This is a genomic window from Hoskinsella mucinilytica, assembly GCF_045223415.1.
In the GTDB taxonomy this organism is placed as follows: domain Bacteria; phylum Bacillota_I; class Bacilli_A; order Erysipelotrichales; family Erysipelotrichaceae; genus Hoskinsella; species Hoskinsella mucinilytica.
Window position 1 is genome coordinate 1 of record NZ_JBEQZJ010000023.1, and the last position, 57,671, is coordinate 57,671.

The window sequence follows — 57,671 nt, forward strand, 5'->3', positions numbered from 1 at the left end:
AGCGATTATCACACAATTTGTATATTAATGTATGCATTTAGAGATATATTATAAAAAAGTAAAAACATATAGAAAAAAGCCCTTTTCAGAGAAAAAGGCATAAAAAAACAGCTGATTTTGTTAAAAATCAACTGTTTCAAATATCATACTTATGTGTTCATAATAGCACACGATTGTAAATAAATATATATAAATAAAAAAGCATCACAAACATATAACAGTTACTATTTTAATGTCTATCTCTTCTTTTTGCAAGACTTTAATAGACTTTTTTATTATAAAATGGGAATTCCCTTTTTTTACTGTCTTTGCGTATCGCTTACATAATCAAAAAAGACAGCTCTACACTGTCTCATAAATCTACAATCGCTTCTCAAAATTCCCACTTACATTCATCCCTTCATTGAAGATTACAAATGCATGAGGATCATGTTTGTATATGATTTTTTTTATTTGGCTAATTTCATATTTATTAATGACAGTGACCATGATATAAGTATCTGTCTTTGTATAAGCCCCAGCACCTTTCCAAAAGGTAACACCTCGACCGGTCTCTCTTAAGATATCATCTTGAATCTGATCTTGTTTAGAGAAAATCATACAAGTAATATTAATATTTTGATAATGTGTTTTATCTACTACTAATGAAAAACAAGCCATATAAATAATAGAATAAATGGCTGTAGATACATCAAATAATACAGCACATCCGATATATACAAAAGCATTGACGATCAAGGATAGCTTTCCGACGGAAAAATTGGAAAACTTCTTTGTAAAATAGACTCCGAGAATATCTAATCCTCCCCCACTTCCACTGCTTCTTAATGCCAATCCTATCCCAAAACCACCAATCAAACCACCAATCACACAACTAGCCAAAACATCATCTAAGATAGGTGTCGAAGGAATCATGATCAATGAAAAAGATATTGTCTGTACGATAACACATAGCAATGTTTTGATAAAAAACTTTCTAGAGATACTTTTATATGCCATGATGAACAATGGAATATTGATGATAAAGTTGATGATACCGGCGATATCGAATTGTTTAGGAATTTGTATAGAACCAATGGTTTCCATGATGGTACGAAGGATCTGTGCGATACCTACGATACCACCACTATATAGATCAAGGGGTACAATAAATAAATTCACACTTAACGCAAATAAAAAACCACCTAAGATGACCCCTGCAAACTGCTGAACCTCTTTTTTTGTCATGCTTTATTCTCCTCTTATGTTCTTTAGAAATTTTATCATAGAAAAAAGACAAGCGCAATGACTTGTCTTCATATGATATCAGTTCAATGAAAGTCTTATATTAACCTCAGGATATCACTCTTTCGCATTCTCCTTCGATATGTCGAATCACACATGTAGAATCATAATGCAGGGTGCCATTACAGCTGATAGTGTCCACGACACAATGACTTTCAAGATAAATATCCGTAGCTGATATGGAATGACAGGTGATATTACATGCCTTTAATACCGTACATTCTATATTATTTGCTCGATTCATCTTTGTTTGTAAGCTTTTCCCAAAACTTCCAAAGCCCATAAAACTTAGGAAACGATTGCTGTAATTGATGGTGATTTCATCACCGAATAAATCATTAAAATTGATACAGCCTTCTACTTCGATACGATCAGCATTCACTTCATCATCATTATTCAAAATCCCCTCAATTACGATTTCATCTGCGTAGATTTTTTGTTTCTCTGTTTTCATGACACCTTCCACATCTAATCGTTTTACCTTGACATCACCCTTACCTGTGAAGACACCTTCTACATCCATTACATTTCCTTCTAGGTTACCAAGTGCTTTACAAGTACCTTCTACCTCTAGCTTATCAAATTTGATATCTCCTAGAATTTTACCAACACCTTCGATAGTTACCTTGTGATAACATCCTTCTGATACGGAGCCAATGGCTTCAATGGAAATATTGTTTGCTTGATTAAAAAAATTTGTAGTCATAGTAATGTACCTTCTTTCTGAATAAAATTCTAAGTCCCGATAAAATGCAAGTCATTGCGATAATGATCGTCCATGAAAGATGGAAACCTATCCATCCATTGGCATCAGCTAATAAATAAAGCCCTAACAGTAAGAAAAAGCAACTGGATAAATGTAGATTATTTTTTACGATGCAAGATATCGCCGGTAGAATGAGGAAGAAGCTCCACCATCCCGGGAAGAATATGGTGAAATCCCACAACAATAGCTGATCTCCCAAATACCCAATTCCGATAGCTAACAACAAACAACCTAACATGATACGATCAATATGATATTTTAAGTTCATTTTTTCATCTCCTCGTCAAATGTAAAGTGGAATACATCCTTATATTTCATTTTCATTGCATTACTGAATTCTCCTAGATGAACTTCATTCTTTATGTGGATACGTTCATCTAAATAGAGGTCTCTTTGTTTCTTATCCACTGTGCCTTCGCTCAGGAATAAGGTATATAGCCCATGATTGATTTCCAGTAACAGCATACGATGCTCGATATTTGTCATTGCTTCCATATGAGCCATCATATGGTGAATCAGTTCCTTCATTTCATCTGCATGAATGCCTTCTTTTAATCTCCATTCACTGAGAACCATCATCACCAAAACCTCTACAAAAGTGAATTCATCCTTTTCCATCGCATCCATAAAACTTGCGGCTACTTCAATATCGATTTCTTCGAATTGCTCTAAATCTTCTTCACAAAACTTACGATTGGTAATTTCGGGGGATAGCATATTGGCTAGCTCTTCTAAGGAATACTGATCTTTCAGTTGTTGAATGGCATGAATACGATTCAGTATTTTTTCTTTTGGGAAATAAGTCTCTTGTCCGGTAAAGGTGGACTTTTTCACAAACCAAGATTCAGGAATCAATCCTTCTCTTTTCCAACGATAAAGTTGACCATAGGAAATCCCTGTTTCCTTTAATAGATCCTTCTTTGATATATCCATATTCTTCCTTCTTTCGTAACAATGTTTTATTACATAAACATCATAACAGAACATTGTTCTATTGTAAATAGAAAATATCTTTATTTTTCTACTTTCTTTGTTTTTTAAGAAGAAAGGGATTACATATCTGACAATGGCGATGGAATGTAAAAATTTAAAGTAAATCTATTGACCGTCGGTCATTATCGAGGTAAACTAGAAAAGTATAAGCTAAAAGGAAGTGTTATGATTACATGGAAACCTGTAGTAAACGAAACCGAATCCAACTTGCTGCGATGCAGCTGTTTCAGGAACAGGGAGTAGAGACCACCTCAGTAAATGATATCGTAAAAAAAGCAAATGTCGCAAAAGGAACCTTTTATGTATATTATAAGGATAAGAAGGAATTGATTTCCCAGATCCTTACAAAGAAACAAGGATGTCTTTTGAATGAATTATTAAATGTATCCTATGAGCGGTCTTTCAAGGATGGTTCCAATTGGTTGATGGCGTTTCTAGAGGAAACCATTGCATATTATGAAGAGCATCCCGATGTCCTTCGTATGATACAAAAAAACATCGCAGTGGTTATGGATACATGTGAACACCGAGATTTGGTGTTAAATGAAATCGAACGACTGGATGAATTACTAGAGCTTTTAAAAAAGGATAAGGAATCCAAGAAGCAAACACTAAATCGTTTTTTGATGATGTTACAAATGACTGGGTTTTCTTGTTTCAATGCCATCTTTTATGAATTACCGGATACGTTGGAACAAATCAAACCGATTTTATTAGAAACCGTCGAAAAACTATGCAAATAAGGAGGTTGACCTATGACCTATAAATTAGGAATTGATGTTGGTTCTACAACTTTAAAGGCAGTTGTATTGAATGATAGAGATGAAATTATCTATAAAAGTTATGAACGCCATAAATCCAAAGTACGTGAAATGAGCGTTGAAAAAATAGAAGAGTTAAAAGAAATGCTAAAGGATCAGGAAATTGCTTTGGCAATCACAGGGAGTGCCGGTTTAGGTGTCGCAGATGATGGAGGCTTCCCTTTTGTACAAGAAGTATTTGCAACTGCTCAGGCAGTGAAAAAGTATTATCCTAGAACCGATGTTGTTATAGAGCTAGGTGGAGAGGATGCGAAAATCATCTTTTTAAAGGGTTCTTTGGAAGAACGTATGAATTCTACTTGTGCCGGTGGTACTGGTGCATTCATTGATCAAATGGCATCTTTATTGGATGTGGATCTGGAAACGATGGATCAGCTTTCCCTACAGCATACAAAGCTTTATCCGATTGCATCACGTTGTGGTGTCTTTGCGAAAAGCGATGTTCAGCCATTGATCAATCAGGGTGTTGAAAAAAGTAATCTGGCAGCCAGTATTTTTCAAGCTGTTGTAGATCAAAGTATCGCCGGTCTTGCACAAGGAAGAAACATTGAAGGAAATGTATTATTTCTGGGTGGTCCTTTACACTTTTTAAAAGGATTACAGGAACGTTTTGTCGAAACCTTACATTTATCTACAGGCAATGCCAATTTTCCTGATCTTGCGCCTTATTTTGTGGCATTAGGTAGTGCGGTATATGCAGGAAATGAAACAAAGACCTACACTTATGATGAAGTCTTATCCAACATGAAGAAAATGGCAGAAAAGAAAACGGAAAATGTCGGGTTACCGCCTTTATTTGCGAATGATCAAGAGTATTTAGATTTTAAAGAACGTCATCATCATGCAAGTGTTGCTCGTGGCGATATCACACAATATCAAGGGAAGGCTTACCTTGGTATAGATGCTGGTTCTACAACAACAAAATTGGTATTGATCGATGAAGATGATAACATCTTATATGAAAGTTATACCAATAACCTAGGAAATCCTGTGGATGTCATAAAAAAAGAAATGTTAAACATTTATGATCAAATAGAAGATCGTATTCAGATCGCACAATGTGCCGTAACCGGGTATGGTGAAGAATTGATCAAGCATGCATTTCGTTTAGACATCGGAGTTGTAGAAACCATTGCTCACTATACAGCCGCAAAACATTTTAACCCTAATGTAGATTTCATTATTGATATCGGTGGTCAGGATATGAAATGTTTTAGAATCAAGGATCACACCATTGATGATATTTTGTTGAATGAAGCTTGTAGTAGTGGATGTGGTAGTTTTATTGAAACGTTTGCGAAAAGTATGGGTTATGATATTCAAGAATTTGCGACAATGGGACTTGCGGGAAAACATCCTGTTGATTTAGGAACACGTTGTACGGTATTCATGAATTCCAGTGTGAAACAAGCACAGAAGAATGGCGCAAGCATGGAAGATATTTCTGCCGGTCTTTGTATGAGTGTAGTGAAAAACGCATTATATAAGGTCATACGTGCAAAAAGTGCGGATGATATAGGAAAAGAAATTGTTGTACAAGGTGGTACCTTTTTAAATGATACCGTGTTAAGAAGCTTTGAATTAGAGCTTGGAAGAAATGTCATTCGTCCTGGAATTGCTCATTTGATGGGAGCCTATGGTGCAGCTCTTTTAGCAAAAGAAAAAGCAATAAAACCTAGTACCATTCTAACAAAAGAAGCAGTACAGACATTCACACATTCCTCACAAGCAATCAATTGCGGACTTTGTACCAACCATTGTAATCTAACCATCAATACCTTTGCGGATGGATCCAAACATATCGCAGGTAATAAATGTGAGCGCCCGATTAGCGGAAAAGCAAACAAAGATAAGCTTCCTAATTTATATGAATATAAGTATCAAAAGCTACGTGAATTAAAGAGTCAAAAAGGGTTTAGAGGAAAAATCGGCATTCCTTTGGTCTTAAATATGTTTGATACGCTCCCATTCTGGCATGCCTTCTTTACTACATTAGGTTATGAAGTCGTATTAAGTGATCGAAGTAGTAAGCAATTATATGCAATGGGTCAACACACCATCAGTTCTGATACCATTTGTTATCCGGCAAAGCTTGTCCATGGTCATATTCAGTCTTTATTGGACAAAGGCCTTCACACGATCTTCTATCCTTGCATGTCCTATAATATGGATGAAACCATGAGTGACAATTATTTTAACTGCCCTGTGGTTGCTTATTATCCTGAAGTGATCGAAGGTAATATGGAAGTCGGTGACATTGACTTCATGTATCCGTATTTGTATATGAATGATCCTAAGACCTTTGAGAAAAAGATCCGACTTTATTTTGAAGAACGTGGAATGGATATTTCCAAGCATGAGCTGTCTATGGCTTGTAAAAACGCTTATGAAGCTTATGAGAACTTTAAATCCGATATCCTAAAGAAAGGTGAAGAGGCTTTACAGTTTGCGAAAGATCATCACCGTAAAGCAATCGTCCTTGCAGGGCGACCTTACCATATCGATCCACAAATCAATCATGGTATCGATCGACTGCTTACCAATCTTGGCTTTGTGGTCATCAGTGAAGATGCTATCGCCAAACAACCTACCAGACCTTCGATCCATGTGCTTAACCAATGGACATTCCATGCTAGAATGTACAATGCAGCACAGTTTGTGACAACGCAAAAAAATATGGAATTGATTCAATTGGTGAGCTTTGGTTGTGGTATTGATGCCATTACTGGAGATGAGGTCAAAGATATTTTACGTAACAATGATAAATTATATACCCAGATTAAAATCGATGAGGTGGATAATCTAGGCGCAATCAAGATCCGATGTCGTTCTTTGTTAGCGGCAATGGAAGAGAGGGAGGAAGCATAATGGAACGTATAGAATTTACAAAAGAAATGAGAAAAACGCATAAGGTATTAATTCCCATGATGTTGCCTATCCATTTCCAGTTCTTAAAAAATATCCTATTAAAAGAAGGATATCAGGTAGAGCTATTAGAAACAAGTGGTCAACAAATCATTGATGAAGGGTTGAAAAATGTTCACAATGATACCTGTTATCCTGCCCTATTGGTCATTGGTCAAATGATCGATGCTTTGAAAAGCGGCAATTATGATATGGATCATGTTGCCCTTGCGATCACACAGACCGGTGGTGGATGTCGTGCCAGCAATTATATCCATCTATTAAGAAAAGCATTGGTACAAGCAGGCTTTCCTCAAGTTCCTGTCATTTCTGTGAATTTCTCAAAATTAGAAAAAAACAGTGGCTTTTCCCTAACTCCTAAAATGTTGATCAAAATCATGTATGGCTTTCTTTATGCAGATACCATGATGTGGATCAAGAATCAAGTGAAACCTTATGAACTTGAAAAAGGGAAAACAGATGCATTGGTAGATCAATGGATCCATACCATCACAAAACAATTTGATTCTATGAAATTTTTACAAATGAAGAAAAATTATCGTTCTATGTTACAAGAATTTGCGAACATCACACGCAGTGAACAAGAAAAGATACGTGTGGGTATCGTTGGCGAGATTTATATGAAATACGCCCCATTAGGAAATAATCAACTTGAGGATTTTTTGATGCAGGAAGGCTGTGAACCAGTGGTAAGTGGTGTCATGGATTTTGGCTTGTACTGTTTGGAAAACTCCAATATTGATCATCAATACTATGATCGTAACAAAAAAAGCTACCAACTTGTAAGAGTAGCCGCAAAATACATCCAGCATATTCAAAACATTGCCATTAAAGCAATCAAAGAGGAAGGTAGCTTCCGTGCTCCTGATACGTTTGATGAAATCATTGAGGCTAGTGAAGGAGTCATCAATCGTGGAAGTAAAATGGGAGAAGGTTGGCTTTTAACAAGCGAAATGGTCGCCCTTGTAAAAAGCGGAGTAGATAACATCGTATGTTGTCAACCATTTGGTTGTTTACCAAATCATATCGTCGCAAAAGGTATGATGAGGAAAATAAAAAACCTATATCCACAAGCAAATATCGTAGCGGTAGATTATGATCCTAGTGCTACCAAAGTCAATCAGGAAAACAGATTGAAATTGATGTTATCCAATGCTCGCTTAAATGATTCCTTTAAAAAACAAGAAGAAGTCAAAGAAAAAGAACAATTAGAGCGCAAAGCACATTACGCATATACACAAAGATAAGCAAAAAAACACCCGATGTTTGGGTGTTTTCTTTTACCATTATCTAGTAAGCTGTGCTATTTTATTTAATACTGCATCATAATCCGGTTCATTGGTGATTTCAGAAACATATTCCACATATTGAAGAATATTGTTTTCATCAACTACGAAGACTGCTCTGGTCAATAAATTTAATTCATCGATGATCGTTCCGGTTAATTGTCCAAAACTTTGATATTTATAATCACTCGTTGTAACGATATTATCATTTTCTTTTGCTTGGCACCAACGATCCAAAGCGAACGGAAGATCCATGCTAATTGCATAGCAAGTCAGTTTTTGATCACCTTGGAAATATTGCATAAACTTCGCAACTTCCATAGAACATACGCCTGTATCTAAAGATGGTACTGACAGAAATACACGAATGCCCTTTGTATCATCGCTTTTTATTTCGCTTAAATCGTTTTTCACAATAGTGAAAGATGGTAACGTATCATTTACGTTTAATCTTTTATGTCTTAAATGAACTTCTTTTCCTTGAAATGTAATCATGTTCATAACCTCCTGTCTTTTGACATGTTTAGTATATGCCATGAAGTTAGATGAATGCAACTAACTTGCTCAACAGGAAGAATTTTTAATGATATCATTGATCTTTTGATAACAAGATACTTACAATACCACACATAATGCCACCTAAGGGAAATAAGACCCAAGAGATGGACCATGCATTCCATACAAAGCTCCATAAAAGATACATTGCGAATGTGATCATCATGATGCATCCACACCATTTACCGATACGCTGATCACTTTCATTCACAACCTGTTTTGATAATTCTGTTTTTTCTATTTTACTTTTTTGCATACCGCAATAAACAAAGATACCTACCGCAATTGTGATCAATGTCATAAAGAAGCCATTCGCAAAAGGTTCTTCTAAGATTTCTTCCAGCATCAGATAAGCAAAGACACCAAATAAAATCAAACCGACACCGATGACCATTCCGATTTGAAAGTGTTTATGAATACGATCCTTTTCATACTCATCATAGATGTTTTGTGGAATCTGTTGATATTTCTTTTGAAAGTGACTATGACTGATTCCATAATAAACGAAAATCATAACAGCGATCATCACAAAAAACATAAAGATCATATCTGCCATATATTCATCTCTTCCGATGAAGATTGCTTCCATATAACAATAACTTGCTGCTCCAAACAGAATCAGCATCACACCCAACGTCATCATTTTACTCATTTGATTTTCATGCTTATCGTATACATCTTTATGAAGCAAGCCTTGTTCCTTAACTTCTCCATACAGCAGATCATCTATCTTGCATTGAAATAGCTCACATAATTGCATGAGTTTATCTAATTCGGGATATGCACTTCCATTTTCCCATTTACTTACAGATTGCCTTGAAATATTTAATTGCTCGGCCAGTTCTTCTTGCGACATTCCCCTTTGCTTTCTTAATTCTCTCAGATTTTCTTCAAATTTCATCTCTATCACCTCGCTTATATTGTATAAAATCACATAGATTTTCACTACCAACTTTGATTAGCGTTTTGTATTTCTTTGTCAACCATAGGTTGCAAAGCCTTTATTTAGGTGATTTTTTGACTATTCATCGATTTGCCAGTCGATTGGCGTAAAGCCATGTTCCTTCAAAAAAGCATTGGCTTTTGAAAAATGTCTACAACCAAAGAAGCCATAATCTGCACTATATGGACTTGGATGAGAACATGATAAGATCAAGTGTTGAGGATTTGTAATGAGTGTCATCTTCGCTTTTGCATTCTTTCCCCATAACAAGAACACAATAGGCTCCTTTCTTTCATTCAACTTTCTTATGATTTCATCTGTTAAGATCTCCCATCCTTTTCCTGCATGCGAATTGGCTTGTCCTCTTCGCACTGTCAATACGGTATTCAACAGTAAGACACCTTCTGTTGTCCATTTTGTCAATTCTCCATGAGATGGTATGTGGCATCCCACATCTTGTTTCAATTCTTGAAATATATTTTGTAGACTAGGTGGTGGTGTCACGCCTTTTTTCACAGAAAAACATAATCCATGTGCTTGATTAGGACCATGATATGGATCTTGACCTAAAATCACAACCTTTACCTTATGATAAGGAGTATATTTTAACGCATTAAAGATATCGTACATATCCGGATATACAGTTTGTGTTTGATATTCATGTGCGATAAAATTACGCAGTTTTCTATAATATTCTTTTTGAAATTCTCCCTCTAGGATCAGATCCCAGTCATTACCTATATTTACCATTTTTATCACCTAATTTATTGTATCTCAAATAGGATAAAAAGGAAATCATTTTATAACAATAAAAAAAGATCTAGCGCCTAAGCGTTTGATCTTTACCTATCTATTCTCCTGAAATTGCTAATTCATGAAATAGGATCGATGGTGCACCAATACCAGTATAAGACATGTTACCATCATTTCCAACCATATCAATATGATTCATTGCTTCCATAAAATTACCGGCTACTGTAATCAAATTGATTGGCTTGACAATAGCTCCGTTTTCTACATAAAAGCCATTTGCCTGTAACGAAAATTCTGTACTTACGGCATTTAATCCTGCATGAAGACTGGTGATTCCAGTAATGATTACACCTTTTTGTAAGGATTTTACCATATCTTCGTAGTTGCTTTCGCCATTTTGAATATAGAAATTGGTAGGTGATATTCCAACATTGCTTGCATAACCACTCTTGAATCCATTACCTGTAGAGTTTGTATGCATTAGCTTTGCACTTTTCAAATTATGCAAATAAGTGGTTAACACTCCTTGATTTACAATTACCTTCGTTTTACAAGCAACGCCTTCATCATCAAAAGCAAAGCTACTTTGTCCATCCTCCATCAAAGGATCATCTATGATAGTGATTTTTTCATCAAATACCTGTTTTCCTAAGGAATCCTTTAAAATAGAAATACCTTTATGAGCATTTTCTCCATCAAACAACCCACATAACGCTTGTAAAAGAGAAATCATGGTATCATGATGCATGATCACTGGATAATTTCCACTGGCGATTTGTGTAGCGTGTAATTTATCTGTCACTTTTTTGACTATACGAGTGGCAAATGCATCAACATCAATATCACTATCATCTTTGATACAGATCCAATCGTAATCGCTCTTCACGTCCTCTTGATCTTTCGCTAATACCTCAGCGACGATCATACTATAAGACATGTTGTCACTTAAAGATAAGCCTTTGCTGTTTGTAATATTTCTTGTTACATCACTTTCAGAATAGCTACATCCCATAACCTGGGAAATTCTTTCATCTTTATCTAAGATTGCTTGTTCGATTTCTTTTAATACTTGTATTTTTTCTTCACTGCTTTTTTGCTTAAATTGATGTTCTCTTTGTGTGATTTCAGGATAAGAATCATCTCCGGCATATAGCTCTACTTCATCCTCACTTGTGATATTTTCCGCATGATCTTTGATCTGCCTCAAAGCATATTCCATATTTGCATCACTTGCATCTTCTAAGTAACAGATTCCCATCTTTCCTTGATAGATACCTCTGACTGCGATACCATCACATTCACTGATCGTAAAACCATCTACCTTATGATCATACACTTGAATACTAGTAGAGGAAGACTTTTGTTCATAAATTTCAAAATCACTAATACCTTCGGCTATGGCTTTTTCCATCCAAATTTGTTTATTCATTGTCATTACCTCCATCCTTACCGCCAACGATCATACTGCTGACACGAATTGCAGGCTGTCCTACATCAGTAGGAATCGATCCACTACTTGCGCCACACATTCCTTGTGCACACAATAAGTTTTTTCCGACCTTATCGATCTTCATAAGTGTATCTGCACCATTTCCAATTAAGGTTGCCCCTTTGACTGGTTTTGTGATCTTTCCATCTTGAATCAAATAAGCTTCTCTTACAGAGAAATTATAATCTCCGGTACTTGGATCAACACTTCCGCCACCCATCGTTTTGGCATAAAGACCATATTTGATATCCAACATATCCTCAAATTCATCTTCTCCCGGCGCAATAAATGTATTGGTCATTCTAGACACAGTTTCCCATTTATAAGATTCTCTTCTTGAACTACTTGTACTTGGTAGTCCCATTCTTCGACCATTTAATGTATCGATCAAATAGCTTTTTAATACACCATTTTCAATTAATACATTACGTTTACAGAAGTTTCCTTCATCATCGATGTTGGCACTTCCCCATGCATTCGGGATAGTCCCGTCATCAATTGCGGTTACGCAATCACTTGCAATCTTTTGTCCTAACTTTCCACAAAAAACAGACTGGTTCTTTGCGACAGCTGCAGCTTCTAAGGAATGACCACAAGCTTCATGAAAGATAACACCACCAAAACCATTATCAATGATGACCGGCATCACACCGCTTGGACAATCATCTGCATAAAGCATCGTTTTCGCTATTCTTGCGGCTTCTGTTCCAATATCTGCTGGATCATGTTGTTCATAAAATTCCATTCCCATATGTCCACCTGGAGAACAGCTACCTGTTTCTACCAAAGCACCATCTTCCGCAATGACATTGACTGCCATTCTTGTTCTTACTCGTACATCCTGAATATAGCGTCCTTGCGAATTAGAAATTGCGACATGCTGTTCATCATCTAAATAATTGATCATAACTTTTTTGACGACAGGATCATAGTTCATCGCCGCATCATTGGCTTTTTTCATCAAAGCGATCTTCGTTTTCGCATCGCTCTTTTGTGGATACATCTTGATGACATGCTTATTTTCATAGGAAACCTCGACCAATGGCTTTGGTTCCACCTTGACATCTTCATGTATCGCTTGTGCCAAATTTCTTGCTGTTTTGATTAAGTTTTCTTCACTGGTATCATTGGTATAAGCATAAAAGGATTCTACATCATGATAAATTCTTAATCCAACACCATAACGTATTCCACCATTGGCACTTTCCACGACTCCATTTAACATAGCATAACGTGTGCTATAATTTGTTTCCTCAAAGATTTCCGCAAAATCTCCACCCGTTGTCAATGCTTCTTTTAATACTTTTTGTAAAAGCGTTTTTGTTAACATCCATCTCACCTCTATCGTTCATTATACTATGATTTGTAAGTGGAAACAATGAAAATAATCCCCCAAATGATTTCATGTCGGCCTTAAATGATGTAGGTCATTCAAGAGCTATTTATGAGTAGCAATGTTTCTTCCCTTTCATCAGTAATTTCATTAAAAAAGAACAGTTGATTTATTACTGTTCTTTAAACTCCACTATTAGATTGATTTTCATTATTGGATGGTGTTTCATTTACGATGTATTGTACCGTAATATCTTTTTTACCTACATTTCCACTACTATCTTTTACCTGTAATGTATACGTTTTTGTCTGGCTGATCGTTGATAACTCTGTTGGCCATCCTTTAATTTGATCACTTGCGATAACACCATCATAATTATCCTCGGCAGTAGCATTGACAAAGGTTACCAATTCCTCGATCGTTGAGGTTGGCTCCAATGTAAATTCCACTTGTGAATTAGATACTGTAATGACAGGTGCCTTTGTATCTTTTACAACGATAGGGATATCTATCGTTTCATCTTGATAGCTCAATGTTGCAGTGTAACTTCCTAATTTTGTTACATCGACTTGATCAAAATTAAGTTCAATATCCTTTAATACCTCTTTATCTGCTTCCACATAAGAAGCTACTTTTTCATCCAAGGTACCATTCACTTCCACTTGAAAGGATGCTTTTTTCAACGTGATACCCTCGATACCCGTTGTTTTCTTATCATTTTTATTGTTATCTGTAGCAGTTCCCTGTGCTGCTACCGGAGCCTCAAAAGGCTTTTTCTTTTTATCTATGAAGGTCTGCTTAGCAAATCCAAGAGCTACGATCAATAAGATTACGATGACTCCGCCAATCAGAACGACTTTTTCAGGCTTACTAAATTTCAACATATGTTCTCCTTTCTGAATTCCGCTATTTTATTATAGCACAGTCAAAGTGGTTTTCTAATCTAAAAAAGCTATATCTGCATTATTTTTTACTTTTTTTACCATTTTTTTCTTTCCATCAAACCTTGGCTATCCTACATCAGCTGCTAACACGATTCCATTTGCCAAATAAGAACCTACCTCCATGCTTTGTATGTGTATCAATTCGGTTTCGGATATCAAAGTAATCTTCTTAATCTCATAATAAACGTTTTCTTCCTGCCCACACAACCATTCCTCTTCTACTAGTTGATCAGCCTGTTTCCAACCATTTGCAGTAAACACCGGTTGCTGTTTAGATACACACAATGATGTTCCACCATCCAAGAATAAGCTTATCGCCGCTTCCTTACGTGTTGAGACATCCAAAATGGTAATATAAGAATTCTGATATCCTCTGATACGATCATTTACTTGTAGCTTTTTCGCTTGTGTAGAAAACCCCATGATCAATGTCACAACGCTGTCTTTTGCGATAGACATCGTATCACTTCCTAATAAGCTTCGCCATAAAGAAGCCATCACTTTGATATTGGAAAGGAAAAACTGTTTCCATATGGACAAGAGTAAAATCTTCATGATCCTTTAAAAAGCTTTCGATTTGTTTTTCATTTTCTTTTTTATTAAGCGTACATGTAGAATATACCAAAACACCTTTATTTTTTACCATTTCAGCGGCTCGACTTAGTATTTTCTTTTGTAATGGTATCAAAGTATCCATATCATTTCCGTTCATATGATATTTGATATCACTTTTATTTGCCAAAACACCATATCCACTACAAGGCACATCACATAATACACGATCAAAGCTGTTTTCCTTTAATCCATCTAATACCGTCGCATCCATTTGTTTTGCTTGAATACATGTGATACCAAGACGCTTTGCCCCTTCTTTGATCAATTCTACTCGATGCTCATGAATATCTCCACATAGAATGCTTCCTTCATCATTCATCAATTGTGCCATATGACATGCTTTTGTTCCAGGTGCACTGCATACATCTAAGATATGATCGTTTGGCTGAGGATCTAGCAAATAAGCAACTAGCTGACTTGCCTCATCTTGTATTGAGATCAATCCATCTTGATATTCCTGTGTCGCAGTTAAATGATGACCATGATATATCAACGCATCTTTACTGATAAGGCCTTTTTCAAATAAAGGTTCTTTTTCAAGTAGTGCATCTCTTGTGGTCTTTAACGTATTGACTCTTGCGGTTACCGGTTTGATTTCTAAATTACTCTGACAGATTTTTTCTGTAATTTCATATCCGTATTGAGCTACCCACATCTTAACCAACCAAGTTGGATGACTGGTTTGAATCGCCAAAACTTCTTCCGGTTTTCCTGTTGGTTGTAAGATCTGATTTTGATCTACTTTATGTAAAACGGCATTGACCAACTTTGCATATCGTGAATTGATGTTATGTTTGGTGATTTCTACGGCATCATTGATGATTGCATAAGATGGCACCTTATCCATAAACAAAAGTTGATAAACACTCATATCCAACAACAAAGCAACCTCTTCATTATCCATTTTCTTCACATAGGACTCCCACTGAAATCTACAGAATCGATAATTCTGTAGCATTCCATAAACGATTTGTGTAATCAATCCTTTATCTTTTGCGGATACCATATCCAACTTTTTCTGTAATACAATATTACTATAGCCTTTTTTGATACAGATCTCTTTTAAGATCATAAAACAAGACTGTCTCGCACTCATATCAATTTCCCTCCTCTTAAAAATATATGACGATATCCTAAATAACAGCTATAGGTTATGATAAACCCCATCGCCGTATCACTTAAAAAATGAGCTCCCATCATCATCCTGGTCAATGGCATCATGATGATAAGACATGTAATGATGAGATAGCGAAACACAGATGTTTTTTGTGCAGGGTGATCTTTCCATTGTAGAAAACATAGGATAGCGGTGAATGCAGTCGTATGTCCACTTGGAAAGGAATGATTGCCATATAAACCACAAGGCCGATACCAAACACAAAATTCAGCAACATCCTTCATATCACGATAACGTATTCTTCCCCACATGTTCTTCATCAAAAAGGTAATCAGAATTGCGGTGATCGTCACACAAGTAAAAAACACAAAAAAGCCGATCCTTTTTTGAAGGATGGTAGGTGGTATTCTTTTTATGATCCACCATAACATCCAAGTCATAAGAAACGATATCAACATACACCCTACAAATACCCAGATAGAAATAGATATCATATAATGAACAAGATCCTGAATCGCATAAACACCTACTCCCCATGCAAGAACCAAATAAGTACGATGTAAATACATGCGATGTAGCATACACATGGTAATGACAACCATCATTTGAATAAATAAAGGTCCCAATCGTTCGAACAGCATGGCGATGATATTTTTATGATACAGTGCGTCTGTGATCTGATAATCATAACATGCGCCTAGGATCAGCGCTAAGATCGCAATCAAATAAGGAATCCATTCTTTTTTCTTCATATCCATTACTCCAATGTAACAGGCGATAAATCTATTTCCAATTTCGCCTTTTTCTTATTTTTAATATGATGATCGTATACTCCCTGTACCATTTTACTTAAAAGTGCTTGATCTTTGCCTTTTAACAAGATACGGGTACGTTCTTCATCTTTTATTTTGTGCAAACACGCCGGTCCCAATACTTTAAATCCACTTGATTTTTGAAGATAACACATTGCGGCCATCACACTATCTTCTACAACGTCCTTATTTTTATGATGAAACACCATGCTCGCAAGATAAGAATAAGGAGGATAGCCAGCCAAATGTCGATAATTCATTTCTTTTCGAAAAAAAGCCATATAGTCATGTCTGGCTGCCGAAGTGATCGCATAATGTTGTATATCATATGCCTGTATGATGACCTTACCTTTTTTATCTCCACGTCCACTTCTACCACTTGCTTGTTCTAAAAGATCATAAGTAAGCTCTGCGCTTCGATAGTCACTGCGTGCTAGCATAGCATCTCCATTTACGATACCTACCAATGTGACATTTTCAAAATCCAAGCCTTTTGCTATCATTTGCGTTCCTAATAGGATATCTGCTTCTCCTTGTTCAAACTTCGTTAAAATATCCTCATGAGCATGTTTTTTTCCAGTTGTATCTGCATCCATTCGTAAAATCCTTGCGTGAGGAAATTTTACATGTACCAATTCTTCCAATTTCTGTGTGCCTAAGCCTAGATAACGCCATGTAGAAGCACCACATTGGGGACAATGGGTCGGCACCGGAATATGGTATCCACAAGTATGACATTTTAGTTGCTTTTCATCCTTATGATAAGACATTGCAACATCGCAATGAGGGCATTGTTTGACATAGCCACAGGAAATACAACGTAAGATCGGTGTATATCCCCTTCGATTCAACAACAAGATGATTTGTTCTTTTTTCTGAAGACAGTCATACATTGCATCCAAAAGAGCGTTGCTTAAGGTTGTGTCCTCGCCTTTTTTGATCGCTTGACGCATTTCTACTAATTGAACAGTTGGAAAAGAATCGTTGATACGTTGTGGCATTTCAATCAATTGATAGACTCCTTTATGTGCTCTTGCATAAGATTCCAAGGAAGGTGTCGCACTTGCTAACAATACCTTGGCATCATGATAGGCGCCACGATGTATGGCAATATCTCTGCTATGGTAACGTGGCATGCGATCCTGCTTATAGCTGGTATCATGTTCTTCATCCATAATGATCAAGCCAAGATCATCAAAAGGCATGAATACCGCACTACGTGTTCCGACAACGACATTGACCTTATGATGTTTCACAAGCTGATATTGTTCATATTTTTCCTGATCATTTAAGGCGCTATGATAAATCGCAACTGCATTTCCAAAACGTTTGATGACACGTTGGACCATCATAGGTGTTAAAGCGATTTCCGGCACCAATATGACTACTTGTTTCCCTTTTCGAATTGTATCTGCCGCTAATTGTAAAAAAACCTCGGTCTTCCCGCTTCCCGTTACCCCATGTAATAGGAATACCGCATGATGTGCGGTTTGATTGATTTGATCAATGGCAGAGCGTTGTTGCTTACTCAAGATAAATTCAGAGGAATGAAGCTTGATATCCTCAACATTCGCATGAACTTCTTCTTCCACAATTTTTGCGCAACCAAGCTCTAATAGCTTCTTGCCCGGTGTCTTATAACGTTGATAAAATTCTGCTCGATTGATTTTTTTTGCTTCCTTCAAAGCATCTAAGGCATAGCGTTGTTTGATGGTCAAAGCTGCTACATCCTTCACATAAACGACAAATGCCTCCATCTTTGCTGTACCATGTCCCTTTTTTGGTTTTAGCTTAGCCGGCAACATACATTGAATACAACTGATCTTTGGCGCAACATATCTATTCGCCATCCAATCAGCCAATGCAAATAATTCTTCATTGATCAAAGGTTCTTCATCTATGACACGTTCAATAGGTTTGATTTCAAAGGTATAGGAAGCCAATTCCATCTCATCGATTTCTTTTACCTCACGAACAAAGCCCATGATATGTGTTTTACCAAAAGGTACTTCCACTCGTACCCCACGTTGCAAAGAAAAGCCATCACAACAATAGGTAAAGGTATGATCAAGATGATAGATTGGATGTTCTACAAATACATGAGCGATCTTCATAAGGTCCCTTCCCTTCTTTTAACTGTAATATTATATCATGAAATAACAATGAAATTATATCTTCTTTGTAGTATCTTTTACTTATTCATAGTATAATAAAAGCAAGGAGGGAAACAAGTATGTGGACAAGAAGTGAATTAAAGGATCGTGCTAAGAGGGTCATGAAACGATCTTATTGGAAAATGTTTTTGGTTTCTTTACTTGCGATGTTATTGATGGGCTTATTGAGTCATCAAAATAGAGGTATCGAAGTGAACTATGAGGTAAGTCATATGAATTATGATATTCGTATGGATGGTTTATTAGATATGCTACCGTTTCATGGTGCATGGGCAATTACAACCTTTTCCTTTTTTATTCTTATTGGTGTCATCATAGGCGTTTGTTATTCTATCTTCATCAGTAATGCGATTGAATGTGGCGAACACAGATTTTTCTTAGAAAATGCACAAAGAGATACTCCATTTACGACACTATTCTCTGCGTTTCAACAAGGTTATCTCAACATCGTTAAAATTCTTTTGATCAGGGATATCAAGCTCTTTCTATGGACCCTGTTATTATTCATTCCGGGCCTAATCAAGTATTATGAGTATCGTATGATTCCATATCTTCTTGCAGAAGATCCTATGCTATCTACACAAGAAGCCTTTGATCGGTCAAAAGAGCTGACCTATGGACATAAGTGGGATATGTTTGTATTAGATCTATCCTTTATCGGATGGTTGATCCTTGGAACGTTATTATTTGGCATCGGTGTTTATTTTGTATATCCTTATAGAAAAGCAACCTTTGCCGAATTATATCTGGCTTTATCTGATCAAAAAGCAGAAGAAGCTTATTTCTAACTAAAGAAAACATCCATGTGGATGTTTTTTTAGTTTAAACGATGACATCATAGCCAATCTCTTCAATGGCTTCTTTGATTTGATCTTCACTTATTTTATTTGAATCAAATACGATGGTTGCTTGATTTTCTTTGGCATCTGCTTTACAATCACTCACACCATCCAAAGCCAATACAGCACGATTGACTCTATTTTCACAACCATTACACATCATACCTTCTATTCCAAATACTTTTTCCATTGCTTATCACCTCACAATTATGATATACCTGAAAAGTCTTTTTTACACATCATTTGCTTCTTTCTTTTAAGATTACATGAATTTGATCACCAGGTTGTTTTTGAATGGCAGCTCTGATATCCTTTCGAATTCCAATGATATGGCAAGGAGTTTTCATTTTAACAAGACTCCCATCATAAGGATATCCATCAAAAGATGCATGCACCTTGACACGACCTTTCCCAAACTCTTCTTTGACATCATAAGGAAATTCAATATAAGCCCCATCAATGCCTTCTACCTTTTGAATCACAGCATCAAATTCATATATTTTTTCATTCATAGCTTACTCCTATACGTTATAAATAGGATCGATTTGTTTCAATTCCTTGAACGTATCGATTTCTACGATATCCTCTTGATGCACCGGTTTTACCATCACCATGTGATGATCTAAGCATTCTCTTAAAGCTACCTCATCCCAATATTTTTCTTTGCCTCCCGGCATTTTAAATACGGTTTCGATATCGGTTGCCATCTTCTTGCCGTCTTCCTTATTCCAATAAGAAATGCCAACCATCTGATAACAATCCTTCCCGCCAACGGCTAATTTACTGATATAGCCTTTTTTGGTATAAAAACACCAGTCATCGGTAACATCTTTTTTGATACCGCAGTAATTTGTAGTATACTCATATTTTCTAATGATATCCGGATTATACAACAATAGATCACTTTCCAATACATAAGCATTTTCCATAAGATCTTTAATCAAAAAGGCACTGGATATATTGTTGGATTCATTGTATAAAGGGTTTTCTATAAACTTGATCTTAGGATATTTATGAAGCAATACATCAAATTGTTCCCCAAGATATCCTCTTACGATCGTAATATCTTCAATACCTGCCGCAATGACAGCATCAAGTAATGTTTCTATGATTCGTTTCCCATGAACCAATACCAAAGGTTTTGGTGTATTCAACGTAATCGGCACCATTCTGGATCCAAATCCTGCCGCAAGAAAAATCGCTTTTTTTACACGATAAGGCTCTAACCACTCATATCCTTTTAATGTTACATCGTACATAGAGCCATCTGCTTTGATCAATTCCATTTCGCTTAACTCGCCTAATGTTTTATTGATAACACCTAAGGAAAGATCCAATTGCTTACTCAAATGACGCTGTGTTAGCTTATGATCTTGATTGCGTTCGATATATACCAATGTTTCAAATTGATTTAATGTTAAATTCATAGTTGGTCTCCTTATTCTTTTTCGTTTGCTTTTTCATTATACCATGGTTTGGGTGCTTTTACAGTCTGGTTTTAAGATTCCTTTGGTAATACATAGCGTTTGACCAAATAAACACTTAGCTTTAAAACGATATTTACCAAAAGAATAACGATAGAAATAAAGGCTGTTGCTTCGATCAATGATTGAGAATCAAATTGTGGTATCAATAAGGATAACGGCATCGTTTTGAAGTTTGACAAAAAGCTGACAGCAGATATGGTTACCATACTATTTACAAACATATAAGAAAACATTTCCACAATGGTAGCCTTCGTACAAGGAATATAAACATCTTTTAACATCTTTAATCGACTGATACCAAGTGTAATCGATACATCCTCTAAATTCGTATTGAATTGTTGTAGAGAATTATATGCCATCAAATAAGGGGAAGCAAAGAAGTGGGTCATATTGACCAATACCAGAATCATGATTCCTCCATATAATATACTGCCTTTGAAAAACAAGACATAACTAAGACCTAAAACAACACCAGGTATGGCCAAGGATACCATGGAAATCAAATGTAGTGCCATATTAGAAAAACTCTTTTTGCTTCTTGCAGTAATAAACGCTGTGATATACGTTACACATACACCGATCATACTGGTCAATAAAGCAATTGCTAATGAATTCAACAAATACATACGCACGCCCAATTCAAATGCTTGTACGATATTATCTAGTGAAAAGCTCATATCACTTGGATAATGCTTCACAAAGGACAGTACCGCAAAGGTTACGATCGGTAAAGATATCAAGATCACCACAAGCGTACAAATCATATAGGCAATATGATCTCTTCTTTTATTTTCTTGAATCACAAAAGGTTTTGTTACTGTTGAGGAATTTCCTTTGTTTTCATTTTTCATATCTAATATAAAAGCGATAAAAGCAGGTATCAATAAGATGATACCGATGATAGCTCCTTTACTGAAATCCAAAAGACCAATGACCTCTCGATACATATATACCGGAAGTGTCATTGATTTTCCACCTACGACCAAAGGCACTCCATAATCGGTGAAGATCATCGTAAATGTCGCAAAGATGACAGAAATCAACGGTCCTTTGATATTTGGTAACGTAATCGTTAAAAACTGTTGTTTCTTCGATAAGCCAAGCACTGTAGCTGCTTCATAAGTTGTATAATCCTCATAAGCAAAGATATCCGTTAACATCAAGAAAGCAGCAGGAAATGAATATAAAATGCTTCCTAAGATGATACCATTGTAGCCATAAAGATAGGCATTGATATGAAATACATTGGTCAAGATACCATTATCTCCTAATAATAACACCAACCCCATACCATGTGAGATACTGGGTATCAACATCGGTAAGGTGAATGCCAGTGTAAACACAGAACGATAACGTATCTTTGTACGATTCATGAACCATGCCAACAATAATGCCAGAGAAACCGATAATATCGTCGCAATGGTTGTTGTCACAAAGGAATTGATCAGCATCGGCACAAACTGTGGAGACTGAATGACAGTTTCAATATCCGCTAGCTTGATATTGGCTAGTAACGCAAAAAGTGGGCAAATAACAGAGATAAACAAAAAGATCGCAACGAGTACTCTGGTTCCACGAAATCCTCTATTTTTCATAGATGCTCTTCCCGGTACATACGCATAAGCTCGCAAGTTTGCTATCAAGATGTGCAATGACGAAATCTTTAATATATTGATTCGCCGGATGCTCATAAATGTTTCTCGGTGTATCTATTTGCTCAATATTTCCTTCACTCATGACCATGATCCGATCCGATAAATAAAAAGCCTCTTCTTGTTCATGGGTAATAAAGATCATCGTTGAATTAAATTTCTTCTGTATCTCTTTCAATTCTTTTTTCATAACTTCTCGCATACTGACATCCAGTGCAGAAATCGGTTCATCTAATAAAACGATTTTAGGATTTAATGCCAATGTTCTGGCAATTGCAACACGCTGTTGCTGCCCGCCTGATAACTGACTTGGTCGCTTGTTGATCTGATCCTTCATCCCGATTGCCTCTAATGTGGTCAATGCAATTTCACGACTCTTCTTTTTCGTATCTTCATGTAGTTTCAATGCATACTCTACATTTTCCAATACGTTCATATTAGGAAATAATGCATAATTTTGAAAGATGATGCCCATACCTCTTTCATCCGGTTTTAAATGTGAAATATCTTCATCATCCATTAAGATCGTTCCACTAGTTTGTTTTTCTAATCCGATCAAAATACGAAGAAGGGTTGTTTTTCCACAACCACTTGGTCCTAATACACTTAAGAATTCGCCTTCTTTTACATCAAAGCTGATATGCTTCAAAATATCTTTATCATCGTAATTCTTATATAGATCTTTTACGATCAACTTGGATTTATTTAATACTTCCATTCTGACAACAACCTTTCTTTCTCATGAATATCCTCAATTCCTTTCATATCCGCATAAGGAATATGATCGGGATAATTTTTTATATTGATGCTTTGCCCTTTTAAGATGATTTCAGGTGAAAAATACTCTTTATCATATAATAGAAAATCATTGATGATAAAATCAAATACTCGATTGACATCTTCATCATCTGCACTATGTTTCATTAATGCGGTACCTGTCAAAGAATATGGCGAACCTTCCGGTGGATAAATAATTTCAAATGGTGATCCATCATTGATTTGATTCACTGCCTGAAACGTTAATCCAAGACCGATTGCTACTTCTCCTTGTATCAACAATTTGATTGGTCCACTTCCTGATTCTGTAAACTGTTTTACATAGTATTCCAATTTATCAATGTATGCCAATGCTTCTTTTTCTCCCATGGTATTTACAAGGTTCTTATAAAAGAAATATCCGGTACCACTTGATTTAGGATCCGGCATTGCGATCAAATTATAGTAAATGGGATTTAATAACTCCTCATAAGTATGTGGAATCGGTAGATTTTTCTTTTTGATAACATCTGTATTGATGATAAAAGCACCTGCCTGTCGTTCCCATGTGACATAAAGGTTATCATGATCCTCTGGTCGTAAACCATCTACATAATCTAATTTACTTTTCCCTTTGATATCCGCAAGTTGATCTTTGATCTTTTCCATATAGCTACTTTCCAAACCGACAATGATATCAGCATCACTTTGTTCTTTTTCTACACTGATCTTTGCGGCTGATTTTGCAGTAGGTACATACATAACCATCACATGAAGGTCTGGAAATTTCTCATCTAATTGTTTTTGTAGCTCTTCTCCACGGAATTGTTCCATAGAGGAATAAATGATAATTGCATTCTGTTCAGAATGGATTCCCACCAATAATAGTAAAGTTAAAACGATCAATGTCGTTACGATCTTTTTCATAGCCTCAGTCCTTTTGTTCACATATCACAGATTATATCACTAATTTATAACAATGAAAACCTATTTTTCACAAAAACTTCACACAAAACATGAATAAATTCTCGATTAATGAACATATCACTTGTTTTGTATAAGCTTTATCGTTCAAGTAAATACTAAAAAAGGAAGGAGGAACACTATGAAACGTTCTATATTACTATGTATTTGTTTCTTTCTTATGATGAGTACATCGCTTTATGCTCAAGAAACCTTACATGATCTTATTCTGATTCACAGCAAAGAGCTTCCTTATCTTTATTTGGTACAAACAAGAAAAGATCAAAGCCTAGATGTGTATGTGATACCGTCCGATGTATATGTATCCAATGTTCCTTTGAAAGAATTATCTACACAAAGTCTTCATTCTCAACTAAAAGATCATTTCAAACTGAATGTTGAAAATGATGTGGATGTATCATTAGACACCATTGACCAGGATTTTGGTTTGGATCATGAAACCTATGATCTTACCACGATGAAAGGTATGACTGATTATTTTGTAGATGTGAAAAATAAGCTTTCCATGAGTGATATCCTTCATTATCAAAGATATATCGATAGTGATTTATCTTTATCTGAGTATTATGATTTTTATCAGATGTTTTCTAAAAAGGTCATCATTCATTATCATTATCTTCCTGTCATACAATCAACAGATTTCAGCATTCCACTTCGCACGATCTTTTCAAACTGATCTTATGATAAAAGCAAGTAGACAATCCTACTTGCTTTTATGTTTTTCACGATAACATAGAATACTTTCATAATCTTGTAATACATCGATCTCACTCCAATAATGTCCGACAATATCTTTTACATAGATATCTCTATCCTGGATCATCGAATACAAGGTATTTTCCCACCAAAGCTGATAATCGCCTTCATGAACCAATTTCTTTAATCGTTCTTTGACTTTAGGTAAAAGACTTTGTTTGACCTTTGCCAAACCAACATATTCACTTGTTCTTTCCTCCCTGGTTAGCTCCTTTCCATAGGCTTTTAAGCATTCCTTTTCACATCGAAAGAAATAATCTCCACTATCTTTACGTGAGCTATCCGCCAAAAGAACCACGTCTCTTGTATCCTGACAAAGAAGGTCAAGTACATCTTGTTGCCAAAACACATCTGCATTCGCAAGCAATAAATCTTCTTTGATATCAAGTTCTTCTCTTGCGAACCATAACGAAGCAATGCTGTTGGTTACCTTATAAAAAGGATTTTCATAAAAAGTGACTTGATGATCCTTCAATGCTTCTTGAATCAAATGTCCCTTAAATCCAAGACAAATTGTAACATCGATATGATTTTTTTGTAATAACTCCACTGTATGACATATCAAAGGTCCATCACCGATATCCAACAAACATTTGGGTTCATTTGTTTTCGTGGATATCCTTGTCCCCATACCCGCAGCCATCAAAATTGCTCTCATATCAACACCTCTTTCAAACAAGCAATTAATTCATCATAATCTTGAATGCTTACATCTCCTAAATGTCCAACACGAAGCATCTTTGTTTTCATAGCCCCTCCACTCGGTGTCAAATAGATCTGATACCTTTTTTTTAACTGTTGATAAACCATTTGTGCATCATGATTTATGAATAACAATGGAGTTAACGCATTACTTAATGGAAAAGGTGGTAACATCACCGGTAACGTCTGAATATGTTCTCTAAAATATTGTGCACGTCTTTGTATTTGCTTTTGTAAAACATCCACTCCAATTTGTGTGATATGATCTAACATTTGTGATAGTTCCAACAAAACACCGACTGCAGGAGTATTGGGCGTCTGCCCTCTTTCCATATTTTTCACATGCTCCTTGATACTCAAATACATGCAAATATCCGTTTTCGCTATGATTTTACTTTGATAAAACTGTTCCTTCATAATGATCATTGAAATACCTGGCGCACAAGCCAATGCCTTTTGCGAAGACAAAATCAATGCATCGATACCATAAGTTTCCATATCCAAAGGATCACTAAGAAAGGAAGAGATGGCATCAACAATAAGAGAAAGATGATATTTTTTTGCATATGCACTGATCGATTCCAAAGAATAAAGTTGTCCTGTACTTGTTTCATGTAAATTAACAAGCAATGCATCATAACAACTACCATCTATTTGATTCAGTTTTTCTTCACTTAATGTTTCAGGAAAAGGTAGCTTTATTTCATCATAAGGTATTCCATAACAAGCGCATAACTTTGTAAAGCGCTCACCAAAAGAACCTCCATTGATAATCAAAACTCGATTCTCTTTCCTTAAACTACATGCCACAAGACTTTCCATTGCACTGGTTCCACTACCGGTAAGAAAGATAGCCCTTCCTTCTTTTACATGTAATATTTGTTTTAATTGTCGTTCCATCTTTAACATCATGTTAGAAAAATCTTCATCACGAAAATATGGAAGTTGCTGAGATGCTATTTGTTTTGTTTCCGTATACATCTGTACAGGTCCAACAGTAAAAAGCTTCACTATACCACTCCTTTTGTTCATATTTAAGATTATATGACCATATCATAAACAAATCAACCATTATTTTCATTTATTTTTGTTCATAATCAATAAATTTATTTATATCACAGAACAAAAGTAACATCTATTCAACACCAATAGTTAAAAAAATAAAACAGCCACTACCAATATAAAAGCTGTTTTGCTATTTCAATATGAAACACAAACCGTACTATGGTCTATGCTGTAACACATAATATGAACAATATATTTTTCCATCATGCCCAATCAATTTTTCCTCTGTAGATTCAAAGCCTAGATTTTTTAGGGCAGCGATTCTTTCTGTTGCGGACGGTATTGCTTTTATCGCAATTTTATCACAATCAAACAAAGAATAAGCCGGTTTTATGATCAAATCTAATATTTTCATGATTTCACTTGTTACTTCATAATCACTTCGAAGATCTAATCTAAGTAAACCACAATTTGTAAAATAATCTTTAGAATCCCTATGAAACAGTTCTAAGGTTCCTATTGCTTCCCTTGTTGCTTTTGAAATGATCGTCCATCTTACAAAACCTTCTCTGCCATATTCAAATAACCAGTAATCAATAGCCTCTTTCATTCTGCTCTCACTCGTATAGTAAAAATCATCTCCACCACAATTATCACTATTGAAAAAAGCTACAGCCTTCTTATCAGAATAGACTTTTAATAGATCTTTTGCATCTCCTCGTTGAACCAACCTTAGCATATAGTCCTCATTCTCGTAAGAAGTACACTCTTGATAAACATTTTCCACTCTTACATCCTCCTTAGTTTATCCATATAATTTCACTAAATTATCTTTCCATTTTCAAAAGGTGTTCCTCTGTTCCTTCTTCATATTGCCATTCATTATGATAATGAAATCCATGTTTTTCATAAAATGACACTGCCCTTTCATTTTTTTCTAACACCCATAAATATCTGACATCAAAGTTTTGAATAACAAACTCCATTAGTTTCCCACCAATTCCTTCATTTGCAAAAAAACTATCAACATAGAGTTCCTTTACTTCTTTATCCTCTATATGAATGAGTCCTTTCACAAATTCATCATCATACACCCAAATATGATGTAAAGTGTTGAGATCATCCAAGTATTCTTGAGCGAGAGATAACACCTACAGTTCTCCAAAAGAATAGTGATCATTATGAAAGATCGAACGATAATTTAGTCTTTTTGTAAATACCAATATCTCTGCAATTCTTGAAATATCTTCTTGTTTTGCTTTTCTAATATTGATCATTTTCTAATTCTCCCAATTTATCATAACGGTTTTTCTCTTTCCTGTACCAAATCACTATCAAAGGTTATATTTATTGTAACATGATCTATCTTCGTTCCAGTAAAAGATATTACATATTCCTTACTTTTTTCAGATTTTCCAATAAGATCGAAAATGACTCTATCTTTTTGTCTTCCTTCCATCTTTTACTCCATAAGATTTCTTTTGTTTTGTTATCTTTCACTTCTAAAATTCCACTTTTACCATTTAATTCGATGGTTCCATTGACAATCAAATCATCCATATCTTCTGATACACAAAATAATCGTTCATCTATCAACGGGTCTTGCTCATCATAATTTTTATCTAACTTCATTTCTAATGTTAACTTTTGCTTATTAGATTTATCAAAGGCATTTGCATTGTCACTTACACATGCCATCAAAAAGGTAATATTTATTAACATTGTGAAAAACATTATCGTCTTTTTCATACAGTGATCACCATTACTTTCTTAATTTAGTTTAAACACCATGTTACCATTTTTGTAATTAGTTCAACTGGCAATGCTTTATCATAGGGAAAATAAATTGCACTTTTTTTTGTATCAAAATCATTTAATTCAGATGCAAATTCTTCTATAGCTTCGACGCCCACATAAAAACTGATATGCTTTTTGCAAGCAGAAAAGGAAATAGACTTTCCCTCTTTTTCATAATAAGGCATGCTCCAAACGATACGTTCCTTGATATTCGGAACACTTTGCTGCAAAGCATTCATCATCTCTATCAAATTAGGACGTATCTCTGATGGTAGAGATTCTATGTATTCTAATACTGTTTCTGGCGCTTTACCACAATAATGAGCTTGATTAGTTCTTTTAAATTCTCTACCACATTTAGGGCATATCCACATATCTATTTCCTCCTAATCTTAATTCACCAAGTATACTGTCTTATTTGACGTATGGCCTTTTGTCTATCTTTATATATCAAATGTTGCATGCTTTCATCATATATTTTTTGATACCCTTCTAATGCTTTAAGAATGATATCTATAAGCTCCGGTTTATATTTAGCTATGATTGGCGTATCTTGGATACATTGCCTAGCTGTGATCGGCTTATCATCTTCTATATGTTTTAACCAATCATAAATGATATCATTTACACGATCATCTATATCCCATTTGGCATTATATGCAATCAAACGTAACCCTCTTGTTCGAATATAGGAATGCTCTTGATTGTTCATCATTTCAACAAATCTGTCAAAATATGGGTAACATTGATTGCTTTCCTCACTAACCACTAATAGCTCTTTTAACGCTTTATATGCCTGCTTATTCTCTGAATGTATCAACATATCTATCCATAACGTAACATCCATTTTATGAACCTCCCTTTTCCTTATTTGCTTGTGTTACTCTTACGATTTTTCCATATATGATACAGAATATCTTTCAGAACCAAGAATGCATCTAGTTCATCAAGGTGATATTCTTGTCCTAATTCATCTAACATACTACTTATTCTAGTAGCATAATATGGAATGTTTACTTCTTTTTGATATTCAAGTAAGATAGGATATTTTTTACCCCATGCATTTGTCCAGTTTATTTTATCGTTCATTTCTTCATTCGTTTGTTCAATCATATCTTCGATTTCTTTTTTATCCAGATCAAAATCAATCAATTCATCTAATGTCACATTGTAAAGCTTGGCCATTTTTTTAGCCTGATATATATCAGGTATCGTTTCTTCTGTTTCCCATTTCGAAATTGTCTGTCTACTTACTCCTAATTTTTCTGCGACTGTTTCCTGTGAAAAACCACACCTTTTTCTTGCATGAAATAAATGATTACCTAATTCCATTTTCATTACCTCCTTTTTTTGTTTACACCATTAGTATATCGTTTGTTAGGAAATAACACTATCAACGATAACTGTCAAAAATGCACGTTTATTTAACTACTTCTTTCACTAACATCATTTTTAGAATTCCTTATCTAGTAGGACATATGATTTCTTATTTTCTTGATGTTATGATTCATCAAATGCCTACCGAAATGGCTATATAGAAAGGCTTTCATATATGACATTTCTTGATGATGTTTCTTTAGCAAGTCGTCGGGACAATTAAAAACGCCGAAATCTTGTGTAATGCCCTCACTTTGTATATAGGTATTATTTCGCTCAAAATCAATGATAGGATTTAGAAAGTCCTTGACCGCAACACCATACCCACAAAAAGCCCCTAAGCAAGTTGCATTCATATTTTGTAACTGAGAAAGATACTTTTTATCTAAGATGAATGCCTCTAATTCATACCATACCCCATCCAAATAGACCTCTACCCAACTGTGAAAGATATGTTGAGGAGCATTCTTATATATCAACCCTGTCATTGCTCCCTTTTGCAATTTTTTATCAATCGTAAATCCATGGATTCGACATGGAACATTTACCGCACGCAATAATGCCATAAATAAAGTCCCTTTTGTATTACATTGCCCATATCCATCATCAAGCACTTTAGATGCAGGGATATGATCATCCACATTATAACCAAATAGGATTTCATCACGGACATAGTTATATATTTGCTTGATCCGCTCATATTCATTCATTTGTTTCCAAAGTCTATCATTAACTAATTGCTGTATATTTGTAGCTGAATAGTTTAACATAGGTGTTTCTTGCATGTATTGTTCCATCATATAGTATTCTCCAAAAATCTTATTTTGCTTTCTTTTCACTCATCATAACATAATTCATTTGGTGTCACAATATGATCTCGGTTTTTCAAAGCTCAAGTATGATCTATTGATAAAAGAATGCTATTGAGCAAGAGTAAATCCAACGAATCCCTCTATAGAGATAAGGTTCCTGTCTGCCTCTTTAAAGTGGAATTTAATTTTCTCTTCAGAATTTTCAAAAAAAATAAAAAAAAGGGTTGCAATTTTTCAAAAATATAATATAATATTAAAGCAACAAGTTCTAGCAAGGATTGCTGATGATGTTGATCGTTCTCTATATGGTTCCGTAGCCAAGTGGTAAGGCAATAGACTGCAACTCTGTGATCATCGGTTCAAGTCCGATCGGAACCTCCAAGTATGGGGTCGTGGCGAAATAGGCAGACGCAACGGACTTAAAATCCGTTGGGAGTTAATCCCGTGTGGGTTCAAGTCCCACCGTCCCCACCATACGTAAATAAAAGTCTTTGTAAAAAGACTTTTTTTATATATATTTTTCGTTTCAAAGGTAATGCTTATTTTATTAGTTTCTTCCATAACCAAAAAAAAACATCTATAAACCATTAACTTATCAATAAAATTATACATCTACGTATAAAAGACCAGATTAACCAACATTCAATCTGATCTTTTATTTTGTATTTCATTGTAAGCACCTTCCTTATACATAAAGTATATCAGCTATTCTCACATCATTTATGAAACAATTTAAATTTTCTTATGTTAGGGTTGTCTTATGGGGATTCACAAAGAAATATAATTTTTTTATGTTTATAATATTTTTATTTTAAACGATTAAATCCCTCGTATGAATTAAACCCAAGCATGTATACAGCCATTGCTATGGATAAATCTTCAGATTCAATATTCAACTCTTTAGCTAAAGATTTAATTTCATTAATGACTGTATCATGGGGAATTGATAGTCCATTCATTGTATCTACAACAGATTGAATCGTATTTGGTAAAACTAAACACATTTGATAAAAAGCATCTGTCTGCCCTGTTACCAAAGTATAGAACTGATCAAGACTGACTCTTCTAATTAATTTATGTTCCATTTTTTGTCCGTCAACCGTAGTTTTCCATTTAATGTTTTGTGATTTTTTCGCAATTGCTTCTACTAAAAAGCATGCACAATCATCATCTTTCAAAAGCTGATGTTGCATTTTCATAAATGTTTTTCCTGCTGAAGAAGAATTCATTGTATTATGTTTATTCTTCATCTCAACATAAACTCTGTGGACTATAGAACCATCGGGTAATGAGATACCATCTACATTTTCAAAAATAACATCCCAACCACCTTCTTTTCCATTATCTGGTACTCTACAATTTTCAATATATTGAAATATTCTTTGGTGAAAATATCCTATATCGTTATTGTTGGACTTATCACGTTGTCTAAAAATTTCATTACTAATAATTTCATCCCAAGTTGCATGATAAACAGTTTTATCAAAAATTAGTTTTACAGGATCAACAATATTTTTATTAAATCTTTTTAAATCAAATGATTCTAATTTTTCTCCATACTTTTCAATTGTTAATTTAACATGGTTTCTAAAATCTTCTTCATTAATAAATGTAAGTGGCCACATTACAAATCCTCCAATCCTTCTTTTATTTTCAAGGCTACTGCATATGCTAGATTTACTGGTACTGCATTTCCAACTTGTTTGTATTGTTGTCCAATACTACCACAGAACATCCATTCATCAGGGAAACTTTGACATCTTGCATTTTCTCTTACTGTAAATGGTCTTGCCTCTAATGGATGGCAACGATCTGTTTGTTTTTGACTAGGAGATGTTAAAACTGTTAACGAAGGTTCATCTAAACTTAAACGTCTTAATATACCTGTTCTTCCACCTTCCATATACCAACAACTTTTCATATATTTTTTTGCTATTTCCTCTGGAATATCTCTCCAGTACCCTCCTGGTGGCACCAATTCAAATATTTTTTTCTTGTACTCTGAATAAACAGCTCCATCACTTTTTGGACAATCCAATAAAACATCACGTAATACTGGTTTATATTCTAATGGTACAGGAAATGTAAAGTTAATCTTATCTACTAAGTCATTACGAATACCAATTGTTATCAATCTCTCTCTTTTTTGTGCGACTCCATAATCCCATGCATTCAATACATCTTTTTTTATAGTATATCCTTCTTTTTCGAAAATATCTAAAATAGTTGCATACGTGCGCCCTTTATTATGTGTTCGCAATCCTTTTACGTTTTCGAATAAAAACATTTTTGGTTGTAATTTATGTAAAAATTTTGCATAGTGATAAAATAAAGTCCCTCTTGCATCTTCAAGTCCTAAACGTTTTCCAGCATAAGAGAAACTTTGACATGGAGATCCTCCAGATAATAAATCAAGCTCTCCTTTTTTAATATTAAATAATTCCTCTAAATCTAATTTTGATATATTTGCAATATCATCATTAATAACATTCCAATTGGGACGATTAACTTTTAATGTATTTGAAGCATCTTTATCTAATTCAATTAACCCTAAACTAGAAAAACCGGCTTTTTCTAATCCTAAAGCTAAACCACCTGCCCCTGCAAATAATTCTATAACTTTCAAGTTTCCGTTTTCTTTTCTTTTTCTTTTATTCACAAACTCTGTAATATTACCTTTTAGAAGAGTACATACTTTATTAGCATCTTCAAAAGCTAATTCTTCATTGTTTTCTATTCTGTTTAATACATTCATATCTATACGAGTACTTTTAGCCAAAGTTGCATAATTCTTTTTATCATTAACACAATAATCATATAATTTCGATTGATTAATTTCCATAAGTACTCTCCTTTCCTATTACTCACTTATAATATTTTATTTTAATTCTATAGCATCTATAATTTGTCCTTCTTTGGGATTAAATAAAACCATCTGATAATTAAATGGTACTTTATTTAATTGCAAACTTTTGAATATACTAAATAAATTTTTTTGATTTTCAACACTAGCATCAAAAACAATATGTATGCCTTTTAAAACAATTTCATCTATGCAGAAAAAAGCAGCCATTGATGATGTTATATAATAAATCGCCTCATCATTAGAAATATGTTGAACCTCTTTATTAAATGATTCGCTTATTGAACCCACAACAATTTTATTATTAGGCTCTCTTTTTTTAGTTAACTGCCCTGCATATGTTAATTCACCTAAATCCTTTGTTTGATATATTACAGGTGCCTCATCAATATTCCATCCTTCTAAATATAAATAAGACATATATCTTGATAACACTTCTGCTTGAGAGACAATAAAATCATCTTCACATTTAATAATTTCATCTCTCCTAAAAAGTATTTTTGTAATTACCGATAACCTATTTTCATTTAAATAATTACAAATACTATCTAGTACTCTATTGCTTGGTGTTTTTATCTTGTTTGCTTCTATTTGTTTTATTGTATTAATATTTACATCAAGAAAATCCGCAATTTGTGCTTGCGTTAAATGATCTCGATCACGTATATCTTTTACGAAATCACAAAATGCCATTTTAACCACTCATCCTTTCCCATATCATTATACATTATTTTTTGCATCTATGATATAGAAAAGTTTAATTATTTTGATTTTAACATTGCAATTACTATACCTTATAGTATATTATTTTAATTTTATTTTAGCTATTACTAATCTATGGATTGAGGTGATTTTTATAATACGTCAACTTTTCATTAAAATTATACATCTACGAATAAAAAAACAGATTAACATCCAATTTCTGCTACACAGTTCATATTCGTAGAGTCATAAAAAATATAGACTCCATCTGCTGTATGTAACTTCACCCTGATTTTATAATCAGATCAATATCTTTTATTCTCAACACTTGTAATAATCTACCAATCGTTATAATCAAAAAAATGAATAAAAATGGTTGTATACATAATCCTCATAATACTGCACCACATTATTTTCGCTCATAATCATAAAGGCAACAATGTCTAAACTCGTATTGCATTCTTTACGCATTTCATATGGCCAATCTGTTAAGATATTGTATACAACACTATCTTAGTGCCATAGGATATAAAATCCCCCAGTCACAGAAATCCAGTAGTACAATCAGGACAATCGTAGGTTTCAAAGAATTCAAAGTGCCTTCATTTTTAGATGCTTATTTTATAAGTCTATTTTGCCATAATTTCAAGTAAAAGAAAAGCTCAAAACACCTATTTAAAAGCGATTTTGAGGCTTTTTTGGCTTATTTATTATAGATGTATAATTTTTATAATGATACACTTTTGCATAGATGTTTTCTAAGAAGCTATATCATTGCTTCTTGTTCTAAGGTTTTGCCTAATTTCAAAATCTGATCCATAACTTCATAAAATTCAGATAGATCTTCCCTTTCTTTCGCTTTTTTTACTTTCAATAAATAATCATCACTTGCTGTTTTCCCATAAGCAATATAGGTTTCCATTGTTTTCACATCCATATGCAATGGCTGTAATTGTGGAAAAACTTCATTCTTTAATCTAGAAAACATATAAAATCCTCCTAGATCAATATCCGAAGAAAGATATACCGGACAAGTAATTCCCTCCGCAATTTTCTGATATAGCTTCTTTTTTACAGGACTAAAATGACCTCCGGCAAACATTACGATATCGCCTTCCTCTTTTTGAGTAAGATTATGATAATAATTTGCCTTGTTTTCAATCAAAATCAAACGAGTTGCGTGCTTTGCTTCTATATGATCAATATGTGAAACCATATCTCCACTCAACATAAATTCTTCCATATAGGATGCAGTATGCAAAACATCACCATTGTTCAATATGATATTCATTGCACCATACCAAGAAAACACTTCCGGAAACAAACGAAAACCAAGACTACGAAACACCTCGCTATCTGTCATTTTATATTCATCAGCTTTTGCTTGTAAATAAGTCGGTTCATAACCATGAACAACCGACAATAACATATTCTTAAGTTTTGATCCATTTGATTCTTCTTCAAAGTATTTACTATCTTGAAATAATGCAATTGACATAGCTCTTATATAGCCCAATGATCCTTGATCGATATAAGCTAACACAGCTAATAGATCTTGGATTTTTTTGATATCTTTTTTCAGATAAGCATGTACCCATCCCTTTTCCCTTAGATATGCTAGCTCTTCTTTCAAAAATAAAGATATCCATTCTGTTGAAACACTTGCCTTCGCCTCTTGAAACATGGCCTCTAATTGTAAAGCTTCTTGACTCTTTTCTTTCTTATGGTAATATTCTTCATAAATTTCATCGATAAGTGATGTATTTAGAATGATGCGCTTCATATGATTGGTATGTTCTTTATCATATTCGATGGTTACATAATGCTTTTTCGCAAGTTCTTCCATTGCCTCATTACATTCATTGACCTGATCAAGATCTCTTACATCATACTGCTTATCATTTTTCATAGAATACATGATACGCTTATTACTGTCCGCTTTAAACGCATTACTTTTGTTACTTTTCTCATATTTTTGAATGAGTTGATCTAAAATCCTTTTACTGTGCGAATTCATGCTGAACTTCCTTTTGAGACCATTTTTGTACATTGGATATACGTTGACCACGTATTTCATCTGTAGCCGCAATTAACGTCATATCAGCTGATTTACTCAGATTGGATATCTTATCTGTCGGCGTAACGATAATGGCCTGAAAGCCCAAGGATTTTAACAAATTGATACATTCCTCAATACGTTCGTTATCCATTTTATCGAATGCCTCATCAAAGATTGCAAGTTGTAATCCGCCATTGGACTGATCATAAACACTGAATAAGGATACCAAAACAGCAACATAAAATGGGGTCTGTGTTTCTCCACCGGAGCTAGAACCGATGGTTGCTCGAAGCGAATTGCCATTCTCAAGGATATCAAATTTTAAATACGTAGTGAAACGAGATAGCATCTTGACTTCTTTTTCCAATTGTTGATATAGCTTTGGATCACTCATAGAAGAAAGGGATGAAATTTTATCAAATAACTCATGAATCAACTCTTCATTTTCCTCATAAACATGGGTATTTAATAAGTTATGACCATTTAATTCTTCATTGGTAATAAGGTCATAATATTCTCGATAATCCTCATTGGCACTACATACAAATTCATATTGTGATCTACCGAATTGATGACGCTTGATGGAACGATTTAAACGATCGATCTGTGTTTTTACATTTTTGATCTTACTATTGATGGCACTGAAGAAATTGTTCTGGAAACATTCATACGCCTTTTCTTCCGCAATTCTACACTTTTCAATGTAATCTTCAACGACATTTTCTGAGTGCTTTTCATATTCTCGTTCATAATCATCACAACCAAATGCCGGGTTTAAGGAGATACGGAAAGAATCATTGTAATGATCTTTTTTCCCTCTCAGCTCCACCTTATGAATTTCAAGAGTGGACTCTAAAGAACGAAGCGTCATATCTATTTGTTGTTTTCTTTGTATCATAAGATCTAATGACGTAATAGATGCAATTGTTTCCGGTATACCATCTTCTGGCTTTGGTGTTATTTTTATCTGTTCCTCTAATTCCAACATACGCTGGTTGCTGATTTCTAATTCTTTCTCTAGTTCTTTTTTATGACTACCTTGTTCTACTTGAATACCATACACTTTGTTCTTTTCAGCTTTTAATTTCTTTATCTTATCGTTAAGTTCCATTAATGCCTGTAAAGATTCCGGTGTTTGGGCAATTCTTAGCTCTTCGATTTCTTTTTCTAACGCTTTACTATCGACAGCTTTTTGAATACCTTGTTCTAATTGTTGTAAAAAGTCATCATTGATATGCTGATCTAAATAAACGTCTTTAATCGTTTCATATAAGAATCGAGTCTTATCCAGCGCTTCCTTATGATCTTTTAACTGATGCATGGTTTCTTTTAATTGTTTCTCTACAGAATCAGCGCCAATGAATGGAATTTGATATGCTTTAGGATTGATCCGACTGACTGCATATCCACTATATAACATGCCATCCTTAGTGATACTGACAGGATAATCACGGATGTGTGATTCTTCTTCACAACATACGACCCTTCCTAATAGATATTCCACATAAGGTTTTAGGCTTTCTTGATCCACTTCCACAAAGTCATATAAAGTAACTGCATCTTCTTGTCTTCTTGGTTTTGCTTTTTCTTGATCAATGATAGAAAATGTATGAAGCTCTTTGCGTTGCTTTAAGGAGCGATAAATACGAAAGGCATCCATGAAATATCCATCTTCCACTACGATATTCAACTTTTGATTACGGATATATCCTTCGATTGCGTTTCGCCATGATTCATCCTTGATCGTGATATGATCTGCCAAAATCGTAACTGAGATATCCTTTCCATGCAATGCTTTTAGCTGTAAAGCCAGTTCATTTTTTAATTCCAACAATTCTTTGGGATATGGTTTTTTACCATGCTCCAATTCTTGTTTTGTACGAAGAAGTTCTTCTTGTCGTTTTTGTTGTTCCTGTTGTTGACGATACAGATCATTCTTTGATAGATTTAATTTTTGTTGAATCTCATACAATTCTTGTTTCAGATTATCATAAGCATCCATATCAAATGTAGCTAATTTCTCTGATTGATTGATCGAAGTTCTCACTTCCAGTTTCTTTCTAGATAAATCAAAGTCTTGTAAATCGATCGTTTCCTCATCTTCGATATCTTCTAAAATATCCAGCTGTTCTTCTATACGCATGCCTTTACTTTTCAATTGTGACTGTACGAATTTTACATCACGTTGTAACATTTCCTGTTTTTCTGCAGCACTTTGTATCTTACGTTCGAGAATTTCGGCACTGTTATCTTTACGCATATCATTTAGTTCTTCTATGTTCTTTTCTAAACGATCATATTCAGCTTTCGCTTCGCTTATTTCTATATTTAACTTCTGATAATGCTTGGTGGCACTCTCATATTGATTCTTTACTTTATCATGTTCCAACAACATACCTTGATAAGCTGCTGCCACTTGTTCTATCTTTAACGTATCAACATTCTCTTGTGCTTTTAGAATATCTAGATATTGCTCATGAATGAGCGATAGTTGTTCTTTCTTTTCTTTTACGGTTTCCAATTGTTCCTTCATTTGACGATAATCTTGGATTTCTTCTTGCATTTCTTCTAGATCCAGATCCTCTTCTTCGTTACAAATATTTTTCACGATAAACTCTGAAATATTCATCATTGGTGTATAGGCAACTGCCATCTTGAACACATCAAAAAAACGCTCATCTTTGATCATCATACGTTGCTTAAAGTAACTTCGATAATCCATATTCGTAGTAAACATGCGACAAGAGCGATCTTTAAAGCTATCAAGATACTTCTTCATCCTTCGAACATCATAGACTTGTTTTCCCTTACCAAACAAGGAATCTTCTTCTAAAAACTCATGAGATGGAATTGGTTGATTCATCATATAGAAACGATAATTCATATCATTTCGAGTTGATCCACTACAATCAAATACGATACCAAAGCTGTAAGCTTGTCCTTTGTCATCCATAAACTCCATACACAAATGAGAACTAAATGCGCCTTTTTCACGTTTGAAAGTACCATTTTTGTATTTTCCTCTTAGATATCCCATCAGATCTCGTGTTGTCTTATCATTGGCTGATTTATTAAACAAGGAATTATCTGTCTTCCCTAAAATAACGATCTGCATAGCATCGATCAATGCTGATTTTCCTTCTCCGGTCTTACCACTTAAAAATACGATATCATCAAAATCCAATACTGTTTTTTCATAATACAGCCAATTGATCAGTAACATCTTCTTCAGTTTCATGTTCTTCCCCTCCTTCCTCTTGTTGTATGATTGCTAGGATCTCATCGATCTTAGCTGGTGTCAAAACACAGGTAATATATGGTAACACCCAAAGATATTCTTCCTCATCTACTCGATATTTCTGTATCACATTCAATTTTTGAAGTGTCATAAGTGCTGCATTGATCATATTGCCCGCAGGCTTGATGCTAACCATAGCAAACACATCCACCATTAATCTGATCAATTCATTGACAACGATACGAATCGTCAAGGATGCATCTAGTTCTAACAGCTTCTCTTCATAATAATTTCTAAGAATCAATAACAATTGTGTCTCCAGCATGTTCAGTTGATATTTACATCGACAATCCTCACGTTCATTATTGATATAAATCATCCCCATATAGGATGTACGATCCTTACAAAGATGCCAACCTGCATAGGATAAATATTCTTCAAAGTGTTCCCAATGATCTGACACAAAGACATAATCTTGGTTACGTTCCTTTCGTTCAAAATTCTTCATTCTGGAAAACTGATAGATACAATTTTCCGCAAGTAATATATTCATGATACGGGTGAATTCTTCCCGTTCTTTGCTATCTAGTTGTTCTACTTTCATTTCTAATCCTTCCTTTTGATCAAAAGGTTGGGATACTGATATGCTCCCTCCACGATCTTCGTTTCTTGATTTTGTATGAGTGATGCTTCTACTTGCATCTTACGATCTCTTCCATAAACATAGATCAATATGGATCGAATATAATCATCCATATCTTTCACACCGATATCCTGTAAACGCATCGCACCTTCATCCTTCAATTGTTCCATATAATAACGTGCAATACTCTCCTTGGTAAATAAGGAATAACGATCAAATCCGATTCGTTTTTCCAACTGTTCTTGATCCTGTGCTCGATCTTCGAATTCAAAGGTCAATACATTCTGAGGTTCTTTACGCTGACGTTTCGCAAAGGAATATACATCATCGGTATGAATAAACTGTGTCTTTTGTATATTTATGGTATCACTAACCACGGAACACATCTTTTCTGGTTCTTCTTTCATATGATGAATTAATTCGACCAATTTTCCCTTTAATCCTTGATCACTATTGCATAAATATAGAATTCTTTGTTTCGCCAAACGACGATAATTTGCATCACTTTCTACTAATTGCGCTGTTAATGTTTCAACGATTCCAAGATCATTATACATACCATACAGCATATCTTCGATACTTTTTCTTGCAGTTTCTCGATCTGCGACACGATAATGACTTGTAGCACTATCAATGACTTTTTCCTTTAATTCATTGTTGTATAATAGATTCTCTAATATGGTCGCAACAGGATTTTTAAAGCGCTTTAGACTATCTTCTACCAAGGTAGGAAAGACATACCCTTCTACGATATCACCATAATAGACATCAAAAAAATCATGATAGATTTTAGTAGATGCTTTTCTCACTTGTATCGCATAATAATCTTTTATTCGTGCGTTGGTCTGTTCTAGTGTAAGTATTAGTTCTTTGATATCTGCATAGGCATTTCGGATATGCTGATAACTATCCTCAATTTTAAGAGGGTCCTCCATATCTTTTAATGAGGCATAAATACGTATCATATAACCAATCTGTTCTCGCTCTTTTATGATATCATTCACAAAGGTGATAAATACTCGTGTGTGATAGGGAAGAGAGACCATTTTCTTCATGGTATCCATATGCAAATCCACATTGATCCAAGTATGTTTTTCAAATAGATGGAGTAAAAAACTGATATTCTTACCATAAACTTCTTTCTCTAGCCTTACTTCTTTTTCAATTAGAGAATATTCACTCTCTTCACTAAAATCAATTTCATATTTTTGTTCTTCTACATACTCTTCTAACAGATCAACAAGCAGAGTGCGTTCCATACTCATGGACTGATTACGATAAATACATTCATGTATCTGTAACAACAGTTCAACATAGATATCCCGGTTTCTTGATACCAGAATTGTAAAAAAAGATGGGTCTATTTTATCAAATAATGACATCCTGTACCTCCATATCAATTCGTTCTTATATTTTACTATATTTTTGATGAAATATCTATGTATTCAAAAATGATTTCCATGAAGGAATGTGTCAAATCGAATGCAATCATAACCTGTTTTGTTATCATGATTTAATATGGCAGTCCATGTATTGATATTTGTTATAAGAATGTAAAAAGTAATTCTCAAAAATCTGAACTATCATCGTGAATGTAATAGATAAAATCTTAATGTTCTTTGATAGAAAGAAAAAGCGAAGTAACTCTTATTTTAACCTAGATGGTTTGAAACGCAAAACAAGGCAGAATCCTAATTGGACCCTGCCTTGTTTGTTTTATTTAATTCTTCTTCCTTCCATTGATCTCGAATCATTTTGACATATTTATAATATGTGGATCGTTTCATCCCTATTTTCTCTCGATAACTTTCATGATTCATCTCTTTTCTCATAATCATCTTTTGTACTTCTTCAAAATCTTCTGGTAGATTCAACTTAGGACGTCCATATGCACCTTCTCCCAGTTGTTTCTTCTCTAGTGCCTTCTGTATGCCTTCACGCTGTTTCACTGCCAAACGACGTTTCTTTGCACTTTCTACATAATCTAACATATCCAGTAACACATCAATATCAATATCCTGATTTTCTTCCATCAGATGCAGCTTTGCACGTATCTCTTTCAACTCTGATAATCTGATTTTTAGTTCTTCTTCATCTGGTGAAAACATAGAAAAAGATGGCACATAGAGCTTATCGAATTCTTTTAACGTTGCCACCAACTCTTTCCATTTTTCACTGTCTTTTGTTTCTTCATCATCGATGTATACCTGCTGTTTCTTGAATTTCAGCTTTTCTTCACACATCGTTATGATGTCATTGTTTTGATCTGTCAATGCGTAAAAATATTCCATACATCACCTGTTTCCTTTCTAATATCTTTATAATCCGTCTTTTTTCACTTTTCTTATTCCTAAATATGATATGAAAATAAAAAATGTGATAAACCCTAAAAGCACAAAAGTATTCTCAGCAAAATGATGCAGTGTTTTTTCATAATGCTCAGTCGCATTAAAAATCACTTCAATAGGTTCTTTTTTTGCTAAACTCTCAAAATCAGCGATACTGCCAAAAGTATCCATGCTCCATTTACTAATGGTTAAATTAGATAAAACACTTAGTTTTCCCTTAAGCTCAAATAACGTTCCAGGCAATATCATTTGAACAACCAGTACAAACGGCATGAGTTCCATCGCAGTTACGCTGTTTTTAGCCAAAGAAGACAACATGAAACCCATGACATCAGATGTATAGATCGTCAAAAATATGATTATAAAATATTCAATTGAAGTATGTGTAAAAATGCCTTTATCAGCATATGAGAATGTTATTATAAAAACTGCAATTACAATACAACTCTGTATAAAACAGATAAAAAACTGAAACACCAGTTCAGATACTATGAATTCCCCTGCATGCATCCCATTTAAAAAATCATCTAATATCTTGTGTTTCGATGAGCAAACTACTTGAATAGAATTAAATATTCCTAACCATATACATGCGCATATAAGAGTAAAGGCTCCCGATCTAGAAGCAGGATATGTTTTAAACATCTCATCTTTTAAAACGAAAGACATTAAAACAATCATCAGAAATGCAAGTATTATAAATTTAAATTGTCTATTATTCACCATTTCATAAAATCTAGATTTTAAAAGGATTTTTATTTTCTTGAATTCCATTTTTCTCCTTATTTTTTCATAGCTTTCTCTATATAGAATTTTGCTTTTTCGCTATTATCCAATATTTTAATAATATCACTATAACTGTCTTTTTCATCCAAACCAAAATAGTTCTTAACCTGATCTGTTTTACCAAAATAAACAATTCTTCCGATCCTTTTTTCGTCAACTGCTACTACTAGGATTTTGTTAAATATTTTTTCAAATTCCAGATAGGTATCATTTTCTTTCACATTTTTAGGATGATGGCTTACAACTGCCACAATACAGCCTTCCTCTGCTTTTTCTTTTAATTGTAAAAATAATTGACTTGCGAACGGTTCATCGAGACCAGAATCTGGCTCATCCAATATATAAAGATAACTGTTACACATATCAGCAATCGCCATGACCAGTCTTTTTTTCTCACCGCCACTTAAATTTTCTACTCTCTTTTCTAGCAGACTTTTTAAATTGTATTTATTAATAACCTCATTAAATTTATCCTCAGACAAGCGAATACCTCTCAGTTCAAGTTTCTTGTCTATTTCCTGTTTGACTTTCAAATCCGGACTGGATAAAGAAAACTGTGGGGCAAACGTTAAAAATTTCTCAAATCCATTTTTTCCATTTCGGAGTTCATATTTTTCTTCCTGTCCATCTTGACGTATGATTAATGTAGATACCACATGTTTTTGATAGGATAGTCCAAATGTGCCCTTCAGTAATGTTGATTTTCCCGATCCGGATCCTCCCATAATAAAAACCATATCTCCAGCAGCTAATGAGAAGTCCACATCCTTGAGAAGGATTCTTTTTTTTCCACCATTTCCACATATCTTTTCTGCTTTCGTATGGAATGTAATGTTTTTTTTGTATTCTCTGTTCTTGTTTTCGATGTTTAACTGAATTGCTTCTCTTGTTATTCTTCCATAGCTTACATTTGATCGTTTACAATAATTTTCAACATAACTCGAATTAGAAAATACAACTATATGCTGCTCCAAAATCTGACAAGAGTAAAAAACATTTTCACCAATGTATTCAACACTATCAGGTATCTTAATTTTAGTTAAAGGGTTTGCCATAAACGCCCTGTCGCCAATTATTTTAAGACTCTTAAAAAACACTGCTGATTTTAAAGAAGCGTTAATAAATGCTTCCTCTCCTATCATCTCTACATCCCCATAAAATCGACACAAACCCAATTTTTCACAATCACAAAACGCTCGTTTTTTTATTGTGATATTCCCATATAGACATACTTCTTCTAATTCTTTACAACCTTCAAAAGCTTTTTCATCTATCACAACTATATCTGCATTGATTACCAATTTTTTGAGTTTTACGTTTTCTTTAAATTCATCCTTTTTTATATGAATTTTGAATGATTTTAATGATAAAGTGCCTTTATCGTCAATTCGATCATCTACTACCGATTTTTTTATACTCAACTGTTTATAACGCAATTTATTTTCTTTACAATAATTAATATAGTAATCATTGAAGTAAAATAATAACTCAATTTTAGTTTCTCTTGTTCCACATTCTTGAAATGCCGCATCACCAATAAAGGTAATGTTAGCAGGGAGATATAATTTCTCAATCAAACACCCAAAAAAGGAATAATTTCCTATATAGCGTAAAGAATTTGGAAATTCTATCGCAGAAATATTTGTACCAATAAATGCATAATCACCGATATATTCAAGATTGCATGGCAATTCTATAGATTTCAATGCCTTACAATTTTCAAAAGCTGAATTTTCTATCTTCTTGATGTTTTTTCCTAAAATGATTTTTTCTAAGTTCTCACAATTTTTAAAACAACCTTTACTGATTACTTCTATGTTAGAAGAGAGTTCCACTTCTTTAAAATGTTGATTCTTAAATTCTTCTTTTTTTAATATGCTGACTTCTTGCGGAATTTTCAAGATATCATTTCTCATATTTGCTCTTTGCTTCTCTTATTCTAACATACGCTTTTCTTAATACTTTATCTTCAAATTCGAAGCCAGGATTAAGTATTTCCACAACAATATAATCAAACTTTTCGAAATCGTAGGTTTCTTTTATATCAAACTCCATTTTATGAGGATCAAATGGTTCATTTATCTGAGGATTTATTTCTTTGATATCAAACAGTTTTATTTTCTGCCTTAACAAGTCTCTATGACCGGTTAATCTGTCAGACACATTTTCTAATTTTAAACTGCCTTCACAAGTATTGTTTAAAATCAGCTCTATGGAATCCAATAATTCAATCATTCCATATAATTGTGTTTCTTTATAACTCTCTTTTAATTGATTCAAATCTTTCGCAATCGTTTTCATAATGGTCTTATAAGCAGATTCTTCCAATTTGTTTCTTAACAAATTTTCAAACATTTCTATTGTTAACCTCATATCATCTTTTTCTTTAGCAATATCAAAATATCTGCTTTCATATGATATAAACGATTTTATCAGTTTTGTATATTCTATACATTCTTTATTTTCATTGTTTTCCACATGATCGTCTTTATTAATATGCATAGATTTAGATGGTGCATCATCCAAAGGAAGTGTTTCTTGTTGCACTTTTGAATCTAGCTTTTCATACTCTAAGCCCTCTTCATCTATAAACTCATTAAAACTATTGCCTTTTAATTGCTTTCTTTTAGACATCTTTTTTCTTTTTCCTTTACATTTAATCATTTTTTCCTTAAAAAGCTCAATCATAATTAAATACCTTTATTTCAAATCTCTGATCATCATGATGATCACTGTGCACTTCAAGACTTAACAATCCCATTTCATCCAATGTATAAACAACATTCATTTTAGTTCCCATTGGAACAGAATATTTAAATTTAAATATAAATGCTTTCAAAAGTTTTTGTGAGTTTAAATCACTATATACTTCACCATCTTCCCTAACATCTCCTTCATATATTTTATACGATACATAGTCTCCGTCCTGATTGGTGAAATAGATATCTTTTTTTTCTAATGGCAATGTTTCATTGAAATAGATTACATTTTTTATTTTATTGATGCCTAATTCTTGAATAAATAAATTTGTCCCATAACTATGATTTGTCTTTAAAACCGTTGTAATATTGTTATCCTCTTTATAAAGAATATCCCCAAATGCTACCGATGATTCTGGATAATGTAAATTCATTTTCATACCAGGAAAGTTCTTGCTTAACTGCTCTTTTACCATTGGCATATAAGTGCTTCCACCACACAATATCAATTGGTTTATCTCACAGTCAGCATTGTTTTGTATTATTTTTTTACAAATATCTATCGTTTCATCCATTAAATATTTTGTTATTGATTCAAATTCTGTTCTATTAATTTTCAAAGAATATCCACATTCAAGAGACAAAACAATTTCTTCATCATCACTTAATCTTTTCTTAAGATTTTCAATCTTGATTAAAAACTTTGAATATTCTCTGCTCTCTTCTTTTATGCTTTGAACTTCTTTTTTTTGGTCCTCTGCTAAACATTCTGATTCCAACCTTTTCAAAACATACTCAGCAAGCAATTGGTCCCATTGGTCTCCGCCTAGTTTTTTCTTTCCCATATGATCCACTACTTTAAGCATGTTAGAATCTGTATCTCTGTGAACAATCGCTACATCAAAAGTTCCACCTCCAAGGTCATAAACCAGTACATTATCACTCACTTTTATATTTTTTTCTTGCATAATATAAAAATAATGTATTGCTGCCGCTACAGGTTCTTCAATCATTGCAATCACTTTTATCTTATAAACAGTAGAGTTCTTTACATAAATTTCTTCTACTGCCTTTTTTATTTTTGTTTTATAATCTTCAGAGAAGCCAACTGGAAAAGAAAGAACAACTTCATCAACTGCGTCCTCATACATACTTTCCAATTTGATATTTGCTACATTATTAATAAGATACTCTATATATTTTCGAACAATATACGTTTTTTCAAAAGATTTCCCATCAATATTTATAAATTTATCTCCTTCAAGCATTCCCTTAATAGATTTAATTACATAATTAGGCAATGTAGAGATATAATCATTACATTTTTCTCCATATAATTCTCCTATATTCTGTTTGAAGAAAAATAAAGAAGGTTCCGGTTTATTTGATTTCATGATATTCATCAAACCGTTATCTCCTTCTTTACTATAAAAAGCGCAGTATGAGTTTGTCGTTCCAAAGTCTATTCCAATCCTTGACATATTATTTTTCTCCCTCTCTGATTTTTAAACCAGTTTTTTTGTTTGAATTATTCGACCCTTTACTTTCTCTATCTCTCCATCTGCCGGATAAAAGTAATACAGATAATCAGCTGTCCTTACCTCATCCATATGCCACTTATACTCCCCTTCTATGCTGTGTACTTCCATATTCTGTAACTGTGGCAATAAATCTATTACCAACATACACGCATCACAGAAATCACTTTTAGGAAGGTTAGTTGTAAAGTTATTTGATATACTATCAATTACTTTCATCGCATGATCATAGCTTGGCTCTTCTCCAAACTTGGTGAAGATTGCCTTGATCAACTCCATCTGTTGATAGCCTCTGCTTCGTTCATTTAATGGCAAAGATTTTCGCTCACGTGCAAATGCCAATGCTTGTTTCCCATTCACATAGTTCATTCCTTCATTGATGGTGAATCCTCCAGGAGTATAAGTATAATGACTATACACATCCACACCACCCAATGCATCCACAAGGTCCATCAAACCTGTAAAATTCATCTTCACATAATAGTTGATATCAATATCTAATGCCTGCTCTATACTTGCGATAGAGGATTCTACTCCTCCCCACCATCCGCTATAGGATAACTTACTAGAAGCATCTTTTACTGGAATATAGACAAATAAATCTCGTGGTACAACCTGTAGATTGACTTTCTTTGTTGTTGGATTGATGGTTAAAAGGATATTCACATCGCCTCTTCCTGTAGATCCAACATCATTGATTCCTGATAGATCAGTACCACAAATATAGAGAGTAAAAGGATCTTTTGTAATATCTACATGTTTTGCTTGTGCCTGTTTCATTTCTACTTTCTTTTCGAAGATGACTTTGATTTCTTTATCCAAATCTGTTGTTTCTTCCTCTAATTCACTTCTTCCAATAGAGGTCAATACCATCAGATCTACCTTATTGTTCTTTAGTAGCTCATAACTTTTCTTGGTGCTTTCTACAGGCATCAAATTCTTTAATACGATCTTATGTTCATCTAAGATTTCTTTTGCATAATCATATCCATTACTATCATTTTGATCATATGCCATTTGATAGGATGTAAAGTTAGATAAAGTAGATATCTTACTGTCTGCTTTTGCGATGATTTGAATGGTTTGATATTCTGTTGTATCTGACAGCTTATTTGTGACTGTGTTGACTTTATGTAACGCTAGACTGCACACTAAAAGTAGGATGCATAGAATGATTTGTAATATACAAGTGAGTTTTGGCTTTTTGAATTGAACCAGAAAAAGTATCACAGTACATAAAAAAGTGATGAAAAGCATTATCAATGCATAGGATACTTTATACTGAAACAATGAGTAAACTGCATAAAACATGATACACATTAATACCAAAGTCAATCCTAAAATCACTTTATACAAAAATCCTGATTTCAATTTTTGAAGATAGCTTTTCATAATCTACTTACGCCATACCATTTTATTGACAACCCCAGTATAAGATTGAATTAGTTTCACTACCTTATTGCTAACATCCTCTACATAGTTTGGTACCGGTATACCTAAATCATTATTTTCATTCATTGTAACTGCGGTTTCAACTGCCTGCACTACTCCATTGTCACTGATTCCTGCTAGTACGAAACATCCTTTGTCCAATGCTTCTGGTCGTTCTGTACTTGTTCTGATACAAATTGCTGGAAATGATTTTCCTATGCTTGTAAAGAAAGAAGATTCCTCTGGTAGTGTTCCACTGTCGCTTACCACTGCATATGCATTCATTTGTAGATTGTTATAATCATGGAACCCTAATGGCTCATGAAGTCTGACTCTTTCGTCTAATTGAAATCCTCTTTGTTCCAAGTACTTCTTTGATCTAGGATGACATGAATAAAGGATCGGCATATCATAGAGTTCCGCAAGTTTATTAATGGAAGAAAACAAGTCGATAAAGTTCTTTTCTGTATCGATGTTTTCTTCTCTATGAGCTGATAATAAGATGTATCCTTTTTCTTTTAGATCTAATCGTTTTAATACATCAGAAGCTTCAATCTGCGAAAGATTCGCTCTTAGTACTTCTGCCATAGGAGAACCTGTCACATAAGTTCTTTCCTTTGCAGTTCCTTCTGCATTCAAATATCTTCTTGCATGTTCGCTGTAACACAGATTCACATCTGAAATATGATCTACGATTCTTCTATTCGTTTCTTCAGGAAGACATTCATCAAAACATCTATTTCCTGCTTCCATATGGAAGATTGGAATATGTAAACGTTTTGCACTAATTGCACTTAAACAGCTGTTGGTATCACCTAGGATTAATAATGCATCTGGTTTTACCTCATTCATCAATTTATAACTTTTCGCAATGATATTACCTATTGTTTCTCCAAGATCATTTCCTACTGCTTCAAGATAATAATTTGGTTCTCTTAAACCTAGATCATCAAAAAACACTTGATTCAAACAATAATCATAATTCTGTCCTGTATGTACAAGTATCTGATCAAAATATGTATCACATTTTTTAATGACTTCTGACAAACGTATGATTTCTGGTCTTGTGCCTATGACTGTCATTAGTTTCAATTTACTCATGTTCTTCTACCACCTTTTCAAAATAAGTATCTGGCTTATTAGGATCAAACATTTCATTGGCCCACATGATCGTCACCATATCAGTTTCTCCTATGTTGATGATGTTGTGTGTATAACCTGTTGGAATGTCTATCACTTCTAGTTTTTCGCCACTTACTTGATATTCAATGATCTTATCTTCTCCGACTTTTCTGAATTGAATCAAACCTGTTCCACTGACTACAAGAAACTTTTCATTCTTTGTATGATGCCAATGATTTCCCTTTGTGATTCCTGGTTTAGATATATTCACACTAACTTGACCATATTCTTTGGTCTTCAAGAATTCCGTAAAGCTACCTCTTTCATCTATATTCATTTTTAATGGATATCTGAATTCATTTTCAGGAAGATAGCTCAGATAAGTCGCATAAAGTTTCTTTGTTAATTCGTCTGCTTGATTAATTACTTCAAGAGTTGTTCTTGATTCTTTAAAGCTTCTGATTGTATTAGCTAAGTTACCTAAGGTACAGTTGTATACCTTTTCTACACCATAATGCACACCATCAACAATATAAGGATTACCACAAATACAATGGATGATTTCCTCTACAACATCGTCAATATAACATAATGGTAATGTTACTGATGGATCATTGATTTGAATATCTAGACCATGAGCAATATTATGACACCATGTTGCGACTACACTATTGTAATTAGGACGACACCATTTGCCAAATAGATTAGCAAAACGATAAATATAAATAGGATTACCGTTTTCTTTCCCAAAAGCTAGTAAGGCATCTTCGCCAGCTTTTTTGCTTTTCCCATAATCGTTATCTCTTTCTGCTTGAATTGAAGAAGAAATCATAATAGGACACTTATTTCCTGCTTCTTTCAAATAGGAACAAAGAGCCTCGGTAAAGCCAAGATTTCCTTCATAAAATTCAGAAGGAGTTTGTGGTCTATTTATACCTGCTAAATGAACGATGAAATCACAATCGGAACAAAACTCTTTCAATTCTTCTTTTGTGCTATTCAAATCATACTCATATAGCATAAGATCAGATGTTAAACACATTGTTTTATTTTTTTCATCTCTGATTGTTTTTAGTGTTTCTACCAAATTTCTACCGACAAATCCTTTTGAACCAGTTACAAGAATTTTCATATCTATTTATTCTCCCATTTTTTTAGTTCTTCTCTAACCAATGGAACTTCAAGCAATTTATCTTTTACTTGTTCTAATGTCATCAATCTGGTATTGTTTGAATTAAATTGAGATAAATGACTCTTTTCTACACCTTCTGAAAAATATTTATCATAATTCAAATCACGCTTATCTGCTGGTACTCTATAAAAGTCACCCATATCTATTGCATGTGCACATTCTTCATCAGTCAATAATGTTTCATACATTTTCTCTCCATGACGGATACCAATTACTTTGTTTTCACTATCAGCATGGAACAATTCTTTAGTTGCTTCTGCTAATACATCAATTGTACAAGCTGGCGCTTTTTGTACAAAGATATCGCCACTTGTGCCATGTTCAAAAGCAAATAAGACTAGATCTACTGCTTCTTCTAAAGTCATTACAAAACGAGTCATACTTGGTTCAGTTAATGTTAGAGGTTTTCCATCATTAATTTGCGAAATAAAAAGAGGTATGACCGAACCTCTTGATGCTAATACATTTCCATATCTTGTGCACATGATGCTTGTTTTTTCTGAATCAACCGTTCTTGATTTCGCTACAATTACTTTTTCCATCATTGCTTTACTTGTTCCCATTGCATTAACTGGGTAAGCTGCTTTATCAGTAGATAAACAAACTACTTTTTTCACACCACATTCAATGGCAGCAGTAAGTACATTTTCTGTACCTAATACATTTGTTTTTACTGCTTCAACAGGGAAGAATTCACAGCTAGGCACCTGTTTTAAAGCAGCAGCATGGAAGATGTAATCTACTCCATGCATTGCATTCTTTATTGAATTGATATCTCTGACATCGCCAATATAGAATTTTAATTTGTCAGATACCCCAGAATATTTTGACTGATACTCATGACGCATATTATCCTGTTTTAATTCATCTCTTGAAAAAATTCTTATTTCTTTGATATCTGTATTTAGAAATCTATTTAATACTGCATTACCAAAAGAACCTGTTCCTCCAGTAATCATTAAAACTTTATTTTTAAAATATTCAGCAGTTTGCATTACGTTTCTCCTTAATTAGTCACTTCTATTTTGTTGATTAATATATTATCATTTCATACATAATAGTGAATATCTGATAAATAAAAATGCCATCATTGTTACATGATAAAAACTATAAAATCGCTTCTGCAAGCAATCAAAATATGAGAGCTACCATATGATGACCACAAAGAAGAAATTTTTAAGAATTTGTATTTCATAAGACTATACTTATGGGCTTTTTTCTTCATCTTTAATGCTCTCAAAATTATCTAGGTGCATCATATAGGAATAATATCAAAATAAAGAAATCTACAAATTTTATATTTCAGAATACTTTGTCTGCGATTTGTTTTCTCATCAATAATATTCTGAAATAAATTTGGAACTTTCATGTAGAAATACACACATATGTTTAATAATCTCAATTATTCATCTCTGATATTTAAAAATATATTCCTTTTGAAGTGCCCTTATAGTCATAATATTTCATTAGTTCTCGATCTTTTTCTTTACCTTTTAAATTACCTAGACATAAAGACTCTCGTTGTATTTTTTCAAAATATTGATCTATATTTTTTATCACTTTAGCTGGAATTCCAACCGCTACAGAATTATCAGGAATACTTTTCGATACAACCGCACCAGCACCCACAACTACATTATCGCCAATTATTACACCTGGTAAGATTATAACATCGTTTCCTATGTACACATTGTTTCCAATTTTTATTGGTTTTGTAATTTCCAAATCTGGTACCTTATCTCGAAACAGCAAAGTACCACCATCATGTGTAATAAATCTGGTTCCTTCTGTAATATGTACATTGGTTCCTAAAGTGATAATCCAAGGCTCAGTCCCCCAATCAATTTTTCCATAAATATGTAATCCATTTTCTACAAAATTTACTCCAATAAGTTTTGCTAATTTAACTGGATTTCTAACACTTAGTATTTTTTTAATTATCCCACGTCGAATTCTTGCAATATTCATTTAATTTACCTCTTTTTTTCATTAGAAAACTATTAAATTTATTTATCAAATATTCTTTTAATTAACTTAAAAACTTTTATTAATGTTGCTTTAAAATTGATTTTAAAATCTTTACAAAACTTTATAAAAAATGCAATACCACATATAGAATATGAAATCACAGATGCTATTGCTGCTCCCATTGCCCCAAGATAAGGAATTATAATTATATTTCCAATAAAATTTGAAGCAACTGCTATCGAAAGTAACAATACCACTGTTTTAGTTTTTCCGTTTGCTATGTATATAGGATGGATCAACTTATATAAAACCATTGGTAGTGTACCGATAAAAAGCATTAGTACGAGTGGATATGCAGCTATAAAATCACTTCCATACATAATACCTAAAAACCACTTTCCCAAAAAAAGAAAACCAATTAAAACAACTATACAAATTAAAAAATTACATATTATAGAAACTATGACTTCTTCTGGATTATCTTTTTTCGCTGCCCTATTAAATAGTATATCTTTAAAAGCATCAGGAATTATCCACAACATGTTTCCCAAAGTAATTGCTGTACCATATAGTCCAACAGCATAATTATCTTTTGTAATATAACTCAAAAAAAGAACATCTGCATGATAATTTAAATACATCAACATATTCATTAGCATAGCAGGAATTGCGATAATCATTATTTCTTTTATTATTTTTCTATTTATCAGATGTATTCTTATTTTAGATATTTGAAATAAAACTATCAGTGTTGTACAAAACACTAAATGATCAATAATTACAGCACCTAATATAGCACTTAGTTTAAATTTCAAAAAAATAAATATAACTCCTAAAACAATTGTATGTAATACCGAAGTTACTATATTTATTAAATTTCTTTTTGAAACATCCTCAACTATAGCAATAAAGATAAGCAAGCTTTCAATGGTTGTAATGAGTGCAAGTATTGCAATAAACCTATACGAACTATCTAAACTTGGAAATAAGAAAAATATAATCATTAAATATATAACTGCCATTAAAGCTATAATAGTAGTAAAAATTGGTTTACATTCATCTGGATATTTTCGTTTAAAAGCAGGATAAGTTGTTCCTATGCCTAAATTCAAAAATAATTGTAATAAACTAGCCCAGTTTAATATAGTTGTATACTCCCCTCTTAATGCTACTCCTAGACATCTATTTATTAAAATTGAATTGACAAAGCCTATTACTACACATATAAGTTTAAATACTATTGTCTTACTATATATACTTAAAGTTTTACCATTGGCCACACTTTGTATATCATCATGATCTTGCATCTAATCTCTCCTTAAAAAGCTACTTTCTATTTGATTGTATAATATCTTCATATGCATCTAATAATGCATTTCTATTTGTTATTGGATCATGTGTATTCATTGCATGCTTTCTTGCCTTTATTCCAAGTTCTTTTGCCATATTTTCATCTTTAAATAATCTTCTAATCTGCCAAGCTAAAAGTTTAAAGTCGTTTGCTCTATAGAATAAACACTCTTTTTCATTAATTGCCATCTCAGATGCTCCACCTGTATAAGCAGAAATACATGGCATCCCCAATATCATTGCTTCTCCGAGTGTGTTTGGACTATTTTCAATAAGAGATGGTAATACATAAACATTACTTTTTTTCATTCTATCTAGCATTTCATGCTCTTGCAAAACACCTGTAAAAAATACATTATCGCCTAAATTATCATTTTCTATGATTCTTCTAATATATCTACTATAACCAAATTTATGAAATGATAATTTTTTAGATTTTACTATTGGACACTGACCTGCAACATATACTTTCACATCCGGGAATTCTTTTTTTAATAGCGATATAGCTTTTAAAATAAAGTGAAGTCCTTTTAAAGGAGAATATCCATTCCCTATAAAAATTGTATATTTTTGACAATCATTACCATCCCATTCTTGCTCATAAAATGAAGGTCTCAGTATTCTATTGCATTTATAATATTTACTAGTAGAATTTATCCAATAACTATGTGCTCGATCCCAAAAAGTTCTTCCCATTAAATATTTTGCATTTTTAATAGTTTGAGTTTCTAAATTAATTCTTTTATCAAATAATAAATGCTTTCTAAAATACAAAATCCACGAGCTTATAATGTTTTTATTCTTGAAACTAAATAGATAATCCACAATTGGAATTTCACCATATTGATATGGTTCACAACCAGATAATATCCCTTGCAAAGATACAAGAGTTGGAATGTCCTTGATATTAGAAAACTTGTTTTGTATAGGAAACTCATTTCCTTCTATATGTATAATATCCGGTTTGAATCGTTTTATTATCTCATCTCTATAATGGTTGTTTATACTTTTATTTCCTTCATCTGGAGCTACAAAACACTTAATTTTACCTGATTGTTTTTCAAAAATTTTATCTATCTTAGTTGATACCATAGCGACACCTAATTCTATTTCGTCAATTTCCTCCAATTGGTTCAGCATATTCATAATCCATCCGCCAAATCCTAATTTAGGAAGATTTAAATCATCTGCAACAAGAGGTAAAACCTGTGCAGTTACCCATAAAATCTTCATTTAGTAGTCCTCCTTTTTTTTGACTTCAAAACCGCCATCCCACAAATATATAACATAATAGTCTGCGGAACGCCTAATAAAGTATGAGAAACAAAACTTACAATAATAAATCCAATGAAAGGTACAATCTTTTCAGAAAACCATATTATATATGATTTACTTTTTCGAATTATATGTAAATAGGTACTAATGTATAATGCAGAAATGATAAATGACCCTATTATTCCTATTGATGCAATTTGTTCTAGAAGCATATTATGGGCAACATATATTACACCATTTTCTGTGAGATCCATATTACCAAACCAAAAATAAATATTATTCTGTTTAAATAATGCCAAATATTGTTTCCATATTTCATATCTTCCGTTAGATATATCTTGTGTAGCTAGTTTATTGATTCTATACACTAATTGATCCATATACTCAGATAAAAAATCATTTGTACTCAAAATCAAAATGCCAATTCCTGCAACAAATACCATTAATATCAGTATTTTACCTAATCTTTTAATATTTAGTTTAAAAAAAGAAATAGTAATAATGCTAAAAACACCTATCCCTAAAACCATTAAAAAACTTCTTGATCCTGTAATCAAACCAATTGCTATTAAAAAAACAGCCATTACAGCAGAACCCTTTTCCTGTCCCTTTTCTGTTAGAAAAATACACAGAAGGTGAAGTGCCATTACACCACATATAATGCCCAAAACATTTTCTCCACCATTATCTGAAATTGAAAACCTCGTTGATTCGCTTAAAAATGATGGATTAAAAAACAAAGCTATAACAGTTGATATAATACACCCAAAAGAGCAACATTTCACATATTTCACATATAACTTTTCTATCTCATCTCTACTCCAATATATCCAAATAAAAAGAAGTACGACTACAATCTTGAAAGCTGATAATACTTGACTTTCCCCTATTCCTATTGTTGCAACACAATAACCAAGAAAGACTAAAATATAGATAAAAAAATTTTTGCTAATTTTTAATGTTACTCCATTTAAACTTCGCAGTACTCCAATGAGCATTATTATTGTAGGCGCTGATATTGACCCAAACGTTAAACTTCTATTAGGTGCAATCAAAAGCAACATAAATGGAACAAATTCATTTTGATCAATTTTAATAGCAACAAGAACACTTACAGTTAAGGCTATAATCAACACCGCACTGGAATCAAAAAAAATAGATATCTGTCCTAAAATGATAATGAAAGTTGCACAAATAAATGTTATCTTTTCCTTGGTAAGTAAAAAAATATTTGTATTCATTCCTCCACCTCTTAATCTCATAGTTTTCCCATAAATATTTTCATTTCATTTTCATATCTTCTAAACAAGAATAAATCTTTTTCGACTGGAAGTTCTGCAGGTACTTTATCTAAAGTATCTGCAATACATAAATAATTTAAATTATCTATACAAATACCGTTTTTTCCTTTATTCATATAGTCCTTGATATTACTAGATGCATTTGTTATTACTGGTGTTCCACATGAAATTGCTTCAAC

At 33.5% G+C, this 57,671-nt stretch carries 55 protein-coding genes, 2 tRNA genes and 1 pseudogene (1 of these 58 running past the window's edge); 7 read left to right on the top strand and 51 right to left on the bottom strand.

Features of this window, described 5'->3' with window-relative positions; genetic code table 11:
- Nucleotides 1-360: 360 nt before the first annotated feature.
- The 4 genes from UGRO018_RS09565 to UGRO018_RS09580 all read right to left on the bottom strand — a co-directional run bounded on the left by UGRO018_RS09565 (nucleotide 361) and on the right by UGRO018_RS09580 (nucleotide 2,983).
- Nucleotides 361-1,227 (bottom strand): YitT family protein, encoded by an 867-nt coding sequence (locus UGRO018_RS09565; RefSeq protein ID WP_416326256.1) that lies wholly within the window; start codon nucleotides 1,225-1,227, stop codon nucleotides 361-363.
- 106 nt (nucleotides 1,228-1,333) lie between these two features.
- Nucleotides 1,334-1,990: a hypothetical protein gene (locus tag UGRO018_RS09570; protein WP_416326257.1), complete on the bottom strand. Its 657-nt coding sequence runs from the start codon at nucleotides 1,988-1,990 to the stop codon at nucleotides 1,334-1,336.
- On the bottom strand, nucleotides 1,971-2,318 hold the full coding sequence (locus UGRO018_RS09575; protein ID WP_416326258.1) for a LiaF transmembrane domain-containing protein: 348 nt from the start codon (nucleotides 2,316-2,318) through the stop codon (nucleotides 1,971-1,973). The genes UGRO018_RS09570 and UGRO018_RS09575 overlap by 20 nt, the downstream gene beginning before the upstream one ends.
- Nucleotides 2,315-2,983: a DUF4004 family protein gene (locus UGRO018_RS09580; protein ID WP_416326259.1), complete on the bottom strand. Its 669-nt coding sequence runs from the start codon at nucleotides 2,981-2,983 to the stop codon at nucleotides 2,315-2,317. Before UGRO018_RS09580 ends, UGRO018_RS09575 begins: the two co-directional genes overlap by 4 nt.
- A 233-nt stretch (nucleotides 2,984-3,216) precedes the next feature.
- Between UGRO018_RS09580 and UGRO018_RS09585 the strand changes: the two genes are divergently transcribed.
- From UGRO018_RS09585 to UGRO018_RS09595, 3 genes are read left to right on the top strand one after another with little or no spacing between them, the layout of a single operon-like run.
- On the top strand, nucleotides 3,217-3,786 hold the full coding sequence (locus UGRO018_RS09585; RefSeq protein ID WP_416326260.1) for a TetR/AcrR family transcriptional regulator: 570 nt from the start codon (nucleotides 3,217-3,219) through the stop codon (nucleotides 3,784-3,786).
- Nucleotides 3,787-3,798: 12 nt separating this feature from the next.
- On the top strand, nucleotides 3,799-6,732 hold the full coding sequence (locus tag UGRO018_RS09590; protein ID WP_416326261.1) for an acyl-CoA dehydratase activase-related protein: 2,934 nt from the start codon (nucleotides 3,799-3,801) through the stop codon (nucleotides 6,730-6,732).
- Complete coding sequence (locus UGRO018_RS09595) at nucleotides 6,732-8,036, top strand: 2-hydroxyglutaryl-CoA dehydratase (RefSeq protein ID WP_416326262.1); 1,305 nt, start codon at nucleotides 6,732-6,734, stop codon at nucleotides 8,034-8,036. The genes UGRO018_RS09590 and UGRO018_RS09595 overlap by 1 nt, the downstream gene beginning before the upstream one ends.
- A 39-nt stretch (nucleotides 8,037-8,075) precedes the next feature.
- On the opposite strand, the gene tpx is transcribed toward UGRO018_RS09595, so the two are convergent.
- From tpx to priA, 10 genes are all read right to left on the bottom strand, one after another.
- Nucleotides 8,076-8,570 (bottom strand): thiol peroxidase, encoded by a 495-nt coding sequence (gene tpx, locus UGRO018_RS09600; RefSeq protein ID WP_416326263.1) that lies wholly within the window; start codon nucleotides 8,568-8,570, stop codon nucleotides 8,076-8,078.
- 94 nt (nucleotides 8,571-8,664) lie between these two features.
- Nucleotides 8,665-9,531, bottom strand: coding sequence for a helix-turn-helix transcriptional regulator (locus UGRO018_RS09605; protein WP_416326264.1), 867 nt, complete (start codon nucleotides 9,529-9,531; stop codon nucleotides 8,665-8,667).
- A 120-nt stretch (nucleotides 9,532-9,651) separates the two neighbouring features.
- Nucleotides 9,652-10,323, bottom strand: coding sequence for a uracil-DNA glycosylase (locus UGRO018_RS09610; protein WP_416326265.1), 672 nt, complete (start codon nucleotides 10,321-10,323; stop codon nucleotides 9,652-9,654).
- Nucleotides 10,324-10,423: 100 nt separating this feature from the next.
- Complete coding sequence (locus UGRO018_RS09615) at nucleotides 10,424-11,755, bottom strand: TldD/PmbA family protein (RefSeq protein ID WP_416326266.1); 1,332 nt, start codon at nucleotides 11,753-11,755, stop codon at nucleotides 10,424-10,426.
- Nucleotides 11,748-13,145, bottom strand: coding sequence for a TldD/PmbA family protein (locus tag UGRO018_RS09620; RefSeq protein ID WP_416326267.1), 1,398 nt, complete (start codon nucleotides 13,143-13,145; stop codon nucleotides 11,748-11,750). Before UGRO018_RS09620 ends, UGRO018_RS09615 begins: the two co-directional genes overlap by 8 nt.
- Nucleotides 13,146-13,330: 185 nt before the next feature.
- Entirely contained in the window at nucleotides 13,331-14,032 is a 702-nt protein-coding gene (locus UGRO018_RS09625; protein ID WP_416326268.1) for a hypothetical protein, read from the bottom strand.
- A gap of 126 nt (nucleotides 14,033-14,158) precedes the next feature.
- A complete protein-coding gene (locus UGRO018_RS09630) occupies nucleotides 14,159-14,551 on the bottom strand; it encodes a hypothetical protein (protein ID WP_416326269.1) in 393 nt (130 codons plus the stop codon).
- Between the two features lie 4 nt (nucleotides 14,552-14,555).
- Nucleotides 14,556-15,803: a 16S rRNA (cytosine(967)-C(5))-methyltransferase RsmB gene (rsmB, locus tag UGRO018_RS09635; RefSeq protein WP_416326270.1), complete on the bottom strand. Its 1,248-nt coding sequence runs from the start codon at nucleotides 15,801-15,803 to the stop codon at nucleotides 14,556-14,558.
- Nucleotides 15,800-16,576: a phosphatase PAP2 family protein gene (locus UGRO018_RS09640; RefSeq protein WP_416326271.1), complete on the bottom strand. Its 777-nt coding sequence runs from the start codon at nucleotides 16,574-16,576 to the stop codon at nucleotides 15,800-15,802. Before UGRO018_RS09640 ends, rsmB begins: the two co-directional genes overlap by 4 nt.
- Before the next feature lie 5 nt (nucleotides 16,577-16,581).
- A complete protein-coding gene (priA, locus tag UGRO018_RS09645) occupies nucleotides 16,582-18,750 on the bottom strand; it encodes a replication restart helicase PriA (RefSeq protein ID WP_416326272.1) in 2,169 nt (722 codons plus the stop codon).
- A gap of 119 nt (nucleotides 18,751-18,869) precedes the next feature.
- Between priA and UGRO018_RS09650 the strand changes: the two genes are divergently transcribed.
- Complete coding sequence (locus UGRO018_RS09650; protein ID WP_416326273.1) at nucleotides 18,870-19,598, top strand: DUF975 family protein; 729 nt, start codon at nucleotides 18,870-18,872, stop codon at nucleotides 19,596-19,598.
- Nucleotides 19,599-19,632: 34 nt separating this feature from the next.
- Here the strand turns inward: UGRO018_RS09650 and UGRO018_RS09655 are convergent, their stop codons facing one another.
- From UGRO018_RS09655 to UGRO018_RS09680, 6 genes are all read right to left on the bottom strand, one after another.
- Nucleotides 19,633-19,839: a heavy-metal-associated domain-containing protein gene (locus UGRO018_RS09655; protein WP_416326274.1), complete on the bottom strand. Its 207-nt coding sequence runs from the start codon at nucleotides 19,837-19,839 to the stop codon at nucleotides 19,633-19,635.
- Nucleotides 19,840-19,888: 49 nt separating this feature from the next.
- Complete coding sequence (locus UGRO018_RS09660; protein ID WP_416326275.1) at nucleotides 19,889-20,161, bottom strand: DUF1905 domain-containing protein; 273 nt, start codon at nucleotides 20,159-20,161, stop codon at nucleotides 19,889-19,891.
- 9 nt (nucleotides 20,162-20,170) lie between these two features.
- Nucleotides 20,171-21,076, bottom strand: coding sequence for a sugar phosphate nucleotidyltransferase (locus UGRO018_RS09665; protein WP_416326276.1), 906 nt, complete (start codon nucleotides 21,074-21,076; stop codon nucleotides 20,171-20,173).
- Nucleotides 21,077-21,147: 71 nt separating this feature from the next.
- Nucleotides 21,148-22,731: an ABC transporter permease subunit gene (locus UGRO018_RS09670; RefSeq protein WP_416326277.1), complete on the bottom strand. Its 1,584-nt coding sequence runs from the start codon at nucleotides 22,729-22,731 to the stop codon at nucleotides 21,148-21,150.
- Nucleotides 22,721-23,506 carry an ABC transporter ATP-binding protein gene (locus UGRO018_RS09675; RefSeq protein WP_416326278.1) on the bottom strand — a complete coding sequence of 262 codons (786 nt, stop codon included), beginning with the start codon at nucleotides 23,504-23,506 and terminating at the stop codon, nucleotides 22,721-22,723. Before UGRO018_RS09675 ends, UGRO018_RS09670 begins: the two co-directional genes overlap by 11 nt.
- Nucleotides 23,494-24,471, bottom strand: a complete 978-nt coding sequence (locus UGRO018_RS09680) for an extracellular solute-binding protein (RefSeq protein ID WP_416326279.1) — start codon at nucleotides 24,469-24,471, stop codon at nucleotides 23,494-23,496. Before UGRO018_RS09680 ends, UGRO018_RS09675 begins: the two co-directional genes overlap by 13 nt.
- Before the next feature lie 178 nt (nucleotides 24,472-24,649).
- Between UGRO018_RS09680 and UGRO018_RS09685 the strand changes: the two genes are divergently transcribed.
- A complete protein-coding gene (locus UGRO018_RS09685) occupies nucleotides 24,650-25,204 on the top strand; it encodes a hypothetical protein (protein ID WP_416326280.1) in 555 nt (184 codons plus the stop codon).
- A 27-nt stretch (nucleotides 25,205-25,231) separates the two neighbouring features.
- On the opposite strand, the gene UGRO018_RS09690 is transcribed toward UGRO018_RS09685, so the two are convergent.
- The 10 genes and pseudogenes from UGRO018_RS09690 to UGRO018_RS09735 form a co-directional block, all read right to left on the bottom strand.
- Nucleotides 25,232-25,942: a phosphocholine cytidylyltransferase family protein gene (locus UGRO018_RS09690; protein WP_416326281.1), complete on the bottom strand. Its 711-nt coding sequence runs from the start codon at nucleotides 25,940-25,942 to the stop codon at nucleotides 25,232-25,234.
- On the bottom strand, nucleotides 25,939-26,997 hold the full coding sequence (locus UGRO018_RS09695) for a pyridoxal-phosphate-dependent aminotransferase family protein (protein WP_416326282.1): 1,059 nt from the start codon (nucleotides 26,995-26,997) through the stop codon (nucleotides 25,939-25,941). The genes UGRO018_RS09690 and UGRO018_RS09695 overlap by 4 nt, the downstream gene beginning before the upstream one ends.
- Nucleotides 26,998-27,208: 211 nt before the next feature.
- Nucleotides 27,209-27,778 carry a GNAT family N-acetyltransferase gene (locus UGRO018_RS09700; protein WP_416326283.1) on the bottom strand — a complete coding sequence of 190 codons (570 nt, stop codon included), beginning with the start codon at nucleotides 27,776-27,778 and terminating at the stop codon, nucleotides 27,209-27,211.
- A 40-nt stretch (nucleotides 27,779-27,818) separates the two neighbouring features.
- Nucleotides 27,819-28,142 carry a GNAT family N-acetyltransferase gene (locus UGRO018_RS09705; protein WP_416326284.1) on the bottom strand — a complete coding sequence of 108 codons (324 nt, stop codon included), beginning with the start codon at nucleotides 28,140-28,142 and terminating at the stop codon, nucleotides 27,819-27,821.
- Nucleotides 28,143-28,268 carry a hypothetical protein gene (locus UGRO018_RS09710; RefSeq protein ID WP_416326285.1) on the bottom strand — a complete coding sequence of 42 codons (126 nt, stop codon included), beginning with the start codon at nucleotides 28,266-28,268 and terminating at the stop codon, nucleotides 28,143-28,145. It abuts the gene before it with no gap.
- 20 nt (nucleotides 28,269-28,288) lie between these two features.
- Nucleotides 28,289-28,740: pseudogene (locus UGRO018_RS09715) on the bottom strand (DUF4624 family lipoprotein).
- 26 nt (nucleotides 28,741-28,766) lie between these two features.
- A complete protein-coding gene (locus UGRO018_RS09720) occupies nucleotides 28,767-29,162 on the bottom strand; it encodes an iron chaperone (RefSeq protein WP_416326286.1) in 396 nt (131 codons plus the stop codon).
- A 23-nt stretch (nucleotides 29,163-29,185) separates the two neighbouring features.
- Nucleotides 29,186-29,635 carry a hypothetical protein gene (locus UGRO018_RS09725; RefSeq protein ID WP_416326287.1) on the bottom strand — a complete coding sequence of 150 codons (450 nt, stop codon included), beginning with the start codon at nucleotides 29,633-29,635 and terminating at the stop codon, nucleotides 29,186-29,188.
- A 20-nt stretch (nucleotides 29,636-29,655) separates the two neighbouring features.
- Nucleotides 29,656-30,120: a helix-turn-helix transcriptional regulator gene (locus UGRO018_RS09730; RefSeq protein WP_416326288.1), complete on the bottom strand. Its 465-nt coding sequence runs from the start codon at nucleotides 30,118-30,120 to the stop codon at nucleotides 29,656-29,658.
- A 134-nt stretch (nucleotides 30,121-30,254) separates the two neighbouring features.
- Complete coding sequence (locus tag UGRO018_RS09735) at nucleotides 30,255-30,965, bottom strand: transglutaminase-like domain-containing protein (protein WP_416326289.1); 711 nt, start codon at nucleotides 30,963-30,965, stop codon at nucleotides 30,255-30,257.
- Between the two features lie 319 nt (nucleotides 30,966-31,284).
- Here UGRO018_RS09735 and UGRO018_RS09740 point away from each other — a divergent pair.
- A tRNA-Cys gene (locus UGRO018_RS09740) sits at nucleotides 31,285-31,358 on the top strand.
- A gap of 5 nt (nucleotides 31,359-31,363) precedes the next feature.
- A tRNA-Leu gene (locus UGRO018_RS09745) sits at nucleotides 31,364-31,451 on the top strand.
- A gap of 332 nt (nucleotides 31,452-31,783) precedes the next feature.
- Here UGRO018_RS09745 and UGRO018_RS09750 read toward each other — a convergent pair.
- From UGRO018_RS09750 to UGRO018_RS09850, 21 genes are all read right to left on the bottom strand, one after another.
- Entirely contained in the window at nucleotides 31,784-32,602 is an 819-nt protein-coding gene (locus UGRO018_RS09750) for an Eco47II family restriction endonuclease (RefSeq protein ID WP_416326290.1), read from the bottom strand.
- Nucleotides 32,602-33,819: a DNA cytosine methyltransferase gene (locus UGRO018_RS09755; RefSeq protein ID WP_416326291.1), complete on the bottom strand. Its 1,218-nt coding sequence runs from the start codon at nucleotides 33,817-33,819 to the stop codon at nucleotides 32,602-32,604. The genes UGRO018_RS09750 and UGRO018_RS09755 overlap by 1 nt, the downstream gene beginning before the upstream one ends.
- 36 nt (nucleotides 33,820-33,855) lie before the next feature.
- Complete coding sequence (locus tag UGRO018_RS09760; RefSeq protein WP_416326292.1) at nucleotides 33,856-34,533, bottom strand: helix-turn-helix domain-containing protein; 678 nt, start codon at nucleotides 34,531-34,533, stop codon at nucleotides 33,856-33,858.
- A gap of 775 nt (nucleotides 34,534-35,308) precedes the next feature.
- Nucleotides 35,309-36,559, bottom strand: coding sequence for a Wadjet anti-phage system protein JetD domain-containing protein (locus UGRO018_RS09765; RefSeq protein WP_416326293.1), 1,251 nt, complete (start codon nucleotides 36,557-36,559; stop codon nucleotides 35,309-35,311).
- Nucleotides 36,543-39,839 (bottom strand): SbcC/MukB-like Walker B domain-containing protein, encoded by a 3,297-nt coding sequence (locus UGRO018_RS09770; RefSeq protein ID WP_416326294.1) that lies wholly within the window; start codon nucleotides 39,837-39,839, stop codon nucleotides 36,543-36,545. The genes UGRO018_RS09765 and UGRO018_RS09770 overlap by 17 nt, the downstream gene beginning before the upstream one ends.
- Entirely contained in the window at nucleotides 39,796-40,443 is a 648-nt protein-coding gene (locus UGRO018_RS09775; RefSeq protein ID WP_416326295.1) for a DUF4194 domain-containing protein, read from the bottom strand. Before UGRO018_RS09775 ends, UGRO018_RS09770 begins: the two co-directional genes overlap by 44 nt.
- Nucleotides 40,444-40,445: 2 nt before the next feature.
- A complete protein-coding gene (locus UGRO018_RS09780; RefSeq protein WP_416326296.1) occupies nucleotides 40,446-41,864 on the bottom strand; it encodes a Wadjet anti-phage system protein JetA family protein in 1,419 nt (472 codons plus the stop codon).
- Between the two features lie 309 nt (nucleotides 41,865-42,173).
- Entirely contained in the window at nucleotides 42,174-42,773 is a 600-nt protein-coding gene (locus tag UGRO018_RS09785; RefSeq protein WP_416326297.1) for a hypothetical protein, read from the bottom strand.
- Nucleotides 42,774-42,800: 27 nt separating this feature from the next.
- Nucleotides 42,801-43,604 (bottom strand): ABC transporter permease, encoded by an 804-nt coding sequence (locus UGRO018_RS09790; protein ID WP_416326298.1) that lies wholly within the window; start codon nucleotides 43,602-43,604, stop codon nucleotides 42,801-42,803.
- An 8-nt stretch (nucleotides 43,605-43,612) separates the two neighbouring features.
- Nucleotides 43,613-45,532 (bottom strand): leucine-rich repeat protein, encoded by a 1,920-nt coding sequence (locus UGRO018_RS09795; protein ID WP_416326299.1) that lies wholly within the window; start codon nucleotides 45,530-45,532, stop codon nucleotides 43,613-43,615.
- Nucleotides 45,522-46,304, bottom strand: a complete 783-nt coding sequence (grpE, locus tag UGRO018_RS09800) for a nucleotide exchange factor GrpE (RefSeq protein ID WP_416326300.1) — start codon at nucleotides 46,302-46,304, stop codon at nucleotides 45,522-45,524. Before grpE ends, UGRO018_RS09795 begins: the two co-directional genes overlap by 11 nt.
- Nucleotides 46,297-47,796: an Hsp70 family protein gene (locus tag UGRO018_RS09805; protein ID WP_416326301.1), complete on the bottom strand. Its 1,500-nt coding sequence runs from the start codon at nucleotides 47,794-47,796 to the stop codon at nucleotides 46,297-46,299. Before UGRO018_RS09805 ends, grpE begins: the two co-directional genes overlap by 8 nt.
- A gap of 24 nt (nucleotides 47,797-47,820) precedes the next feature.
- Nucleotides 47,821-49,245 (bottom strand): LCP family glycopolymer transferase, encoded by a 1,425-nt coding sequence (locus tag UGRO018_RS09810; protein ID WP_416326302.1) that lies wholly within the window; start codon nucleotides 49,243-49,245, stop codon nucleotides 47,821-47,823.
- 3 nt (nucleotides 49,246-49,248) lie between these two features.
- On the bottom strand, nucleotides 49,249-50,385 hold the full coding sequence (wecB, locus tag UGRO018_RS09815; protein ID WP_416326303.1) for a non-hydrolyzing UDP-N-acetylglucosamine 2-epimerase: 1,137 nt from the start codon (nucleotides 50,383-50,385) through the stop codon (nucleotides 49,249-49,251).
- The gene (locus UGRO018_RS09820; protein ID WP_416326304.1) at nucleotides 50,378-51,538 is read right to left on the bottom strand and encodes a polysaccharide biosynthesis C-terminal domain-containing protein; all 1,161 of its coding nucleotides are present in this window, start codon (nucleotides 51,536-51,538) and stop codon (nucleotides 50,378-50,380) included. The genes wecB and UGRO018_RS09820 overlap by 8 nt, the downstream gene beginning before the upstream one ends.
- A gap of 2 nt (nucleotides 51,539-51,540) precedes the next feature.
- Nucleotides 51,541-52,593: a polysaccharide biosynthesis protein gene (locus tag UGRO018_RS09825; RefSeq protein ID WP_416326305.1), complete on the bottom strand. Its 1,053-nt coding sequence runs from the start codon at nucleotides 52,591-52,593 to the stop codon at nucleotides 51,541-51,543.
- A 424-nt stretch (nucleotides 52,594-53,017) separates the two neighbouring features.
- On the bottom strand, nucleotides 53,018-53,566 hold the full coding sequence (locus tag UGRO018_RS09830) for a DapH/DapD/GlmU-related protein (protein ID WP_416326306.1): 549 nt from the start codon (nucleotides 53,564-53,566) through the stop codon (nucleotides 53,018-53,020).
- 38 nt (nucleotides 53,567-53,604) lie between these two features.
- Nucleotides 53,605-54,873, bottom strand: a complete 1,269-nt coding sequence (locus UGRO018_RS09835) for an oligosaccharide flippase family protein (RefSeq protein ID WP_416326307.1) — start codon at nucleotides 54,871-54,873, stop codon at nucleotides 53,605-53,607.
- 19 nt (nucleotides 54,874-54,892) lie between these two features.
- Nucleotides 54,893-56,149 carry a glycosyltransferase family 4 protein gene (locus tag UGRO018_RS09840; RefSeq protein ID WP_416326308.1) on the bottom strand — a complete coding sequence of 419 codons (1,257 nt, stop codon included), beginning with the start codon at nucleotides 56,147-56,149 and terminating at the stop codon, nucleotides 54,893-54,895.
- Entirely contained in the window at nucleotides 56,146-57,432 is a 1,287-nt protein-coding gene (locus UGRO018_RS09845; protein WP_416326309.1) for an O-antigen ligase family protein, read from the bottom strand. The genes UGRO018_RS09840 and UGRO018_RS09845 overlap by 4 nt, the downstream gene beginning before the upstream one ends.
- Before the next feature lie 17 nt (nucleotides 57,433-57,449).
- Nucleotides 57,450-57,671 carry the final stretch of a glycosyltransferase gene (locus UGRO018_RS09850; protein WP_416326310.1) on the bottom strand. It continues 894 nt past the right edge of the window, so the window shows 222 of its 1,116 coding nt (coding positions 895-1,116); its start codon lies off the right edge, out of view; it ends in the stop codon at nucleotides 57,450-57,452.

Coding starts and splice junctions, on each gene's coding strand:
- UGRO018_RS09840 (WP_416326308.1), bottom strand. CDS start 56,149: ATGAAGATTTTATGGGTAACTGCACAGGTTTTACCTCTTGTTGCAGAT.
- UGRO018_RS09680 (WP_416326279.1), bottom strand. CDS start 24,471: ATGAAAAAGATCGTAACGACATTGATCGTTTTAACTTTACTATTATTG.
- UGRO018_RS09585 (WP_416326260.1), top strand. CDS start 3,217: ATGGAAACCTGTAGTAAACGAAACCGAATCCAACTTGCTGCGATGCAG.
- UGRO018_RS09655 (WP_416326274.1), bottom strand. CDS start 19,839: ATGGAAAAAGTATTTGGAATAGAAGGTATGATGTGTAATGGTTGTGAA.
- UGRO018_RS09580 (WP_416326259.1), bottom strand. CDS start 2,983: ATGGATATATCAAAGAAGGATCTATTAAAGGAAACAGGGATTTCCTAT.
- priA (WP_416326272.1), bottom strand. CDS start 18,750: ATGAAGATCGCTCATGTATTTGTAGAACATCCAATCTATCATCTTGAT.
- UGRO018_RS09755 (WP_416326291.1), bottom strand. CDS start 33,819: ATGGAAATTAATCAATCGAAATTATATGATTATTGTGTTAATGATAAA.
- grpE (WP_416326300.1), bottom strand. CDS start 46,304: ATGATTGAGCTTTTTAAGGAAAAAATGATTAAATGTAAAGGAAAAAGA.
- UGRO018_RS09570 (WP_416326257.1), bottom strand. CDS start 1,990: ATGACTACAAATTTTTTTAATCAAGCAAACAATATTTCCATTGAAGCC.
- UGRO018_RS09775 (WP_416326295.1), bottom strand. CDS start 40,443: ATGAAAGTAGAACAACTAGATAGCAAAGAACGGGAAGAATTCACCCGT.
- UGRO018_RS09825 (WP_416326305.1), bottom strand. CDS start 52,593: ATGCAAACTGCTGAATATTTTAAAAATAAAGTTTTAATGATTACTGGA.
- UGRO018_RS09770 (WP_416326294.1), bottom strand. CDS start 39,839: ATGAAACTGAAGAAGATGTTACTGATCAATTGGCTGTATTATGAAAAA.
- UGRO018_RS09820 (WP_416326304.1), bottom strand. CDS start 51,538: ATGAAAATTCTTGTAACTGGTTCAAAAGGATTTGTCGGTAGAAATTTG.
- UGRO018_RS09625 (WP_416326268.1), bottom strand. CDS start 14,032: ATGTTGAAATTTAGTAAGCCTGAAAAAGTCGTTCTGATTGGCGGAGTC.
- UGRO018_RS09805 (WP_416326301.1), bottom strand. CDS start 47,796: ATGTCAAGGATTGGAATAGACTTTGGAACGACAAACTCATACTGCGCT.
- UGRO018_RS09790 (WP_416326298.1), bottom strand. CDS start 43,604: ATGGAATTCAAGAAAATAAAAATCCTTTTAAAATCTAGATTTTATGAA.
- UGRO018_RS09845 (WP_416326309.1), bottom strand. CDS start 57,432: ATGAATACAAATATTTTTTTACTTACCAAGGAAAAGATAACATTTATT.
- UGRO018_RS09730 (WP_416326288.1), bottom strand. CDS start 30,120: ATGGAATTAGGTAATCATTTATTTCATGCAAGAAAAAGGTGTGGTTTT.
- UGRO018_RS09610 (WP_416326265.1), bottom strand. CDS start 10,323: ATGGTAAATATAGGTAATGACTGGGATCTGATCCTAGAGGGAGAATTT.
- UGRO018_RS09605 (WP_416326264.1), bottom strand. CDS start 9,531: ATGAAATTTGAAGAAAATCTGAGAGAATTAAGAAAGCAAAGGGGAATG.
- rsmB (WP_416326270.1), bottom strand. CDS start 15,803: ATGAGTGCGAGACAGTCTTGTTTTATGATCTTAAAAGAGATCTGTATC.
- UGRO018_RS09565 (WP_416326256.1), bottom strand. CDS start 1,227: ATGACAAAAAAAGAGGTTCAGCAGTTTGCAGGGGTCATCTTAGGTGGT.
- wecB (WP_416326303.1), bottom strand. CDS start 50,385: ATGAGTAAATTGAAACTAATGACAGTCATAGGCACAAGACCAGAAATC.
- UGRO018_RS09630 (WP_416326269.1), bottom strand. CDS start 14,551: ATGTCTATCGCAAAAGACAGCGTTGTGACATTGATCATGGGGTTTTCT.
- UGRO018_RS09685 (WP_416326280.1), top strand. CDS start 24,650: ATGAAACGTTCTATATTACTATGTATTTGTTTCTTTCTTATGATGAGT.
- UGRO018_RS09620 (WP_416326267.1), bottom strand. CDS start 13,145: ATGTTAACAAAAACGCTTTTACAAAAAGTATTAAAAGAAGCATTGACA.
- UGRO018_RS09830 (WP_416326306.1), bottom strand. CDS start 53,566: ATGAATATTGCAAGAATTCGACGTGGGATAATTAAAAAAATACTAAGT.
- tpx (WP_416326263.1), bottom strand. CDS start 8,570: ATGATTACATTTCAAGGAAAAGAAGTTCATTTAAGACATAAAAGATTA.
- UGRO018_RS09615 (WP_416326266.1), bottom strand. CDS start 11,755: ATGAATAAACAAATTTGGATGGAAAAAGCCATAGCCGAAGGTATTAGT.
- UGRO018_RS09835 (WP_416326307.1), bottom strand. CDS start 54,873: ATGCAAGATCATGATGATATACAAAGTGTGGCCAATGGTAAAACTTTA.
- UGRO018_RS09660 (WP_416326275.1), bottom strand. CDS start 20,161: ATGAATGAAAAAATATATGAATTTGATGCTGTGATTCAAAAGGTAGAA.
- UGRO018_RS09690 (WP_416326281.1), bottom strand. CDS start 25,942: ATGAGAGCAATTTTGATGGCTGCGGGTATGGGGACAAGGATATCCACG.
- UGRO018_RS09670 (WP_416326277.1), bottom strand. CDS start 22,731: ATGAAAAATAGAGGATTTCGTGGAACCAGAGTACTCGTTGCGATCTTT.
- UGRO018_RS09595 (WP_416326262.1), top strand. CDS start 6,732: ATGGAACGTATAGAATTTACAAAAGAAATGAGAAAAACGCATAAGGTA.
- UGRO018_RS09780 (WP_416326296.1), bottom strand. CDS start 41,864: ATGTCATTATTTGATAAAATAGACCCATCTTTTTTTACAATTCTGGTA.
- UGRO018_RS09675 (WP_416326278.1), bottom strand. CDS start 23,506: ATGGAAGTATTAAATAAATCCAAGTTGATCGTAAAAGATCTATATAAG.
- UGRO018_RS09640 (WP_416326271.1), bottom strand. CDS start 16,576: ATGAAGAAAAAAGAATGGATTCCTTATTTGATTGCGATCTTAGCGCTG.
- UGRO018_RS09575 (WP_416326258.1), bottom strand. CDS start 2,318: ATGAACTTAAAATATCATATTGATCGTATCATGTTAGGTTGTTTGTTG.
- UGRO018_RS09750 (WP_416326290.1), bottom strand. CDS start 32,602: ATGTGGCCACTTACATTTATTAATGAAGAAGATTTTAGAAACCATGTT.
- UGRO018_RS09795 (WP_416326299.1), bottom strand. CDS start 45,532: ATGAGAAATGATATCTTGAAAATTCCGCAAGAAGTCAGCATATTAAAA.
- UGRO018_RS09735 (WP_416326289.1), bottom strand. CDS start 30,965: ATGATGGAACAATACATGCAAGAAACACCTATGTTAAACTATTCAGCT.
- UGRO018_RS09810 (WP_416326302.1), bottom strand. CDS start 49,245: ATGAAAAGCTATCTTCAAAAATTGAAATCAGGATTTTTGTATAAAGTG.
- UGRO018_RS09720 (WP_416326286.1), bottom strand. CDS start 29,162: ATGTGGATATGCCCTAAATGTGGTAGAGAATTTAAAAGAACTAATCAA.
- UGRO018_RS09650 (WP_416326273.1), top strand. CDS start 18,870: ATGTGGACAAGAAGTGAATTAAAGGATCGTGCTAAGAGGGTCATGAAA.
- UGRO018_RS09785 (WP_416326297.1), bottom strand. CDS start 42,773: ATGGAATATTTTTACGCATTGACAGATCAAAACAATGACATCATAACG.
- UGRO018_RS09590 (WP_416326261.1), top strand. CDS start 3,799: ATGACCTATAAATTAGGAATTGATGTTGGTTCTACAACTTTAAAGGCA.
- UGRO018_RS09760 (WP_416326292.1), bottom strand. CDS start 34,533: ATGGCATTTTGTGATTTCGTAAAAGATATACGTGATCGAGATCATTTA.
- UGRO018_RS09665 (WP_416326276.1), bottom strand. CDS start 21,076: ATGAATTTAACATTAAATCAATTTGAAACATTGGTATATATCGAACGC.
- UGRO018_RS09710 (WP_416326285.1), bottom strand. CDS start 28,268: ATGATCAATATTAGAAAAGCAAAACAAGAAGATATTTCAAGAATTGCA.
- UGRO018_RS09725 (WP_416326287.1), bottom strand. CDS start 29,635: ATGGATGTTACGTTATGGATAGATATGTTGATACATTCAGAGAATAAG.
- UGRO018_RS09765 (WP_416326293.1), bottom strand. CDS start 36,559: ATGAATTCGCACAGTAAAAGGATTTTAGATCAACTCATTCAAAAATAT.